At 67.9% G+C, this 56,488-nt stretch carries 52 protein-coding genes (1 of these 52 only partly in view); 21 read left to right on the top strand and 31 right to left on the bottom strand.

Annotated elements, in window-relative coordinates; all coding sequences use genetic code 11:
- The 5 genes from KIP89_RS07885 to KIP89_RS07865 form a co-directional block, all read right to left on the bottom strand.
- Window positions 1-595, bottom strand: partial view of a glycosyltransferase gene (locus KIP89_RS07885; RefSeq protein ID WP_213754843.1) — the start only. The gene continues 1,340 nt to the left of window position 1, outside the view; only the first 595 of its 1,935 coding nucleotides appear in the window; its start codon is at window positions 593-595; the stop codon falls past the left edge of the window.
- Between the two features lie 8 nt (window positions 596-603).
- Window positions 604-1,722 carry a glycosyltransferase family 4 protein gene (locus tag KIP89_RS07880; protein WP_213754842.1) on the bottom strand — a complete coding sequence of 373 codons (1,119 nt, stop codon included), beginning with the start codon at window positions 1,720-1,722 and terminating at the stop codon, window positions 604-606.
- A gap of 4 nt (window positions 1,723-1,726) precedes the next feature.
- Window positions 1,727-2,974: a glycosyltransferase gene (locus KIP89_RS07875; RefSeq protein WP_213755436.1), complete on the bottom strand. Its 1,248-nt coding sequence runs from the start codon at window positions 2,972-2,974 to the stop codon at window positions 1,727-1,729.
- An 88-nt stretch (window positions 2,975-3,062) separates the two neighbouring features.
- Window positions 3,063-4,337: a glycosyltransferase family protein gene (locus KIP89_RS07870; RefSeq protein WP_213754841.1), complete on the bottom strand. Its 1,275-nt coding sequence runs from the start codon at window positions 4,335-4,337 to the stop codon at window positions 3,063-3,065.
- A 173-nt stretch (window positions 4,338-4,510) separates the two neighbouring features.
- Entirely contained in the window at window positions 4,511-5,455 is a 945-nt protein-coding gene (locus KIP89_RS07865) for a LysR family transcriptional regulator (RefSeq protein WP_213754840.1), read from the bottom strand.
- 151 nt (window positions 5,456-5,606) lie between these two features.
- Here KIP89_RS07865 and KIP89_RS07860 point away from each other — a divergent pair, with 151 nt between their 5' ends.
- The 4 genes from KIP89_RS07860 (at window position 5,607) to rhmD (ending at window position 9,908) form a co-directional block, all read left to right on the top strand.
- Window positions 5,607-6,452 carry a fumarylacetoacetate hydrolase family protein gene (locus tag KIP89_RS07860; protein WP_213754839.1) on the top strand — a complete coding sequence of 282 codons (846 nt, stop codon included), beginning with the start codon at window positions 5,607-5,609 and terminating at the stop codon, window positions 6,450-6,452.
- Between the two features lie 17 nt (window positions 6,453-6,469).
- The gene (locus tag KIP89_RS07855; RefSeq protein ID WP_213754838.1) at window positions 6,470-7,222 is read left to right on the top strand and encodes an SDR family NAD(P)-dependent oxidoreductase; all 753 of its coding nucleotides are present in this window, start codon (window positions 6,470-6,472) and stop codon (window positions 7,220-7,222) included.
- A 113-nt stretch (window positions 7,223-7,335) separates the two neighbouring features.
- Window positions 7,336-8,658: an MFS transporter gene (locus KIP89_RS07850; RefSeq protein ID WP_213754837.1), complete on the top strand. Its 1,323-nt coding sequence runs from the start codon at window positions 7,336-7,338 to the stop codon at window positions 8,656-8,658.
- Window positions 8,659-8,720: 62 nt separating this feature from the next.
- Window positions 8,721-9,908, top strand: coding sequence for an L-rhamnonate dehydratase (rhmD, locus tag KIP89_RS07845; protein WP_213754836.1), 1,188 nt, complete (start codon window positions 8,721-8,723; stop codon window positions 9,906-9,908).
- A 51-nt stretch (window positions 9,909-9,959) separates the two neighbouring features.
- Here the strand turns inward: rhmD and KIP89_RS07840 are convergent, their stop codons facing one another.
- From KIP89_RS07840 to KIP89_RS07825, 4 genes are all read right to left on the bottom strand, one after another.
- Window positions 9,960-10,412, bottom strand: coding sequence for a DoxX family protein (locus KIP89_RS07840; RefSeq protein WP_213754835.1), 453 nt, complete (start codon window positions 10,410-10,412; stop codon window positions 9,960-9,962).
- Entirely contained in the window at window positions 10,405-11,190 is a 786-nt protein-coding gene (locus KIP89_RS07835) for an HvfC/BufC N-terminal domain-containing protein (RefSeq protein ID WP_369807076.1), read from the bottom strand. The genes KIP89_RS07840 and KIP89_RS07835 overlap by 8 nt, the downstream gene beginning before the upstream one ends.
- 4 nt (window positions 11,191-11,194) lie before the next feature.
- The gene (bufB, locus tag KIP89_RS07830; RefSeq protein WP_213754834.1) at window positions 11,195-12,052 is read right to left on the bottom strand and encodes an MNIO family bufferin maturase; all 858 of its coding nucleotides are present in this window, start codon (window positions 12,050-12,052) and stop codon (window positions 11,195-11,197) included.
- 64 nt (window positions 12,053-12,116) lie between these two features.
- Window positions 12,117-12,401, bottom strand: coding sequence for a BufA1 family periplasmic bufferin-type metallophore (locus tag KIP89_RS07825; protein WP_213754833.1), 285 nt, complete (start codon window positions 12,399-12,401; stop codon window positions 12,117-12,119).
- Window positions 12,402-12,620: 219 nt separating this feature from the next.
- Here KIP89_RS07825 and KIP89_RS07820 point away from each other — a divergent pair, with 219 nt between their 5' ends.
- Window positions 12,621-13,178, top strand: coding sequence for a sigma-70 family RNA polymerase sigma factor (locus KIP89_RS07820; RefSeq protein ID WP_213754832.1), 558 nt, complete (start codon window positions 12,621-12,623; stop codon window positions 13,176-13,178).
- Window positions 13,175-13,810, top strand: a complete 636-nt coding sequence (locus tag KIP89_RS07815) for an NrsF family protein (protein WP_213754831.1) — start codon at window positions 13,175-13,177, stop codon at window positions 13,808-13,810. Before KIP89_RS07820 ends, KIP89_RS07815 begins: the two co-directional genes overlap by 4 nt.
- A gap of 57 nt (window positions 13,811-13,867) precedes the next feature.
- On the opposite strand, the gene KIP89_RS07810 is transcribed toward KIP89_RS07815, so the two are convergent.
- The 5 genes from KIP89_RS07810 to KIP89_RS07790 all read right to left on the bottom strand — a co-directional run bounded on the left by KIP89_RS07810 (window position 13,868) and on the right by KIP89_RS07790 (window position 20,042).
- The gene (locus KIP89_RS07810) at window positions 13,868-14,704 is read right to left on the bottom strand and encodes an alpha/beta fold hydrolase (RefSeq protein WP_213754830.1); all 837 of its coding nucleotides are present in this window, start codon (window positions 14,702-14,704) and stop codon (window positions 13,868-13,870) included.
- Between the two features lie 309 nt (window positions 14,705-15,013).
- Window positions 15,014-15,844 (bottom strand): AraC family transcriptional regulator, encoded by an 831-nt coding sequence (locus KIP89_RS07805; RefSeq protein ID WP_213754829.1) that lies wholly within the window; start codon window positions 15,842-15,844, stop codon window positions 15,014-15,016.
- A 130-nt stretch (window positions 15,845-15,974) separates the two neighbouring features.
- Window positions 15,975-17,588, bottom strand: coding sequence for an MFS transporter (locus KIP89_RS07800; protein ID WP_213754828.1), 1,614 nt, complete (start codon window positions 17,586-17,588; stop codon window positions 15,975-15,977).
- Window positions 17,585-18,718, bottom strand: coding sequence for an HlyD family secretion protein (locus KIP89_RS07795; RefSeq protein ID WP_213754827.1), 1,134 nt, complete (start codon window positions 18,716-18,718; stop codon window positions 17,585-17,587). The genes KIP89_RS07800 and KIP89_RS07795 overlap by 4 nt, the downstream gene beginning before the upstream one ends.
- 136 nt (window positions 18,719-18,854) lie before the next feature.
- On the bottom strand, window positions 18,855-20,042 hold the full coding sequence (locus KIP89_RS07790; protein ID WP_250152273.1) for an MFS transporter: 1,188 nt from the start codon (window positions 20,040-20,042) through the stop codon (window positions 18,855-18,857).
- Between the two features lie 134 nt (window positions 20,043-20,176).
- Between KIP89_RS07790 and KIP89_RS07785 the strand changes: the two genes are divergently transcribed.
- Complete coding sequence (locus tag KIP89_RS07785) at window positions 20,177-21,061, top strand: LysR family transcriptional regulator (protein WP_213754826.1); 885 nt, start codon at window positions 20,177-20,179, stop codon at window positions 21,059-21,061.
- 3 nt (window positions 21,062-21,064) lie between these two features.
- Here KIP89_RS07785 and KIP89_RS07780 read toward each other — a convergent pair whose 3' ends face one another.
- From KIP89_RS07780 to KIP89_RS07750, 7 genes are all read right to left on the bottom strand, one after another.
- Window positions 21,065-22,972, bottom strand: coding sequence for a PAS domain-containing sensor histidine kinase (locus KIP89_RS07780; protein WP_213754825.1), 1,908 nt, complete (start codon window positions 22,970-22,972; stop codon window positions 21,065-21,067).
- A gap of 138 nt (window positions 22,973-23,110) precedes the next feature.
- Complete coding sequence (locus KIP89_RS07775; protein ID WP_213754824.1) at window positions 23,111-23,638, bottom strand: DsbA family protein; 528 nt, start codon at window positions 23,636-23,638, stop codon at window positions 23,111-23,113.
- Entirely contained in the window at window positions 23,635-24,144 is a 510-nt protein-coding gene (locus KIP89_RS07770) for a redoxin domain-containing protein (RefSeq protein WP_213754823.1), read from the bottom strand. Before KIP89_RS07770 ends, KIP89_RS07775 begins: the two co-directional genes overlap by 4 nt.
- A gap of 64 nt (window positions 24,145-24,208) precedes the next feature.
- Window positions 24,209-24,727, bottom strand: coding sequence for a Dps family protein (locus KIP89_RS07765; protein ID WP_213754822.1), 519 nt, complete (start codon window positions 24,725-24,727; stop codon window positions 24,209-24,211).
- A 228-nt stretch (window positions 24,728-24,955) separates the two neighbouring features.
- Window positions 24,956-25,327: a response regulator transcription factor gene (locus tag KIP89_RS07760; protein WP_369807075.1), complete on the bottom strand. Its 372-nt coding sequence runs from the start codon at window positions 25,325-25,327 to the stop codon at window positions 24,956-24,958.
- Window positions 25,328-25,438: 111 nt separating this feature from the next.
- Window positions 25,439-26,095, bottom strand: coding sequence for a response regulator transcription factor (locus KIP89_RS07755; RefSeq protein ID WP_369807074.1), 657 nt, complete (start codon window positions 26,093-26,095; stop codon window positions 25,439-25,441).
- On the bottom strand, window positions 26,092-27,531 hold the full coding sequence (locus KIP89_RS07750) for a two-component system sensor histidine kinase NtrB (protein WP_213754821.1): 1,440 nt from the start codon (window positions 27,529-27,531) through the stop codon (window positions 26,092-26,094). Before KIP89_RS07750 ends, KIP89_RS07755 begins: the two co-directional genes overlap by 4 nt.
- Before the next feature lie 280 nt (window positions 27,532-27,811).
- On the opposite strand from KIP89_RS07750, the gene poxB reads away from it, so the two are divergent.
- The 3 genes from poxB to KIP89_RS07735 all read left to right on the top strand — a co-directional run bounded on the left by poxB (window position 27,812) and on the right by KIP89_RS07735 (window position 30,562).
- Window positions 27,812-29,545: a ubiquinone-dependent pyruvate dehydrogenase gene (gene poxB, locus KIP89_RS07745; protein ID WP_213754820.1), complete on the top strand. Its 1,734-nt coding sequence runs from the start codon at window positions 27,812-27,814 to the stop codon at window positions 29,543-29,545.
- Window positions 29,546-29,615: 70 nt separating this feature from the next.
- The gene (locus KIP89_RS07740; protein WP_213754819.1) at window positions 29,616-29,897 is read left to right on the top strand and encodes a DUF2188 domain-containing protein; all 282 of its coding nucleotides are present in this window, start codon (window positions 29,616-29,618) and stop codon (window positions 29,895-29,897) included.
- Window positions 29,898-29,998: 101 nt separating this feature from the next.
- Window positions 29,999-30,562, top strand: a complete 564-nt coding sequence (locus KIP89_RS07735; RefSeq protein WP_213754818.1) for a type 1 glutamine amidotransferase domain-containing protein — start codon at window positions 29,999-30,001, stop codon at window positions 30,560-30,562.
- A gap of 80 nt (window positions 30,563-30,642) precedes the next feature.
- Here KIP89_RS07735 and mdoH read toward each other — a convergent pair whose 3' ends face one another.
- The 6 genes from mdoH to KIP89_RS07705 all read right to left on the bottom strand — a co-directional run bounded on the left by mdoH (window position 30,643) and on the right by KIP89_RS07705 (window position 41,622).
- On the bottom strand, window positions 30,643-32,796 hold the full coding sequence (mdoH, locus tag KIP89_RS07730; protein ID WP_213754817.1) for a glucans biosynthesis glucosyltransferase MdoH: 2,154 nt from the start codon (window positions 32,794-32,796) through the stop codon (window positions 30,643-30,645).
- A complete protein-coding gene (locus tag KIP89_RS07725; RefSeq protein ID WP_213755431.1) occupies window positions 32,784-34,304 on the bottom strand; it encodes an OpgD/OpgG family glucan biosynthesis protein in 1,521 nt (506 codons plus the stop codon). The genes mdoH and KIP89_RS07725 overlap by 13 nt, the downstream gene beginning before the upstream one ends.
- A 127-nt stretch (window positions 34,305-34,431) precedes the next feature.
- Window positions 34,432-37,011 (bottom strand): malto-oligosyltrehalose synthase, encoded by a 2,580-nt coding sequence (gene treY, locus KIP89_RS07720; RefSeq protein WP_250152272.1) that lies wholly within the window; start codon window positions 37,009-37,011, stop codon window positions 34,432-34,434.
- Window positions 37,011-38,771, bottom strand: coding sequence for a malto-oligosyltrehalose trehalohydrolase (treZ, locus tag KIP89_RS07715; protein ID WP_213754816.1), 1,761 nt, complete (start codon window positions 38,769-38,771; stop codon window positions 37,011-37,013). Before treZ ends, treY begins: the two co-directional genes overlap by 1 nt.
- Entirely contained in the window at window positions 38,768-40,831 is a 2,064-nt protein-coding gene (glgX, locus tag KIP89_RS07710) for a glycogen debranching protein GlgX (protein ID WP_213754815.1), read from the bottom strand. The genes treZ and glgX overlap by 4 nt, the downstream gene beginning before the upstream one ends.
- 98 nt (window positions 40,832-40,929) lie before the next feature.
- Window positions 40,930-41,622: a GntR family transcriptional regulator gene (locus KIP89_RS07705; protein ID WP_213754814.1), complete on the bottom strand. Its 693-nt coding sequence runs from the start codon at window positions 41,620-41,622 to the stop codon at window positions 40,930-40,932.
- A 314-nt stretch (window positions 41,623-41,936) separates the two neighbouring features.
- Between KIP89_RS07705 and KIP89_RS07700 the strand changes: the two genes are divergently transcribed.
- The 9 genes from KIP89_RS07700 (at window position 41,937) to KIP89_RS07660 (ending at window position 50,817) form a co-directional block, all read left to right on the top strand.
- Window positions 41,937-42,752, top strand: a complete 816-nt coding sequence (locus KIP89_RS07700) for an ABC transporter substrate-binding protein (RefSeq protein WP_213754813.1) — start codon at window positions 41,937-41,939, stop codon at window positions 42,750-42,752.
- Window positions 42,753-42,843: 91 nt separating this feature from the next.
- Complete coding sequence (locus KIP89_RS07695; RefSeq protein WP_213754812.1) at window positions 42,844-43,506, top strand: amino acid ABC transporter permease; 663 nt, start codon at window positions 42,844-42,846, stop codon at window positions 43,504-43,506.
- Between the two features lie 45 nt (window positions 43,507-43,551).
- A complete protein-coding gene (locus KIP89_RS07690; RefSeq protein ID WP_213755429.1) occupies window positions 43,552-44,205 on the top strand; it encodes an amino acid ABC transporter permease in 654 nt (217 codons plus the stop codon).
- Window positions 44,206-44,214: 9 nt separating this feature from the next.
- Entirely contained in the window at window positions 44,215-44,940 is a 726-nt protein-coding gene (locus KIP89_RS07685) for an amino acid ABC transporter ATP-binding protein (RefSeq protein ID WP_213754811.1), read from the top strand.
- A gap of 41 nt (window positions 44,941-44,981) precedes the next feature.
- Window positions 44,982-45,878, top strand: coding sequence for a dihydrodipicolinate synthase family protein (locus KIP89_RS07680; RefSeq protein ID WP_213754810.1), 897 nt, complete (start codon window positions 44,982-44,984; stop codon window positions 45,876-45,878).
- 158 nt (window positions 45,879-46,036) lie between these two features.
- The gene (locus tag KIP89_RS07675; protein WP_213754809.1) at window positions 46,037-47,290 is read left to right on the top strand and encodes an NAD(P)/FAD-dependent oxidoreductase; all 1,254 of its coding nucleotides are present in this window, start codon (window positions 46,037-46,039) and stop codon (window positions 47,288-47,290) included.
- Window positions 47,291-47,302: 12 nt separating this feature from the next.
- The gene (locus KIP89_RS07670; protein ID WP_213754808.1) at window positions 47,303-48,304 is read left to right on the top strand and encodes a 4-hydroxyproline epimerase; all 1,002 of its coding nucleotides are present in this window, start codon (window positions 47,303-47,305) and stop codon (window positions 48,302-48,304) included.
- A gap of 170 nt (window positions 48,305-48,474) precedes the next feature.
- A complete protein-coding gene (locus KIP89_RS07665) occupies window positions 48,475-49,578 on the top strand; it encodes a cis-3-hydroxy-L-proline dehydratase (RefSeq protein ID WP_213754807.1) in 1,104 nt (367 codons plus the stop codon).
- A gap of 201 nt (window positions 49,579-49,779) precedes the next feature.
- A complete protein-coding gene (locus tag KIP89_RS07660; protein ID WP_213754806.1) occupies window positions 49,780-50,817 on the top strand; it encodes a trans-3-hydroxy-L-proline dehydratase in 1,038 nt (345 codons plus the stop codon).
- A 165-nt stretch (window positions 50,818-50,982) separates the two neighbouring features.
- Here the strand turns inward: KIP89_RS07660 and KIP89_RS07655 are convergent, their stop codons facing one another.
- Genes KIP89_RS07655 through KIP89_RS07645 form a run of 3 tightly spaced genes read right to left on the bottom strand, consistent with a single transcriptional unit; the run spans window position 50,983 to window position 53,885 of the window.
- Window positions 50,983-51,975, bottom strand: a complete 993-nt coding sequence (locus tag KIP89_RS07655; RefSeq protein ID WP_213754805.1) for a TRAP transporter substrate-binding protein — start codon at window positions 51,973-51,975, stop codon at window positions 50,983-50,985.
- Window positions 51,976-52,002: 27 nt separating this feature from the next.
- Window positions 52,003-53,268: a TRAP transporter large permease gene (locus tag KIP89_RS07650; protein WP_213754804.1), complete on the bottom strand. Its 1,266-nt coding sequence runs from the start codon at window positions 53,266-53,268 to the stop codon at window positions 52,003-52,005.
- Entirely contained in the window at window positions 53,265-53,885 is a 621-nt protein-coding gene (locus KIP89_RS07645) for a TRAP transporter small permease (RefSeq protein WP_213754803.1), read from the bottom strand. The genes KIP89_RS07650 and KIP89_RS07645 overlap by 4 nt, the downstream gene beginning before the upstream one ends.
- Before the next feature lie 90 nt (window positions 53,886-53,975).
- Here KIP89_RS07645 and KIP89_RS07640 point away from each other — a divergent pair, with 90 nt between their 5' ends.
- Together KIP89_RS07640 and KIP89_RS07635 are read left to right on the top strand one after the other, a co-directional pair.
- Window positions 53,976-54,704 (top strand): GntR family transcriptional regulator, encoded by a 729-nt coding sequence (locus KIP89_RS07640; protein ID WP_250152271.1) that lies wholly within the window; start codon window positions 53,976-53,978, stop codon window positions 54,702-54,704.
- Complete coding sequence (locus KIP89_RS07635) at window positions 54,701-55,723, top strand: Ldh family oxidoreductase (RefSeq protein WP_213754802.1); 1,023 nt, start codon at window positions 54,701-54,703, stop codon at window positions 55,721-55,723. The genes KIP89_RS07640 and KIP89_RS07635 overlap by 4 nt, the downstream gene beginning before the upstream one ends.
- Window positions 55,724-55,727: 4 nt before the next feature.
- On the opposite strand, the gene KIP89_RS07630 is transcribed toward KIP89_RS07635, so the two are convergent.
- On the bottom strand, window positions 55,728-56,378 hold the full coding sequence (locus tag KIP89_RS07630; protein ID WP_213754801.1) for a TetR/AcrR family transcriptional regulator: 651 nt from the start codon (window positions 56,376-56,378) through the stop codon (window positions 55,728-55,730).
- Between the last annotated feature and the right edge of the window lie 110 nt (window positions 56,379-56,488).

Raw genomic sequence — 56,488 nt, 5'->3', positions numbered from 1 at the left:
CATGCACATAGCCGGTCTCGATCAGCCGCCGCTCCAGCGCCGGGCTGCTCGGCCATGACGCTCCCAGCGGCACCACCTCGGCGGCGCCGTGGAACAGCACACCGTCATAAAAGATCCCAAGCTTGGCGAGCGCCTGTTCCGCCCGCTCCGGCCGCGAGGGTGGATTCAGCACGTCCCGGACCGAGCCGAGCACCACCGGCCGGGGCTGACGGCTCCGGGCATGGGCGAGCAGCGCGTCGAATTCCGGCGCCAGAGAGCGGCGGCCGAGCGGATAGAGCTCGGTGATCAGCACATCCGGCGCGGCGTGGTCGAAGGCGGCCAGAAGGGCGTCCGTGCGGGTGGCGAAAGTGGCGGCATCGGCCAGCACGCCGGGTGCGGCATAGAGGGTGGAGAAATCCGTCCCGACGCAATGCACCGGGGGAAGCTGAACGAGGGTGCAGCCCTGCGTGTTCACCGTGGCGGCGGGCCGGCCGCCGGAGGCGATCGTCACCCGCCAACCGGCGCGGGCGAGTGCCCGCCCGACCGCCGCCATGCGGGCGAGATGGCCGACGCCGAGCAGATGGGTGACGGCGATCATCACGTGGGGTGTCGTCATGGGCACAGTCATGCACGGTCCTGCGGCAGGGGTATGTCGCAGGCGCGGAAGGCGGCGGCCAGCGTGGTGGCGGCGGCGGGAAGATCGCGCTCGGCGGCGATGAAGCGGGCGGCGGCCGCACCCATGGCATGGCGTCGGGCCGGATCGGCGATCAGCCCTGCCAAGGCGGCGCGCAGGGCAGGGATGTCGCCGGCGGGGGTGAGAAGGCCGGTCTCGCCGGGGATCATCGCGTCGGCAATGCCGCCATAGGAAGCGGCGAGGCAGGGCAGGCCATGCGCCTGCGCTTCCAGATAGGCGGCTCCGAACGCCTCGTTGACGCCCGGCCAGACGAAGAGATCGGACGCATGGAACAGGGCGCCGAGTGCGGCACGGTCACTGATCGCGCCATGGAAGCGGACGCGGTCGCCGAGGGGCGCAAAGGCGGCCTCGACCTCCGGGCGCGCGGGCCCGTCACCGATGATGTCGAGTGCCCAATCGGCTTCGAGATTGGTGAGGGCCTGCGCAAGCTGGCCATAGGAGGCGAGCTTGTCGCCCGGCCGCATCATGGCCAGCGTGACGAGGCGGGCGGGGCCGTCGCCGCGCGGCTTGGGAGAGGCACCGGCCTGCGGCCAGTCGGCCAGATCGAGAAAGGGCTTGAGATCGGCGACACGCTGATGCGGCGGGCGCAGCCGGTCCAGCACCTCGCGGTCGGCGCCGGTGAGGGCGAGAATGAGCGCCGCCGCATTGATCGCGGCCTCGGCCCGCGCATGGCCCGGCGCGAACGGGCCGCTGGCGCGTTTCGGGGCGCGGGAGGCTTCCGCGATCACATAGGGCACGCCGAGCCGTGCTGCGAGGGCGGGGCCGATCAGGTCCGGGGCCTTGTAATAGACGTGGTAGGTGAAGACGCAGGCGACCGCGGCGGGATCGGTAGCGGCAAGGATGCGCTCGACCTCTTGCGCCGCCTCCTGCTCCAGCGCCGCCCAGTCGACCGCCGCCGGATCGGTGTGGAAGCTGCGCAGGTGCGAGGCCAGCGCCGTCTCATAGCCGAGCCGGCGCAGCAGTTTGAGGAACAGCCGCGCCATGGTGCGGTCGCCGGAGGGGACAGGGTGGTCGGGGGATTTCAGCGGCGCGAGGAACAGGCAGCGCATCGGGTCAGCGCCCGGCCGGCAGGCTCATGGCCTCCGCCGACTGGCGCAGCCGGTTCTCCAGACGGTCGATGCCGGCCTCGAAGGTGAAATCGGCCTTGAGCCGCGCCAGCGCCGCTGCGCCCAGCACGCGGCGGCGGGCGGGATCGGCGATCAGCGCCGCCAGCGCCTGCGCCAGAGCGGGGGCGTCGGCCGGCGGCACCAGCAGGCCATTCTCGCCATCGGTGACGAATTCCGGCACGCCGGCAAAGCGCGTAGAGACGATGGGTAGCGCCTGCGTCGCCGCTTCCATGATGACATTGGGCAGGCCGTCGCGGTCGCCATCCTCGCCCGGCTGGCTCGGCAGCACGAACAGATCGGCCGCGCGCAGCGCGGCGATCACCGCCGTCTGTGCCTGACTACCGCGCCACTCGATCCGCCCGGCAATGCCGAGCTTTTCCGCCTGCGCCTTCAGCGGGGCGATGAGCGGGCCGGTGCCGATATGAACGAGGCGCCAGTGGAGTGTCGGCGGCAGGCGGCCCAGCGCGTCGAGCAGCGTGTCGAACCCCTTCTTGGCCACGGCGCGGCCGACCGCGACCAGCCGCACCGGGTCCGCCGGGTCGCTGCCATCCGCCGTGCGCACGCGCTGGGGCGGGGGCGGGAAGCGGTCGAGATCGAGGCCGTGATAGACCAGCTCGACCTTGTCCCCTGCATTGCCGGCTACGCGGGTGAGTTCGCGCCAGCCATCGGCGGTGCAGGTCACGCCCCAGGCGGCGTCCGCGATCTTCTCGCGGCGCTCCCATTCCGGGGTGGTCCAGATGTCCTTGGCATGGGCGGAGAAGGAGAAGCTGCGCCCGGTCAGCCGCGCGGCATAGCGCGTCACCGAGCCCGGCGTGTGCAGGAAATGCACATGGAGATGGCCGATCGCGGGATCGACTTCGCGCGCGAGCACGCAGGCCTGGCCGAGCCGGCGCATCCGGTTGGGCGTCGGGTCGCGGATGAGGTCGCGCAGAAAGACCCCCATCAGCTCGCGAAAGCGCAGATGGCGTATGGCGTGGACAAGGCCCTTCCAGACGCGGGCGGGATCGTCCTTCAGATATTCCGGTAGATAGAGCAGACGGGCGGCGATCGCCTCATGCATCGGGTGATGATAGCGGTCGGTCGGGCGGCGCAGCGACCAGATGTCGAAGGTGAGGCCGCGCCGCTCCAGCTCCAGGATTTCCTGGGCGATGAAGGTCTCGGACAGGCGTGGATAGCCCTTGAGCACGATGGCGATGCGAACGGGACGGGGCGCGGCCGCGGCATCGCCAGGGCGCGCCGCATCGCTAAGGCGCGCCGCGCGCGACGGATCAGGATCGAGCAATTCAGCCCCCGACGCCCGATGCCGTGGCGCGTTCGGCCTGCGTGCCCAGATGCGGTTCGAGGTGGCTGGCGATGCGGTTCAGCCCGTCCAGCACGCCGGGCATGTTGGCCTGCGAGGGGCGGGGCTGGTCGCGCAGGGCGGTGAGGGCCTGCGCCATCACCAGCGGGTCGCGCTCGGCCTCGCCGGCTTCCACCGGGTCGATCAGCATTTGCAGGAGCCCGAGCTTCTGCGCCCGTGTGGCGCGGATCAACTGCTCCTGACGCGGCCGCGAGCGCGGCACCAGCAGCGCCGGCTTGTCGAAGGACAATATCTCGCAGAACGTGTTGTAGCCGCCCATGGCGACGACGGCGGTGGCCCGGCTCATCAGCCGCTCGATCTTCGGGTCGAAGGTGATGGCGTCGACCTTGGGCAGGCGTTCGATGCGCTCCAGGAACTGGCCGCGCTGCTTGTTTGACAGGAAGGGCCCGAAGGTGATGACCGCCGGCAGCGGAATGTCGGGGGCGGCCTCATAGGCCGAGATCACCCAGTCGATCAGCCCCGCGCCATCGGCGCCGCCGCCGGTGGTGACAAGGATGAACGGCCCCTTGGTGGCGCGCGGATAGCGCATCGCGGCAGCACCCCCCGGCACGGAGCGCCGCAGATAGCCGGTATAGACGATGCGCGAATGCAGGTCCGCCGGCATCGGGATGCCGTCGAGCGGGCGGTAGAAGTCCTCCGTGCCATAGACCAGCACGTCGTCGTAATAGTCGGTCATGGCGCGGATGGCGCCCTTGTCGTGCCATTCGGCGCGAATGACTTCGGGGCTGTCGAGCACATCGCGCACGCCGATGATGCGGCGCGTGCCCATGCTGCCCATGAGTTTGAGGCTGGGCAGCAATTCACCCCGGAAGCCGGCGGGCTCCTTGTCGGCGATGAAGATGTCCGGCCGGAACGATTCCGCCGTCTGGCGGATCAGCGCCTCGCGGATGGCGGTGACTTCCGACACGTCGAGGCGCAGATTCGCGCTGGCGTAGCTGCCATTCTCGCTCTTGGCGACGCCGGGCACATGGACGAAGTCGATACCGGGAGCGAAGTTGAAGCTGCCGGCGAGCGAGGAGCCGGAAATGATCAGCACCGACAGGTCGCCATGGGCGGCGACCAGCGCATTGGCGATGGCGCGCGAGCGGCGGATATGGCCGAGCCCGTAGGTGTCGTGGCTGTACATCAGGATGCGCGGATTGCCGCGGCCCGGCCGGGACGACACTGGCTGGGGAGCGGGGATGGGTGCGCGTTCCATCAAAATATCCAATAGGGGATCGTCGCAGCTGCTTGGCCTGCACCCAGCGAGACGTTGAAGACCCATTGCGAAATAGGAATTATCGTAAAACGAGGGGCCATGCCGTGTCGAGGCGGTTGGGGTGCATCGCCCGGCATTCACGATAAACAATTAGCAACAGTGGCGCCGGCACCTCAGCCCAACTCTTCGCCGGGCGCCGTCATCGAGCGCAATACATCAATGAAATCAGCGGCGTTGGCCGAGGGCGTCTCGCCTTTGCGGGTGATGATGCCGAGCGGCCCGAGCTGGTTCGGCAGGGCGACCGGCAGGCGGGCGAAGGTGCCGCGGGCGACGCCCTCGACCAGAATGGACTTCGGCAGGCAGGCGATCATGCCGGCTTCGCGCACCAGATGCAGGGTGGCGAAGATGGAGGTGGTCTCCACCCGGTTGTCGAGCGAGCCGAGGCCTTGCCGGGCCAGCGTCAGTTCGATGAGGCGGCGCATCGGGCTGGTGTGGGGCTGAAGCACCCAGGGCAGCCGCGCCAGCTCGGCCATGCTCACGCTCTCGCGGCTGGCCAGCGGATGGTCGGCGGCGGTAAAGATCCACAGTTCCTCGGTGGCGAGCGGCTCGATGTCGAAGGCCAGCGCGTCCTTCGGTTCGGTGAGGCGACCGAGCGCCAGGGCGATCTCGTTACGGCTGAGCGCCTCCAGCAGGATGTCGCTGGTGGCGGCGATGAGGCGGATGGTCATCAGCGGGCGGCGCTGCTTGAGTTCGGCGATGGCGCGCGGCAGCAGGCCCGGTGTGGTCGCCATGATGGCGCCGATGGCGAGCGCGCCGAAGCCGCCGGCCTTGAGATTGTCGAGCCCCTCCGCGAAGCTGTCGGTCTCGCGCAGCAGGCGGGCGGCATAATCGGCGACGAAGGTGCCGATCTCGGTCAGCACCATGGCGCGGGGGCGACGCTCGAACAGTTGCGCGCCGAGAAGCTGCTCTGCGTCTTGCAGCATCTTGGTGGCGGCGGGCTGCGTCATGTGCATCTCGACCGCCACGCGGTGCAGATTGCCGCTGCGGGCTAGCGAATCCACCAGCCGCAAATGCTTGAGGCGCAGCCGGCTGACGAGATGGGTGGCGAGCAGGGTCATGGCTTTATCCGGCCGGGAGTACCGCTAGCGATTACCAGATGGAATTAGCTAAGTCCGAATTTTCATTATTCAGTTATCGCTGCCGGGGCTAGGGCTAGTGACCAACAGGTGCTGCCCGCAGAAGGTGGCGATGAGACAGGGAGATGTGCCGATGAAGCTCGTTCGCTACGGTGAGTATGGGGCCGAGAAGCCCGGTCTGGTGGATGGCACGGGCGTGCTGCGCGACCTGTCGGCCCATGTGACCGACATTGCCGGCGACGCGCTGCTGCCCGAGAGCCTTGCCAATCTTCGCGCGCTCGACCCGTCGAGCCTGCCGGCCGTCGAGGGCGCGCCGCGCATCGGCGCCTGCGTCGGCCGCGTCGGCAAGTTCATCTGCGTCGGCCTGAACTATACCGACCATGCCGAGGAAGCGGGCATGGCGATTCCCGACGAGCCGGTGCTGTTCATGAAGCCGCCGAACTGCATCGTCGGGCCCTATGACAATGTCGAGATCCCCCGCGGCTCGCAGAAGACCGACTGGGAGGTCGAGCTCGGCATCGTCATCGGCAAGACCGCGAAATATGTGTCGGTCGAGGACGCCTATGACCACGTCGCCGGCTATTGCGTCATCAACGACGTGTCCGAGCGCCATTTCCAGCTTGAGCGTGGCGGCCAGTGGGACAAGGGCAAGGGCTGCGACACGTTCGGTCCCCTCGGCCCCTGGCTGGTGACCACCGACGAGATCACCGATCCGCATGTGCTCGACATGTGGCTGGAGGTCGACGGCAAGCGTTACCAGAACGGCTCGACCCGCACGATGATCTTCAACGTGCCGTTCATCGTCTCCTATATCAGCCAGTTCATGAGCCTTCAGCCGGGCGACGTCATCTCCACCGGCACCCCGCCGGGCGTCGGTCTCGGCCAGAAGCCGCCGGTCTATCTCAAGGCCGGCCAGACCATGCGCCTCGCCATCGCCGGCCTCGGCGAGCAGCAGCAGACCACCGTCGCTTCGGCGTAAGCAGGATTACCGCGATCATGAACACTCTCGATCTGGCCGGTCGCGTGGCCATCATCACCGGCGGCGCGCGCGGCATCGGCTACGCCACCGCCGAGCGGATGCTCGCCTCCGGTGCCTCCGTCGCCCTGTGGGACATCGACGCCGCCCGTCTCGACGAGGCGGCCGCCGCCCTCGCCGCGCAGGGCAAGGTCACGACCCATGTGGTGGAACTGACCGACGAGGCCTCGGTGAGCGCGGCGACCGCCGCCGTCGTCGCGGCGCATGGCAAGATCGACATTCTCGTCAACAATGCCGGCATCACCGGCGGCAATGGCAAGCTCTGGGAACTCGACACCGAGACCTGGCGGCGTGTGGTCGACGTCAATCTCGTCGGCCCGTTCCTCACCTGCAAGGCGGTGGTGCCGGAACTGCTGAAGAATGGCTGGGGGCGCATCGTCAATGTCGCCTCCATCGCCGGCAAGGAAGGCAATCCGAACGCCTCGCACTACTCGGCCTCGAAGGCGGGGCTGATCGGCCTGACCAAGTCGCTCGGCAAGGAACTGGCGACCAGCAACATCCTCGTCAACGCCATCACGCCGGCGGCGGCGAAGACCGAGATCTTCAACCAGATGAAGCAGGAACATATCGACTTCATGCTCTCGAAGATCCCGATGAACCGTTTCCTCGCCGTGGACGAGGCCGCCGCGCTGATCGGCTGGCTGTCCTCCGAGGACTGCGCCTTCACCACCGGCGCCGTGTTCGATATTTCCGGCGGCCGCGCCGTCTACTGACGGGCGCCGCCGGTAACCAGCGGCTCCTCAACAATCAAACAAGACCCCGGCGACCGGATGCACTCCGGCGCAACGGCGGCCTATGTCCATCAACCCCCTGGGAGGGCGCCCGCATGGTCGCGCAGACACCAACTCTACTCGCCACGATCGACAAGGTTACCAAGCGGCTGCTGCCGTTCCTGCTGCTGATGTATGTGCTGGCCTTCCTCGACCGCGCCAATGTCGGCTTCGCCAAGAAGGCGTTCCAGGCCGATACCGGCATTTCGGACGCCGCCTTCGCCTTCGGCGCCTCGATCTTCTTCCTCGGCTATGCGCTGTTCGAGGTGCCCTCCAACCTCATCATGCACCGCGTCGGCGCCAAGGTCTGGATGGCCCGCATCATGGTGACGTGGGGCCTGATCTCGGCGGCGATGATGTTCGCCCATGACGAGATGACCTTCTACGCGCTGCGCGTCGCGCTTGGCGTTGCCGAGGCCGGCTTTTTCCCCGGCGTGATCCTGTACCTGACCTACTGGTTCCCCTCCTTCGCCCGCGGCCGCGCCATGGGGCTGTTCTATTTCGGCGCCCCGCTGGCCTTCATCTTCGGCTCGCCGCTGTCCGGCCTGCTGCTGGAGTTCCAGGGTTCTGGCGGGCTGCATGGCTGGCAGTGGATGTTCATGATCGAGGGGCTGCTGGCCTCGGTGGTCGGCGTCTGGGCCTATTTCTACCTCGACAACAAGCCCGCCGACGCCAAATGGCTGAGCGCGCAGGAAAAGGCGGCGCTCGACGCGGCGCTGAAGTCCGAGGAGATGGAGAAGCAGGCGCATGGCCCGCGCGGCACGCTGGCGGCCTTGGCGAGCGGCCGGGTGCTCTATTTCGCGCTGATCTATTTCATCATCCAGATGAGCGTCTATGGCGTGGTGTTCTACCTGCCGACGCAGGTGGCCGGGCTGCTCGGCACCAATGTCGGCCTGACCGTCGGCATCGTCACGGCGATCCCGTGGGTCTGCGCGCTCGCCGCGACCTATTACCTGCCGCGCTTGTCCGACCGCACCGGTGAGCGCCGTCTGTTCGCCGGCGGCATCCTCGTGGTCTGCGCCGCCGGCATCGCCGCCTCGGTCGCCTCCGGCTCGCCGCTGCTGTCGATGATCGCGCTGTGTTTCGCGGCCGCCGGCTTCATCTCGGTGCAGCCGATCTTCTGGACCCTGCCGACCGGCTATCTCGGCGGCGTGGCGGCAGCGGGCGGCATCGCCCTGATCAACTCGCTCGGCTCGCTCGGCGGCTTTGTGGCGCCGAACGTGAAGAACTGGGCCGAGAAGTTCTTCGAATCGGGTGCCGCCGGTCTCTATCTGCTGGCCGGCACGACGCTGATCGGCGCGCTGCTGGTCTTCGCCCTCGCCGCGATCGGCGTCGGCCGCGAGACGCGCCCGGCTGCCGCCCCGGCCTCCAGCCGCTGACCCCTCTTCCCCGCGGCCGCCCCGTGCGGCCGCGGGTTCCGACCTTTCCGGGAGCTTCCACCATGACCATGCCGACCATCACAGCCGTGCGTGCCTTCACCGTCCGGGGCGGTGGTGCGGACTATCACGACCAGGGCAAGGGCCACTGGATCGACGACCACATCGGCACGCCGATGGGCAAATACCCGGAATACCGCCAGAGCCGGCAGAGCTTCGGCATCAATGTGCTGGGCACGCTGGTGGTGGAGATCGAGGCCGATGACGGCACGGTCGGCTTCGCGGTGACGACGGCCGGCGAGATCGGCGCCTTCATCGTCGAGAAGCATCTCTCCCGCTTCCTGATCGGCCGCAAGGTCACCGAGATCGAGAAGATCTGGGACCAGATGTATTTCGCCACCCAGTATTACGGCCGCAAGGGTGTGGTGCTGAACACCATTTCCGGCGTCGACCTGGCGCTGTGGGACCTGCTCGCCAAGGTGCGCCAGGAGCCGGTGCATGCCCTGCTCGGCGGCCCGGTGCGCGACGAACTCCAGTTCTACGCCACCGGCGCGCGGCCGGACCTCGCCAAGGAAATGGGCTTCATCGGCGGCAAGCTGCCGCTGCACCATGTGCCGGCCGAGGGCGAGGAGGGACTCAAGAAGAACATCGAGCTGCTCGCCGACATGCGTTCGCGCTGCGGTGACGATTTCTGGCTGATGTACGATTGCTGGATGAGCCTCGACGTGAACTACGCGACGCGGCTCGCCCACAAGGCGCAGGAATACGGGCTGAAATGGATCGAGGAATGCCTCTCCCCGGACGACTATTGGGGCTATGCGGAACTCAAGAAGAACGTGCCGAAGGGTATGCTGGTGACCACCGGCGAGCATGAGGCGACCCGCTGGGGCTTCCGCATGCTGCTGGAGATGGAGTGCTGCGACATCATCCAGCCGGATGTCGGCTGGTGCGGCGGCGTCACCGAGCTGATCAAGATCTCCGCGCTGGCGGATGCCCATTCCAAGCTGGTCGTGCCGCACGGCTCCTCGGTCTACAGCTACCATTTCGTCATCACCCGGCAGAACTCGCCCTTCGCCGAGTTCCTGATGATGCATCCGGTGCCCGACCAGGTGGTGCCGATGTTCACGCCGCTGCTGCTCGACGAGCCGGTGCCGGTGAACGGGCGGATGAAGGCGAGCGCGCTCGACAAGCCGGGCTTCGGCGTGCGGCTGAACCCCGAGGTGACGCTGCACCGGCCCTATCCGGTCGGCTGAGCGCCTTTGGGCAGATAGGCAAAGGCGGGAGCGATCCCGCCTTTTGTCGTTTCAGGCGGGACGCAGCCCGAGCCGCGGGGCGAGCAGATGGTCGAGCGAGAACCGGCCCGGCCCCTGCGCGAGGATGATGAGCAGGCAGGCCGCCCAGGTGCCATGGGTCGGCCAGGCGCCGGGATAGACCAGAAGCTGGATCACCAGCGTCATGACCAGCAGTGCCAGGGCGGAGAGCCGGCTGGCGAGGCCGATGACCAGCAGCAGCGGGAACAGGTGCTCGGCCAGCGCGGCGAGATGGGCGCCGATCACCGGATCGACCAGCGGTAGCCGGTACTCGTTCTCGAACAGGAACACCGCGCTGTCGGTGACCATGAAGCCGTCGACCTTGGTCTGGCCGGACTGCCAGAACACGCCGGCGATGGAGAGCCGGGCGATCAGCGCGATGACATCATGCGGGATGCGCCCGGCGAGGTCGCGCCCGGCGGCGAGGAGGCGGGCAAGATCAGTCATCAATCGCTCCCGTGAAGGCGCCGCTGGCCAGCACGAGGGCGAGCGCGGCGGACAGGTCGAATTCCGGCGCGGCGGCAAGGCCGTGCCCGGCGGCGTCGCGGAGCGGCGCACCCTCCGCCAGCGCGGCGATGAAGGCGCCGGCGCCCGGTGGCAGGCGATGCACGGCGACATCCAGATGCGGGCGGGTGACGAGGGCGTCCTCGCCCTCCCATGGCTCGATCGGGCCGGGCTCGCGCTCGCCTTCATTCATCGCCCAGATCGTCACCACGGGATGGACCGAGCGGATGAGCGCGAAAGCGGGGTGCGGGGCAAGGCGCAGGGCGGCGATCGCCTCCGGGGACAGGCCGGCGAGGCCGGCCGGGTCGAGCGGGGCGGCGTCGGCAGCGTGATAGGCGCGGCTGCGGGCCGCTTCCAGCCGGGCGATATCGGGCAGATAAGGCAGGCTCTCGGCGGGCTCAAACCCGGCGAGGAAATCGGCGAAATCCTCGCCATAGACCATCATCAGCGGCGAACGCGGCGGATGGGCGGCGACGTAGAGCCGGGCCATGGCGGCGAAGAAATCCGCGCCGACAATGGCCCTGACCGCCGGATAGCGCGCCCCGAGCGCCTCCATCAGGCTCACCGTGACGTTGTTGCGGTAGACCGCGAAGCGCCGTTCGGGCACCCCGCCATTCCAGGCGGCAAGGCCGGCCGGGACGGCGCGGTCCGGGTCGGTCACCGCCGCGGCGAAGGCGACCTGCGTGACGAGCGGGGCGGACGGCGGGGAATTGCGCATCATGCCCTCACGCCGCCTGTTCATGCCGCGCGGCGTGGGCGAGCAGGGCGCCCGCCGCTTCCGCCTCGGCCCGCAGGACCGGCCATTCCGGGACGTCATTGTCCCATTCGATGAGGGTGGCGATGGGCCCGGTGCGGGCGATCACCTCCTCATAGAGCGCCCAGACCGGATCCTTGACCGGCGTGTCGTGGCTGTCGATCAGCAGCGGCGCGCCCTGGTCGTCCACCGTCTCCGAATGGCCGCTGAGATGAATTTCGCGCACCGCCGTGAGCGGGAAGCGGGCGAGATAGGCGCGGGCATCGAGATGATGGTTGGTGGCGGCGACGAAGACATTATTGATGTCGAGCAGCAGGCCGCAGCCGGTGCGGCGCACGAGTTCGGCGAGGAAATCGGTCTCCTCCAGCGTGCTCTGCGCGAAAGTGAGATAGGTCGCCGGGTTCTCCAGCAGCATCTGCCGGCCCAGCGTCTCCTGCACGAGGTCGATATGCCCGGCGACGTGATGCAGCGTTGCCGGCGTGTAGGGCAGTGGCAGCAGGTCGTTGAGGAACACGCTGTCATGGCTCGACCAGGCGAGGTGCTCGGAGAAGCTCTCCGGCTGATAGCGTTCGCACAGGGCACGAAGCCGGCTAAGATGTTCCCGATCCAGCGGCTGCATGGAGCCGATGGACAGGCCGACGCCATGGATGGACAGGGCGTAATCGGCGCGTAGCCGGCCGAGCTGGGCATGGGGCGGCCCGCCCGCGCCCATATAATTTTCGGCATGGACCTCGAAGAAGCCGACGGGCTGCGGCGCGGCGGCGATGGCGGCGAAATGCTCCGGCTTGAAGCCGACGCCCGGACCGCGCGGAAGGCTTGAGGAAATCACGCGCCAGCTCCCTGGCTTGAGGAAAGGGGCGGCGCGGGCTCTGCCGCGCCGCCGGTGGCCGTTCTCAGGTCGGCGCCGGGCCGGCTTTCAGCGAGCCCATGCCGCTGGGCGTCTTCATCTTCTCGCAGGTGCCGGTCGGCACGAGCTTCCAGGCGTTCTGCTGGTAATCCACCTTGGAAGTGCCGGCGCAGGTGGTGCCGGGGCCGGCGGCGCAGTCATTCTGCCCCTTCAGGGCGACGCCGAAGCACTTTTCCTTGTCGGCGGCGGCGAAGGCGGAGGGCGCGGCAAGGGTGGCGATGGCCGTGGCGAGCGAACCCGCCAGCGCCAGCGTGGCGACGCTGTTCTTCATGACAATGATCTCCATTGGGCCGGCTGACAGGGCCGACATCACCGTTACGCCGGCACCCCCGGCCGCGTTACAGCCGTCGCGCCGATTTCCCGATCACGGGACCGTGTTCGGCAGGTCGGGGGCAGAAAAGGGTTGCGCGCGCGCCCGTCCCATCCGATCCAGATAAAAACGACACGGGGCCGGTAACAAAAACGGTGCCGGCGGCGTATCGGGGATGACGTGACGCAGGCGGACCGGGAAGCGCAGTGGGCGGAGTGGATGCGCCGGGCCATGGCGGGCGACAGCCTTGCCTACCGGCGCTTCCTCGCGGCCGTGACCCCGCATCTGCGCGCCGTCGCGCTGCGGCGCTGCCGGTCCTTCGGCGCGTCGGAGAGCGATGTCGAGGATGTGGTGCAGGAGGTGCTCATCGCGGTGCATCTCAAGCGCGGCACCTGGGACCCCGCCCGGCCGATCGGGCCGTGGCTGTCGACCATCGTGCGCAACAAGCTGATCGACAGCCTGCGGCGGCGCGGACGCGAGATGACCACGCCGATCGACGATGTGATGGAGACATTGGAGGCGGAAGAGGCCACCGATCCCGGCGATCGGCTGGATATCGAGGCGTTGCTGGAGCGGTTGAAGGAGCCGCAGCGCGACATCGTGCGTTCCATATCGCTCGGAGGGGCCGGGGTGCGCGAGACCGCCGAGCGGCTCCACATGAGCGAGGGCGCCGTGCGTGTGGCGCTGCATCGGGCGCTGAAGACGCTGGCGCGGCTTTACCGGAGTGAGACATTGTGAAGACGGACGAGCTGATAAGCCTGCTGACCGAGGACGCCCCCGTCCGGGTTCGGCTCGACCGTGCGCTCGGTCTGGCCCTCGGCGCGGGCGTGATCGCCGCTCTTGGCGTGCTGCTGGCGACGGTGGGTCTGCGACCGGACCTCGCTCAGGCCGCCGAGACGATCCGGGTCATGTTCAAGATCGGCTTCACGCTGGCCCTTGCGCTGTGCGCGGGCCTGCTGCTGTTCCGCGTGGGGCGGCCAGGCGTGGCGCCGGGCGGGCGGGTGCGGCTGCTGGCCATACCCTTGGCACTGCTGGTGGCGGCGGTGCTTCTCGAACTCGCCGTGCTGCCGCCGGCCCGTTGGGTGGAGTGTCTGGAAGGGCTGCACGCCAGCTTCTGTCTTTTCTTCATTCCGACCGTCTCGCTCGCCCCGCTGGCGGCGATCCTCTGGGCGCTGCGCGCCTCCGCGCCGGCCGATCCGGGCCTTGCCGGCGCCGCGGCGGGCCTCGCCGCCGGTGCCATCGGCGCGACGGTGTATGCGCTGCATTGCCCCGATGACAGCCCGCTTTTCCTCGCCACCTGGTACGCGCTGGCGATCCTCATCGTCACCGCTGCCGGCTATGTGCTGGGCCGGCGCCTGCTGCGCTGGTGAAAAGCAGAAGGCCGACCGCTGGGTGCGGCCGGCCCTCCATGGCGCGGATGAACGGGATCAGCCCTTGATGAAGGCGAGGATGTCCGGGTTGATCACGTCGGCATGGGTGGTCAGCATGCCGTGCGGGAAGCCCGGATAGACCTTCAGCGTGGGGTTCGGCAGCAGTTCCGCCTGGAGCGCGCTGGCGTTCTTGTGCGGCACGATCTGGTCGTCGTCGCCCTGCAGGACGAGGGTGGGGACGGTCATCGCCTTGAGGTCGCCGGTCTGGTCGGTCTCGGAGAAGGCCTTGATGCCCTCATAATGCGCCTTCGCGCTGCCCGTCATGCCCTGGCGCCACCAATTGTCGATCACGCCCTGCGAAACCTTCGCGCCATCGCGGTTGAAGCCGTAGAACGGGCCGGCGGCGACGTCGAGGAAGAACTGCGCGCGGTTGGCGGCCAGAGCGGCGCGGAAGCCGTCGAACACCTCGATCGGCAGGCCGCCGGGATAGGCCTCGGTCTTCAGCATGATCGGCGGCACGGCGGCGACCAGCACGGCCTTGGCGACGCGGCCCTGCGGAATGCCGAACTTAGCGACGTAGCGGGCGACCTGACCGCCGCCAGTCGAGTGGCCGATATGGACGGCGTTCTTGAGGTCGAGATGCTCGACCACAGCCGAGACGTCGGCGGCGTAGTGATCCATGTCGTGCCCGTCGCTGACCTGCTCGGAGCGGCCATGGCCACGACGGTCGCTGGCCACGACCCGGAAGCCCTGGCTGAGGAAATACAGCATCTGGGCGTCCCAGTCGTCGGAGCTCAGCGGCCAGCCGTGATGGAAGACGATCGGCTGGGCGTCCTTCGGACCCCAATCCTTGTAGAAGATTTCGACGCCGTCCTTGGTGGTGACGTAACCCATGGTCTCGGTCCTTTCAGGGGAAGCAGGCAGGCTGGTGGATGGCTGTGCCGGGCGCGCCGCAATCGCGGATGTCCGGCAGGGCTGCGAAGGTTGCGGCGCCGGGCCTGAGGGCGAGAATTTCGCGGCAGGAGGCGACGGACGGGAAAGGCTGAATGGTCAGGTTCGGCTCCCGGTAGGCGGTCGGCGAGGGCGATCAGGCGCCCCGGGATGGTGCCAAACCTACCGCGATTGGCGGCGCCGGCAATCCGGCGAACGTGTCTCGGTACCACTCCTGAGGATGAGGCAATCATCCTCAGGTATGAGGCCGGCTCAGTTGCGCGTGCGGTTGGCGCAGCGCCACTGATAGGGGGTGTCGCCGGCAAAGCGGCGGAACACGGTGGTGAAGTGCGCCTGGGTCTGGAAGCCGACGGCCAGGGCAATCTCGACCAGCGGGTCACGGGTTTCGACCAGCATCTTCTGGGCGCGCTCGATGCGCTGGCGCAGCAGATATTCATGCGGGCGCAGGCCGGTCAGCACGCGGAACTGGGCCGCGAAATGCATGCGGCTGAGGCCGGCGGCATTGGCCATGTCGGCGAGGGTGATGGTCTCGCCGAGATGGTCCTCGACATAGGCGGCGACCCGCTTGAAGCGCCATTTCGGCAGGCCGGACTTCGGCCGACGCGGTTCGCGGGCGGGAGCGTCGAGTGCGGCGCGGGAATCGCAGGCGAGGGCATCCTCGGCATCCTCGCTGTCGTCATGGGCCGGCACAGGGCGGGCGCCGGCGAGCCGGGCGACGATGGCAAGGCGCAGCGCGTCGGCATAAAGGCCGCCAAATTCGCGCGCCGTCCGGGTCTGCCCGCGTTCCGCGGCGTCCAGGGCGCGCGACAGGCGGCGCACCACCGGGTCGGCGGCACTGGAGAGCCCCGCCGCATCCTCGCCGGCGAACAGGTCGAGATAGCGGTCGAAGGCGGCCGGCGGCACGTCGAGCCGCAGCGTCGCCGCGGTATCCGGTTCGGCGGCAGGAGCGGCGATCGCCACCACCACGCCCATATGGCCGAGTTCGACGGAAAGGCGCTCGTGACCATCCCGCTCCTCGGGGCGGGTGCCGAGAGCAGCGATCGGAAGCGCAGAGTTCGGGAGCGGCGCGATATGGAGCGACATGGCGGAAATCCCTTGATCCTCGAGCGGTGTGATCAGAGAATATTTCCTGGGGCGAGAAGCTCCATTCTACGCTGGGTTTCCGCTCCTATATGATGAGTGTGACGAGCAGATACCTTGGTATGGGTGCCGTTCAACGCGGCGTGAGCGGTCCCTTGGGGGGCGCTCCCATGAAGGCGATCACCACGAGGCCGGCCAGCGCCGCCCAGTAGCTGACCTGAAAGCCGTCAATATAGGCGAGCACATTCGCCTCGCGCGCCACCAGCGCGGCAAGGCTCGACAGCCCGCGCTCGGCGGCAAGCTGGGCCGATCCGCCCGCGCCGGCAAAAGGCGCGGCGAATCCCTGCAACGCCGCGCTCACGTCGGTCGAGGAGACATGCAACCCGAGCAGATAGGAATGCAGCTGCTCGCGCTGGCGCAGCAGCGTCACCATCAGGCTGAGCGCGGTCTCCGCGCCGCCGAGGCGCAGCACCTGCACATAGGCGGCGACCGAGGTTGAGTTCTTGGGATCGGAATTGGCGAGGATGTAGACGACGGCGGCGAGGAAGGTGAAGGCCTGTCCGACGGACTGGATGAGCAGCAGCGGCAGGAAGGTCCAGGGCGACCATTCATGGTTGATGCCGGTTCCCATCCGCGCCGCCAGGGCGAAGGCGGCAAAGCCGATGATGAGGCTCACCCGCGCGTCGAGCCGCCAGATCGCGAGGACCGCCAGCGGCATCAGCAGCATCAGGGGCACCGCCGTGCCGAGCATGATCGGCACGCCCACCTGTTCCGGCCGAAACCCTCCGACGACGGTCAGGAAGCTCGGCACCAGATAGCTGTTGGAAATGCCGGCGAGATCGAAGCAGAGGATGGCCAGGAAGGCGAGCAGGATGTTGCGCCCGGCAATCACCGTGTGGCTCGCCCAGGGGTGGGCGACCAGCAGTTCATTCAGGAAGAAGCCGGCGAATAGCACGATCCCGGCAAGAAGCAGGGTGAGGATCAGCCCCGATTGCAGCCAGTCCAGCCGGTTGCCCTGGTCGAGCGCGACATAGATCAGCGCCCAGCTTGTGCCGAGCAGCGCCATGCCGCCCCAGTCCGCTCGTTCCAGCAGGCCGATGTCGATCCGGGGGCGCGGCGTGCCCAGTCGGATCAGCAGCCCGATCAGCGGGGCGAGGAACACGTCCTGCCAATAGACCCATTGCCAGCCGAGATACTGGTCATAGAAGCCGAGCAGGGCGACGCCGACGCTCTGTGAGAAGGCGAGGCGGAAGCAGTAGATGGCGATCGCCGGCACCCACCAGCCGATGGGCAGCCGGCGGAAGATGATCATGATGGTGGCGGGGATGAACACGCCGAGCAGCAGGCCGCGCAGCGCGTGCAGCGCCAGCAGCATCTCGAAGCCTTGCGCCTGCGGAATGATGAGTGATAGCCCGGCATAGGCGAGGCTCGGCCAGAACAGCACGCGGCTCACGCCGAAGGTGGCGGCGAGCCACGGCACGGCGGGGGCGATGAAGATTTGCGGCGCGGTGGCTACCGTGCTCAGCCAGGCCCCCTGATCGAAGCTGAGGCCGAAGGCGCCGCGCAGGTCCGGCAGGCCGATGGAGAAAAGCCGCGTGTCGAAGCCGACCAGAAAGGAGCCGAGCAGCACCGCCGCCGCCGCCAATACCGGCTGCACGTCCGGCGCGGCGCCGGCCGCCAGCAGCGGCGCGCCAAGCGGGGGGCGAGATTGCCCGGAGGGGGCGGCAGTCTCGCCCGGCCCGCTCATGAGCCCGGCTCGACATGGATGCGCGCCTCGACCGACATGCCGGCGCGCAGCCGCGCGATCAGCGGCTGGCCGGGATCGAGGGTGATGCGGACCGGGATGCGCTGCACCACCTTGGTGAAATTGCCGGTGGCATTGTCCGGCGGCAGCAGGGCGAACACGGCGCCGCTGGCCGGCGAGATGCGCTCGACATGGCCCATCAGCGTCTGGCCGGGGAAGGTGTCGACGGTGACCTCGACCTTCTGGCCGGGCACCACATGGGTGAGCTGCGTCTCCTTGAAATCGGCCCGGACATAGACGTCGGGGATCGGAACGGCGGCGATGAGGTTGGTGCCGACGTTCACATAATCGCCGACCTGCACCTGCCGGGCACCGACCGTGCCGTCGAACGGGGCGACGACTTTGGTGTAACCGAGCTTCAGCCGGGCGGTCTCCAGCGTCGCGCGGGCGGCGTCGAGCGCGGCGCGCAGCGTACCTTCCTGGCCCAGCAGCACGTCGAGCTGGCGCTTCTGCGCCTCGATCGCGGCTTCCGCCTCGCGCACATCGGCTTCGGCCTTGGCGAGATTGGCGGTGGCCTGCTGGAGCCGCTGCTGGGTGCCGGCGATGCCGCCATCGACCAACGTCTGCTGGCGGTTGAACTCCTCCTCCATCTCGGTCGCCACGGCGCGGGCGGAGACAAGCTGCGCCTGCGCCTGACGGATGAGCGCGCGCTGCAATTCTTCCTGATTGGCGAGGTTGGCCAGCGCGGCCGCCGCCCCATCCACCGAGGCCTGCGCTCCGGCAAGGCTCGCCTGATAATCGGCCGGGTCGATCTCGACCAGCGGCTGCCCGGCCTTCACGGTCTGGTAGTCGTCGACCAGAACCCTCAGCACATTGCCGGCGATGCGAGCGCTGAGGATGGAGACGTCGGCGGCCACATAGGCGTCATCGGTGAACTGGGTGGATCGCTCGCTGGCCCAGCGCGCCCAGTTGACGTTCGCGAAGACCAGCAGGCCCGCCACTACGGCGAGGGCGATGAGCGGAATGACGACGCGCCGCAGGCTCGCCAGTGCCGCCGATGCGGGGGCGCTCGGGGCGGGCGCGGGGGGCGTCGCCGACGCGGGCGTCCCGGGCGGGGTCGAGTCGGCGGGCATGGCGTGACATCCATTGCAACATGACGAGGGGCCGAACCCTTTCAGGTTCGACCCCCTGCATTATGCCTGTCATCGCGACCGGCCTTTCCGGGATGCCACTTCGCTGCACGGCCGTGCGCGCCGGGAAGGCCTGCGATCAGCGCGCGTGACGGATCACAAGCTGCCAGAGCTGGATCGCGGTGCCGACGCTGGCGAAGCCGAGGCCAAGCAGGCACACCAACCCCCAGCCGCCGTTCTGCCAGGCGAGGGTCGCGAGAGCCGAGCCGATCGCGCCGCCGAGGAACATCGCGCCCATCAGCACGGTGTTGAGCCGGGCGCGCGCCGCCGGGCGCAGGGCGAAGACGATATGCTGGTTGGAGACCAGTGCGCCCTGGATGCCGAAATCGAGCAGCACGACACCCACCACGAGGCCGAGGAGCGAGCCCCACAGGCCGAAGACGATCCACGAGACGAGCGTCACGACGGCACCCAGCACCACGGCATGGGCAGGGCCGTGCCGATCCGCGAAGCGCCCGGCGAGCGGGGCCGCCAGCACGCCGACGGCGCCGACCAGACCGAACAGGCCGGCGACATCCGCGCCGAGCCCGAATTCCGGCTGCTCCAGACGGAAGGCGAGAATGGTCCAGAAGGCGGTGAAGGTGGCGAACAGGGCTGCCTGGGTCAGGGCGGCGATCCGCAGGGCCGGAAACTCCACCCACAAATGGCCGATCGAGCGCAGGAGCCGGCCATAGCTCAGGGTCGAATCCGGTGCGCTGTGCGGCAGGGTCGCGGCCATCAGGCCGGCGGCGGCCAGCGCCAGAGGCACTGCGAGCCAGTACATCTCGCGCCAGCCGCCATAGGTGGCGACGAGGCCGGCAAGCGTCCGGCTGAGCAGGATGCCGGTGAGCAGCCCCGCCATCACCGTGCCGACCGTCGCGCCCCGCTTTTCCGGCGCTGCCATATGGGCCGCCAGCGGGACGATCTGCTGCGCCACGGTGGAGCCGAGGCCGACGACGAAAGACGCGGCAAGGATCATTCCGGCGCTCGGCGCCATCGCCACCAGGGCAAGGGCGGCGGCGAGCAGAATGAACTGGCCGACGATCAGCCGGCGCCGCTCGATCAGATCGCCGAGCGGCACCAGCAGGAACAGGCCAGCGGCGTAGCCGAGCTGCGTTGCCGTGGGAATGGCGGCGGTGAGGTCGCCCGGCAGGTCTTGCTCGATAATCGCGAGCATGGGCTGGTTGTAATAGATGTTGGCGACGGCAAGGCCCGCGGCGGCGGCCATCGCGAAAGTGGTGCCGATGCCGAGGGTCGTCGGCGCCTGCACGCGGTCCTGGGTGGTCATGGTCATCTCCTGCATCCGGCGCGGCGGACCTTCAGGTTCGTCGCGGCAACCGGGCTTTTCGGCATCGGAGATATAGCTGCCATGGTATTTGTTATAGTGTCTTCTCAAGATACACGACTATAACGAATTCCGTTATGCTTGATCTGGCCGCCGTCACGCTGCTTGTCGAACTCGCCTCCGCCGGCAGCCTTGCGGGGGCGGCGCGGCGATTGCATCTCTCGCCCATGGCGGCGAGCCGGCTGCTGGCCAAGCTCGAACAGGAACTCGGCGTGCGGCTGGTGCAGCGCACGACGCGCTCGCTCTCCTTTACCGATGACGGCTTGGCCTTCCTGCCCCATGCGCAGGCGCTGGTGGAAGACCATGCCGCCGCGCTGGCCAGCCTGCATGGGCGCAGCGGCGAGCCGAGCGGGCTCTTGCGCATGAGCGCCTCGCTTGCCTTCGGGCGCAAGGTCATGGCGCCGCTCATCGTCGACTTCATGCAGGCGCATCCGCGCATCGAGGTCGAGCTGCAGCTGACCGACGCGGTGGTCGACATCGTCGCGGAGGGGCTCGATCTCGGCATCCGCATCGCCGATCTCGCCGACACCAGCCTGATCGCCCGCAAGCTCGCCGACAGCCCCCGCCGTCTGGTGGCGGCGCCCGCCTATGCCGGGCGCTTCGGCGTGCCGGAGAGGCTGGACGCTCTGGCCGATCATGTGTGCCTGACCTCCAGCCTCGCGCCGCACTGGCTGTTCCGAACGGCGAGCGGCCGGCGGCGGGTGAGCGTGCGCGGGCGCTTTTCCGCCAATTCGCTCGACGCGGTGCAGGAAGCCTGTGTCGGCGGGCTGGGCATCGCCAATCTGTCGGACTGGCATATTCGCGAGGAACTTGCCGCCGGGCGGCTGCGGGAAATCGTGCTGGCCGATGCCACGCCCGAACCGCTCACCATCTGGGCGGTCTATCCGACGCGGCGGATGGTGCCGTCGAAAGTGCGGCTGTTCATCGACGCGCTTGCCGCGCGGCTGGCCGGTCCGTCCTGAGGGTCACGGGGCTGGCGCCGCCAGCGCCGGCAGCCAGATCGATACCCGCCCCCCGCCGCCCGCGCCGGCCGTGGGGGCGATGCTGATCTCCCCCTCATGCACGCCGATGATGGTGCGGCACATGGCGAGGCCGAGCCCCATGCCGTTGGCCTTGGTGGTGAAGAACGGCTCGAACGCCTTCTGCGCCGTCTCCGGGGTAAAGCCGGGCCCGGTGTCGCAGACGTCGATGGCGACGCCGCCGCGCACGCGGCGCGTGAGAAGGCGGATGGTGCGCTCCGTGCTCGCGCTCACCGCCATGGCCTGCGCGGCATTGGTCATCAGGTTGATGAGCACCTGCTGGAGCAGGATGCGGTCGCCCTGCACCAGCATGCCGCAGGCGTCCAGCGCCGGGATCAGCGTCGCGCCGTGGCTCGCCAGTTCGTGCCGGGTCAGATGCACCGCCTCTTCCACCACCGGGTCGATGGCCAGCGGTGCCCGCTCGGGTTCGACCTTGGTCATGAAGGAGCGGACCCGCCGCACCACGTCCGACGCCCGCCGCGCCGCCACAGCGGCTTCGCGCACCGAGGCGCGAACCTCGTCGAGGTCGGGTGGATCGCGGTCCATCCAGCGCCCAGCCGCGTCCGCATGGATGGCGATGGCAGCAAGCGGCTGGTTGATCTCATGAGCGATGGACGCCGACACCTCGCCGATCGTGGCGGCCCGCAGCGCGTGGTCGAGCTGGTCGCGGGTGCGCTGCAGCGTCTCCTGCACCCGCACCCGTTCGGTGATGTTGAGCACGCTGGCCTGCACGCAATCGAGCGCGCCATCGCCGGGAAAGTTGAAGGCGACGATGACGCGCAGCAACTCGCCGGAGCGCGTCCGCAGCGTGGATTCGGTCTCCCAATGGGGCGCATCGCGGTCGAGGGCCAGCAGGAAGCCGCCGAACTGGGCGTCCTCGTCGGCCAGGAACTGGTCGAGCGAGGTGAAGAACTCGTCCTTCGAGGCGACGCCCATCATGCGCAGCGCCGTCGTGTTCACGTCGATGATGCGCACCGAGGCCCGCATGCGCCGCACGAAATCGGGATAGCGGACCAGATAGGCGGCGAGATCGTCGACGCCCTGTGCCCGCAAGGCGTCAAGTTCAGCCTTCATCGGGCGCAGATCGTGCTCCCAGATGGCAACGGCGAGATTCTCGAAGATCGTGCGGTAGCGACGCTCGCTCCGGCGCAGGGCTTCCTCGGCGGCCTTGCGCGTGGTGATGTCGGTATTGCTCTCCAGCGTGCGCCCACCGCGCTGGCCGATATCGTCGCGCCGCAGCCAGCGGCTGAGCGCCGTTACCTCGCGCCCGTCGCGCGTCGACTGGATGACCTCGCCCTCCCATGCGCCCGTGGCGGCGAGACTGCGCTCGACCGCGCCGCGCGATTGGGGAAACCGCGTCTTCAGCAATTGGTGCGCGTCACGCCCCTGCGCCTCGTCGAACGACCAGCCGTAGAGAACTTCCGCGCCGCGGTTCCAGTAGATCACCTGGTCGGTCGAATCGCTGAGATAGATGGCGTCGTTGGTGATGTTGAGCAGTTCGGCCTGCGCTTCCAGCGCCTGCCGGTCAGCATGGCGGCGCATCATCAGGAAGGTGGTGGCGAGCAGGGCGGCGAGGCTGAACAACAGGCGCAGCGTCGCTTCGATATGCCCCTGCAGCCCGTGCATATAGCCGAAGCTGGTCAGGGTCAGCGCGATGCAGAGCAGCGACCAGCCAAGGATCGATCGGCGCGAGCCGATATCGGCGACAATGATCAGAACCAGCGCATAGAGCACCGCCACCGCACTGCCGAGCGCGGTGAGCGTGTCGATGGTGAAGATCGAAGCCGCCAGCAGCGCCGCTCCCGCGTAGCGGCAGCGCGATGCGAAGGGTCCCGGCGTCGTCGTTCGTCGCATGCGCGTGGATCAACCCCGTTTTATCTCGCGCGCGATATTAATCATTCCATTCTGCCTGTCATGGGCTTTGCGAGGGTATCGCGCCCGCCCCACGTATAGGGCGGGCATCCTTTGGTATGGGTTCCGTCGAGGGGACCTTCAAGCGACGTCGCGGGCTACGGCGCGCAGCACCTCAACGAGGCTATCCGCATCGCGCGAGCCGTCATAACGCTGGCCGTTGATGAAGAGGGCGGGGGTGCCGTTCACGCCGCTGCGCAGTCCGCTCATGAAATCGCGGCGCAGCACCTCGTCATGGGCGCCGGACAGCGCCTGCTCGATCTGCCCCATCGTCAGGCCCACGATGGTGCCATAGCGGGTAAGGCTTCTATCGTCGAGTGCACCCTGGTGCTCATAGAGCATGTCGTGCATCTCCCAGAACTTGCCGATGCCGGCCGCGGCCTCGGCCATCGCTGCCGCATGGGCGGCGTGCGGGTGGGCCTCGGTGAGCGGAAAGTTGCGGAACACGAAGCGCAGCCGGTCACCCATCAGGCGCTGCACGGCCTTCAGCTCCGGGTAGGCCTCGCCGCAATAGGGGCATTCATAGTCGCCATACTCGACCAGCGTGACCGGCGCGTCCGGCAGGCCTTCGCTGTGGTCGTGGGGGCCGACGGCGGGGGTGAGGCTCATGACACGGCTTCCTTGGTGACGTCTCTCTTGCCGGCGAGGCTTTCGAGCGCGTCGAGAATCCCGTCCGCGCCGGGGTTGAGGCCGACCGGGGAGACATAGCTCCAGCGGATCACGCCTTCCGCGTCGATCACGAAGAGTGCCCGCTCGCTGGTGCCTTCATGCGGCCGGTAGACGCCGTAGCGGCGGGCGATCTCGCCCTTGGGCTCGAAATCGGCCAGCAGCGGGAAGTGCAGGCCGCGGTCATGGGCGAAGGCGGCGTGACACCACACCCCGTCGGTGGAGATACCGACGAGATGCGCGCCCAGATGCCGGAACTCGGGCAGAACCTGATTGTAGAGCACCATCTGGTCGCCGCAGACCGGGCTCCAGTCGGCGGGGTAGAAGGCGAGGATGACCGGCTGGCCGCGCAGGTCGGAGAGCGCGAGCATCTGGTCCGGCGTCGCCGGCAGGGTGAAATCGGGGGCGACCTCTCCGGCGGGGAGGGCCGTGGTCTGGAACGCGGACATGAAAGCCTCCGTGGAGTTGCCGCCATCGATGAGGGCGGTGGCCGGGTCCGGCCGCCGACCGGCGTCAATGATTGGAGCGGGTGGCCTCGTACAGGAACCAGCTGCGGCGCTCGGTCTCGTCGATCCAGACCTCGATCAGGCTGGTGGAGGCGACGTCGTTATACTGCTCGCACACCGCGTGGGCGGCACGCAGGAAGCCGGTCATCTGGCGGTTGTCCTCGGCCAGCTCGGCGAGCATGTCGGACGCGGTGACGTAATCGGCATCGTTGTCGGCGAGGCGCTGGAGCCGCGCGGCATGGCCGATCGAGCGCAGCGTGGTGCCGCCGACCTTGCGGGCCCGCTCGGCCAGCGCGTCGGTGGTGGCGAAGATCTGCTCGCCCTGCTCGTCCAGCATCAGGTGGTAGTCGCGAAAATGCGGGCCGGACATGTGCCAGTGGAAGTTCTTGGTCTTGAGATAGAGCGCGAACATGTCGGCCAGCACGCCGGTGAGCGCGGCGGCGATGTCCCGCGTCGCGTCGGCGCCAAGGTCGGTCGGGGTGCGCAGCGGCGCCATCTGGCGCTCCTTGGCGGGGGAAGTGGTCATCGGGGTCACTCCTGGGAAGAAAGGGCGGGGCTGGCGGCGGAGAGGGCCGCTCGCTCACCTGACCCTGAGGAGGCTAGGCCCATGGCCCGCGCCGTGAAATCGGCCCTTGGGGTGGCGGCCTCATACTTGCGTGTGTCGCGCCCCATCCCTGCGCAACGCAAAACGCCGGCACGGGGTGCCGGCGTTCTTCGAAAGGGGAGCGTGAGAAGAGATGGTGGCGTCCGGGTGTCAGGCGCCGGCCAGCGCCGCGTCGAGGCAGGCGATCATCTCCTGGCCGTCGAACGGCTTGGCGAGGAAGCCGACCGCGCCGGCCAGCGTCACCTGCCGCCGGATACGGTCCTCGGGAAAGGCGGTGATGAAGATGAGCGGCGTGCGGCTTCCCTTGGCCCGCAACGCCGCCTGCAACTCCACGCCGCTCATGCCGGGCATCTGCACATCGGTGATGACACAGTCAGCCACGCCTTGCTCGGGCGAGAGTAGGAAATCCTCGGCCGAGGCGAAGGTGCGTGTGGCGAGACCAAGCGATCGGACGAGGCTGGCCGTCGCGGTGCGGACCTGCTCGTCATCGTCGATGATCGCGACCATCTGGGCGTGGCGCACGATTGAGTATCCTTCCCGGTCGGCGGCGGGCGCGCGGTGGCTGCGTTCCCTGACCTTGAGCTATATTGCGCTCTACGGCCCTGACGTGAATCATATCAAGGTTTGCCGGGTCTATCTTTTCGGTGTCGAAAGCCCCAGCGTCTCCGCCATGCGCACGAGATCGGCCAGTGAGCGGGCGCCCATCTTGCGCATCACGTGGCCGCGATGGATCTTTACGGTGATTTCGCTCAGCCCGATTTCGCCGGCCACCTGCTTGTTCATGAGCCCGGAGGTGACGAGCGCCATCACCTCCTTCTCGCGTGCGGTCAGCGTCTCATAGAGAAGTTGCACGCTGGCCACCGCCTGATCCGCCTGCCGGCGGGTCTTGTCCTGTTCGATGGCCTGCACCACGGCATCAAGCATGTCCTGATCCCGAAAGGGCTTGGTGAGAAAATCGACGGCACCGGCCTTCATCGCCCGCACCGTCATCGGGATATCCCCATAGCCGGTCATGAAAATGGTGGGCATGTTCATGCCCGAGCGCGCGAGTTGCGACTGGAAGTCGAGCCCGCTGACGCCCGGCAGGCGGATGTCGAGGACCAGACAGCGTGGCACATCCGGGATACGGGCGGCGAGGAACTCGGCCGCCGAGCCGAACAGCTCCACCTTCAGCCCGATCGAGCGGAACAGGCTGGACAGCGCCTCGCGCAGGCCGGCATCGTCATCGACCACGATCACCAGCGGGTCGGGCGCAGCGGCCTTGCCGCCTTGGGCGGAGATGGCGCTCACAGGCTTTGCTCCTTCGCTGCCGGCAGGATCACGGCGAATGTCATGCCGCGATCGGAATTGAGAGTTGCCTCGATGACGCCGCCATGGGCCTCGACGAGATATCGGCTGATCGACAGGCCGAGGCCCATGGCGTCCGGCTTCGAGGTATAGAACGGCTCGAACAGCCGTGACATGGCCTCGGTGTCGGCGCCCACACCGCTGTCGGTGATGTCAAGGCGCGCCGCCTCGCCCTCCGCCCACTCCAGCGCGCGGGTGCGCAGCTTCAACCGGCGGGGGCGGGGAGCGCCCTCCATGGCTTGCACCGCGTTGACGGCAAGGTTGATGACGATCTGCTGCAATTGCACGCGGTCTCCGGTTACCACCGGCAGTGCATCGGCGAGATCGAGTTCGACCGCGATATGATGACGGGTAAGCTCGCGCTCGACGAGGGCGAGGCTCTCGCGGACCAGTTGCGAGAGATCGACCGTTTCCTGCCGGTCGGCCTGCCGGCGGGAGAGCGCGCGCATCCGCGCCACCACCTCGCCGGCGCGCCGGCCATTGGCAATCATCCGCTCGACCGATGCGAGCGCTTCGCCGACATCGGGAGATGGGCGGCGCAGCCAGCGCAGGCACGCCTCGCCATTGGTGACGACGGCGGCAAGCGGCTGGTTCACCTCATGGGCGATCGAGGCGGTGAGCTGGCCGAGCGTGGCCATATGCGTGACATGGACCAGTTCGGCCTGTGCCTTGTCCAGCCGGTCCTGCGAAGCCTTGCGCTCGGTGATGTCGTTGTTGGTTTCCATGACGGCGAGCGGCCGGCCCTGAGCATCGCGGCGCAGCGACCAGCGACTGGCGACAGTGACTCGCGCGCCATCCTTGCGGGTGTGGCGCAGCTCGCCCTCCCAGCGCCCGTGCCGCTCCAGTTCGACAGCGGCGGCCTCGCGCGAGATCGGGAAACCGGTGCGCAGCAATTCGGCAGTGTTGCGGCCCACCGCCTCGTCGGCGGTCCAGCCATACAGCTCCTCGGCGCCGCGATTCCAGTACAGGAGGGTATCGCTCGCATCGCGCACGAGGATGGCGTCATGGGTGAGGTCGAGCAGTGCCGCCTGGTCGCGCAGAGATTCGCTGGAGTGGCGATTGCGCAGCGAGAGCAGCGTGACGATGCCGATCGCCGAGAGGGCGACAATGGCGCGGGCCACCGCTTCCAGCTCGAAACGGACATTATGGACGGCGAAGAAGCTGATCGTCGTCAGGCCGATGCACAGGGCCCCGACGGCGAGAATGCCGCGCCGGGTGAGGACATCCGCCAGCAGCATGACGACGGCGACATAGAGCACCGCCACCGCCATATCGAGCGGGGTCAGCGTGTCGACCAGGAAGATGATGATACCGAGCAGGGCCGCGAGCATCGGGATCAGGGCCGAGCGCGCGCCATGCGCCACAGCAAGCGGCATCATCGGCCCGCCTCCGGCGTGTGGCCTGGATGAGGAAACCGGCAGTAGCAAGTCAGGTACACGCGAGGAGAGTCAGAGACGCGCAAGCACATGTCCGCTAGCTTACCAGCTTCGTGTCAGGCGCTCCGTATACATAGGTATGCCGCGCTGGGATGAACGTATCGTTCTGACTACGCGGGTTGAATTGATCCCGGCGAGGAAGCCGGCACACTAGGCGCGAACGTTGAGGCACGTGCGGCGCGGTACCATTGTGGTGGGCGCCCCCAGTCACGAGGTGTACATTATGTCCGGCAATGTGGCCGATCTCATCGTCTCCACGCTGCACCAGGTCGGCGTCCGACGCATCTATGGCGTCGTCGGCGACAGTCTCAACGGCCTCACCGAGGCGATCCGGGAAACCGGCAGCCTCGACTGGGTGCATGTGCGCCATGAGGAAACGGCCGCGTTTGCCGCTTCCGCCGAGGCCCAGCTTACCGGCCAGCTCGCGGTGTGCGCCGGCTCCTGCGGCCCGGGCAATCTTCACCTCATCAACGGGTTGTTCGACGCCCAGCGAACCCGCACGCCGGTGCTCGCCATCGCCGCGCAGATCCCCTCGCAGGAGATTGGCGGCGGCTATTTCCAGGAGACCCACCCGCAGAACCTGTTCCAGGAGTGCAGCGTCTATTGCGAGCTGGTCTCCAGCCCCGAGCAGATGCCCTATGTGCTGGAGAACGCCATCCGCGCCGCCGTCGGCAAGCGGGGCGTCGCGGTGGTGGTCATTCCTGGCGACGTGGCGCTGAAGCCGGCGCCGGCCCGCAAGAGCGCCCCCAATGCCGGCCTGCTGCCTCCCGTGCCACGCGTCGTGCCGGCCGAGGGGGAGGTCGACGCGCTCGCCCATCTGCTCAACACTGCGGCCAGCGTCACCCTGTTCTGCGGGCGCGGCTGCGCCGGGGCGCATGAGCCGCTGATGGCACTGGCCGAGAAGCTCAAGAGCCCCGTCGTTCATGCGCTCGGCGGCAAGGAGTTCGTCGAATACGACAATCCCTATGATGTCGGCATGACCGGCTTCATCGGCTTCTCCTCCGGCTATGAGGCGATGCACGATTGCGACGTGCTGCTGCTGCTGGGGACGGACTTCCCCTACAAGCAGTTCTTCCCCTCCGATATTACCATCGCGCAGGTGGATGTGCGCCCGGAGCAGCTCGGCCGGCGCTGCAAGCTCGATCTCGGCCTGGTCGGCGATGTCGGGCTCACCATCGATGCGCTGCTGCCGAAGCTGAAAGCCAAGACCGACCGCACCCATCTCGACACGATGGTGCAAAAATACCGCAAGGTGCGCGCCGGGCTTGACGACCTTGCCACCGGCACCGCCGGGCGCCCGCCGATCCATCCGCAATATCTCGCCCGCCTCGTCAGCGAGGCCGCGAGCGAGGACGCGGTGTTCACCTTCGATGTCGGCACGCCGACCATCTGGGCAGCCCGCTACCTCAAGATGAACGGCAAGCGCCGCCTTCTCGGCTCGCTGGCTCACGGCTCCATGGCCAATGCGATGCCGCATGCCATCGGCGCGCAGGCGGCCTATCCCGGCCGACAGGTGATTTCGCTCTCCGGCGATGGTGGCTTCACCATGCTGATGGGCGACCTCATCACGCTGACCCAGCAGAAGCTGCCGGCGAAGGTGGTGATCTTCAACAACGGCACGCTTGGCTTCGTGGCGCTGGAGATGAAGGCCAACGGCTTCGTCGAGATTGGCACCAATCTCGACAATCCCGACTTCGCCGCCATGGCGCGGGCCATGGGTATCCATGGCGTGCGGGTGGAGGATCCCGGCGACCTGCCCGCCGCCGTCGCTAACGTGCTCGCCCATGACGGGCCGGCGGTGCTCGATGTCGTCACCGCCACGCAGGAACTCTCCATGCCGCCGACCATCGGGCTGGAGCAGGCCAAGGGCTTCGGCCTGTGGATGATCCGCGCCGTGATGAGCGGGCGCGGCGACGAGGTGCTGGATCTCGCCCGCACCAATCTGCTGCCGCGCTGAAGCACGGCGCCATCCCGGCGCGGAACCGCGCCGGGCATCCCTGGATTGTTGCCGGCAGGAGGACTTTGCGATGAGCCATATTCGCTATGAGATCGTCGAGCATGATGGCGGCTGGGCCTACAAGCTCGGCGACGTCTTCTCGGAGACGCATCCCACCCATGAGGGCGCCCTGAACGCCGCCCGCGACGCGGCGGCGCGCCAGTCCATGCCCGGCGAGACGCGCCCGATTCTTTATCAGGACAGCGCCGGCCAATGGCATGAGGAGACCGCGCAGGGCATGGATCGGCCCGAGACCGAGGTGTCGGACACCGCGCCCGGCTGGGCGGAACGGGAGCTTTCCGGCAAGAGCTGATGCGTCACGGGCGGGGCGAGAAAAGGCTGGAACTTCGCTCCGCCATTAGCGTTCGCCTTGTGGGAAACCTGAAGCGGGGATGCACTTTCAAGGAGCATTCCATGCCGACTATTCGCGACGCCCGTATTCTCATCATCGCCACCGACGGCTTCGAGCAGTCGGAGCTGATGGTGCCGCGCGACGATCTGCGCGCCGCCGGGGCGACGGTTGACATTGCCAGCCCGGACGGCCAGCCGATCCGCGGCTGGAAGGGCAAGGACTGGGGTGAGACGGTAAGATCAGACCTATCCCTCGCCGCGGCCGAGCCCGAGAATTACCAGGCGCTAGTGATCCCCGGCGGGCAGATCAACCCGGATGTTCTGCGCGTCGATGCGGACGCGATGCGCATCGTTCGGGCCTTCCTCGATGCCGGCAAGGTGGTCGCCGCCATCTGCCATGGGCCGTGGCTGCTGGTGGAGGCCGACGCGGTGCGCGGGCGCACGGTAACATCGTACAAGTCGATCCGCACCGATGTGGTGAATGCCGGCGGCAACTGGGTGGACCGCGAGGTCGCCACCGATCAGGGCATCATCACCAGCCGTTCGCCGGAGGATCTCAAGGCGTTCTGCGCCAAGATCGTCGAGGAAGTCGGCGAAGGCCGCCACGAGCGCCGCAAGGTGGCGTGAGCAGAAACGGTGGCGTGAGCAGAATCCAAGCGACAGAAGAACGGAAACGGGGGCTGCGGCCCCCGTTTCCATGTCTGCTATCAGGCGGCGAGGTGCAGCAGCCGGTCCAGCGCCTCGCGGTCGGCGAGGGCGGCGGCTTTCTCGCGCGGGGTCAGGAGGGCCAGCGCGGTCTCCAGATCGGGCGCGTCCTGCGCCTTCATCCGGGCGATCAGGCGCTCGGGCGCGTAATCGCCCGGCTGGCGCGCGCCGCCCGCGGGCAGCATGGCGCGATGGGCGGCCAGTAGTTCCATATTACCGGCGAGTGCCATCACCGCCTCTTCCTCGCTCGCCTGCGCGCTCAACTGGCGGGACAGCGCGAAGGCGCGGGTGAGCACCGCCGGCGGGTCGCGCTCCTCCGGGGTCGCCAGAACCGGCCGGGCGAGCAGCGCCACCTTGGCGCTGGTTCCCACCACCAGCGGCACGGCGAGCACCAGCCCGAGGATCACCGGCAGCATCCACAGGAACAGGGGCAGCGAGATCGCCAGCGCCGCCCCGCCAAGCGCCATGCCGAACAGGGTATGGGGCAGGAAATGGCGCAGCGTCGGGCCGAGCGCCACCGTGCCATCATCGCGCCGCTGCGGATTCCAGCCGCCATCACGCCCGGCGAGAATGCTGCCGACGGCCGAGGATTGCGCCACCATCATCACCGGGGCGGCGAGGCCGGCGAGCAGGGTTTCGCCGATCAGGCCGATGAGAGCGAGGATGCCGCCGCCAAAGCCGCGCCGCGTCGGGCCGTCGGCGAGCATCACGGCATAGGCGATCAGCTTGGGCAGTAGGAGGATACCCATCGTGCCGACGAACACCCAGGCGGCGCGGATCGGGTCCTGCGCCGGCCATGTCGGGAACAGCGAGAATTCGGCAGTGAAATAGGCGGGCGGCATGAAGCGCGCCTGTAGCGCGGTCATCAGGCCGGCGATCAGCATGATCAGCCAGAGCGGTGCGGTAATATAAGACCCGATGCCGGTCAGCAGATGCAGCCGGCTGATCGGGTGCAGGCCGCGCGCCGGCAGCACCGCCGCGTGCTGAAGATTGCCCTGGCACCAGCGCCGGTCGCGCACCGCGAGATCGGTCAGTGAGGGCGGGCCCTCCTCATAGGAGCCCTTCAGCCACGGCACCATGTGCACCGCCCAGCCGCCGCGCCGGATCAGTGCGGCCTCGATGAAATCATGGCTGAGAATGTGGCCGCCAAAGGGTTTGCGGCCCGTCAGATGCGGCAGGCCGGCGCATTGGGCGAAGGCGCGGGTGCGGATGATGGCGTTGTGGCCCCAGTAATTGCTGTCCGGCCCATGCCACCAGGCCAGCCCCTCGGCCAGCATCGGCCCATAGAGCCGGCCGGCGAATTGTTGCATCCGCGCGAACAGGGTCCGCCCGCCGACAATCACTGGGAGGGTCTGGATCACGCCGACATGGGGGTGCCGCTCCATCGCGCGGGCGATGGCGAGCACGCAATCGCCAGTCATCACGCTGTCGGCGTCGAGCACCAGCATGTTCTCATAGGCGCCGCCGAAGCGTGTCACCCACTCCCCGATATTGCCGGCCTTGCGGTCGATGTTCTTCGGCCGACGGCGGTAAAATAATCGGGCATGCCCGCCGGTACGCGCGCGCAAGGCGAGGAAAGCCGCCTCCTCGGCGATCCAGACATCCGCGTCGGTGGTGTCGCTGAGGATGAAGAAGTCGAAAGCGTCGATGGCACCGGTCGCCTCGACCGATTCATAGGTCGCCTGAAGCCCGGCGAAGATGCGCGCCGGGGCCTCGTTATAGGTGGGCATCAGGATGGCGGTGCGGGCCGCGAGCGGGGCCGGTTGCGCGCCGGCGATGCCGAGCGGGTCGGTGCGCGGGCCAATCATCGCCAGCGCCCCGCCCAGCGCATTGGTGAAGGCAAAGCCGATCCAGGCGAACAGGATGACGAAAAGGCCGAGCACCAGCCCTTCCAGCAGCGTCAGCCCGCCAACCTCAAGCACCAGATACATTTCATGGGCGGCGAACAGGGTGAGCGCCGCCGCGCCGAAGAAGATGAAGGCGCGCCGCAGCCACAGCGTCAGCGTGCGTCCGGGCGGCTGGGCCACGCGCGGGGCCACACGCAGCGACTGCACGGGCATGGGGAGCGGCGCCTCGGGGGGCAAAGCGGGCGTCCAGGCGGGCGCATCGGCCTCAATGGGCATTGGCGCCGCGCGCTCCAGGGTCACGCTGTCCATCGATAGACCCAGCTCTCGGACAGCCGCTCCTCGCCGCGCAGCATTTCGGCCCGCAGTTCGGCGACATCGGCGCCCTTGGGCTCGAAGGCGAAGGCGAGGCGCCAGCCTTCGATCTCGGGATTGCGTTGCAGCACGATGTTCGACACCTGCCCGGTATTGGCGGTGACGCGGGCGGTAATATTTTCTGGCGGCAGGTTCTTGATGGTGTCGCCGACAAGATCGAGCACGAATTGGCGGCGCTCGCCGGTGCCCCCGATCCGGGTCTGGCCGAAGCGTCCGAGATCGGAGCTGTCCGGCGAGTCCCAGCCCCAGTGCAGGCGGTAGGTGAAGGCGTATTCGCGCCCCTTGCGGAACGGCTCCTTCGGCCGCCAATAGGCGACGATGTTGTCGTGCACCTCCTCCGGCGTCGGGATTTCCACCAGATGGACCGCGCCGTCGCCCCAATCGCCGATCGGCTCGACCCAGACGCTGGGGCGGCGCTCATAGCGTGCTTCCAGATCCTGGTAATCGAAGAAGGAACGCTGCCGCTGCATCAGGCCGAAGCCGCGTATGTTGGTGGATTCAAAGGAGGAAATCTGTAGCCGCTGCGGGTTGGCAAGCGGGCGCCACAGCCGCTCGCCGGTGCCGGTGACAATGGCGAGGCCATTGGCGTCGCACACCATCGGGCGGAAATCGTCGATGCCGTCGCGGTCATTGGGGCCGAACATGAACATGCTGGTCAGCGCGGCAAGGCCGGCCTTGTCGACATCGACGCGCGGATAGAGCGTCATCTCCACCGCCATCACCGTCGAGGCGCCGGGCCGGATGGTGAAGCGGTGCGCGGCGGCCGCGCTCGGGCTGTCGAGCAGGGCGTGAACCACCACGGAATCGACGCCGGGGCGGGGATCCTCGATCCAGAACGCCTTGAAAACAGGGAATTCCTCGCCCGCCGCGTCGGCCGTCTTGATGGCGAGGCCGCGCGCGGAGGTGCCATAGACCTGGTCCTTGCCGAGGGCGCGGAAATAGCTCGCGCCCTGAAACACGGCGACCTCGTCGAAATAGTCGGGGCGGTTGATCGGGCTGTGCAGCCGGAAGCCGGAGAAGGCGAGATCGAGCTTGGGGTCCGGTGCGGTGATACCGTGTTCGAAGCGGAACAGGCCCGGCGTATACTCGATCCGGCGGGCCTCGCCCTGCGCGACGGTGTAGATATCCACCCGGTCGCGGAACAGGAAGCCGCGATGCAGCAGCTGCGCTTCGAACGGCGTGCCCTGTCCGCGCCAGAGCGAACGATCCTGATTGAAGCGGATATTGCGGTACTGGTCGTAGCTCAGCTCATTGAGATCGCTCGGTAATTGCTGATCGGGCGCGGCGAAGGGCTTCATCGCCAGCTCGCGCGCCAGTTGCCGCACGGTCTGGGCGTCGAAGCGCGTCGGCTTGTCGGTCTGGGCCATGGCCGGATTGCGCGGCCAGGTTCCCGTTCCGCTCAAGGCCAGAACTGCCGCTCCCAAAAGGACGTCGCGCCGCCGCATCATCTTCCTCGTCTTGCTGGTCCGCACCGGTGGTGCAGTGCAACCTCGACAAGCCGCCAGAGCACCGGCGGTTCCATCCGAGCCGGGCTTTCTGCGCGGACAGGAGCGTTTGGCGCGCCGGGTCGCCTCAGCTTTTGTGAAGAATGGCAAATGGATAGGCGGCGGGCAGCGTCATTTCGCCGGATCCGGCGGCGAGCGAGGCGCCGTCCAGCGTCCGCCAGCCGGCCTCCATGGGAGCGGGGAGGGTGATGTGCTCGCTCGCCGTTTCCAGCACACGCGTGGGTATGATGATACGGACGGCGCGGTCGCCATCGTGGCGCTCGAAGCCAAGCCAGCCCCACTCTCCGGCAGGCAGATCGAGCGGGCGATAATCGCCCCGCGTGAGCGCGGCATTGCTCCGGCGGAGCTGGAGAAGCTGTTGCGTCAGCAGGAGTTTTTCCGCGTCCGGGTCGGCGGCGGTGCCGGCGTCCAGCACCGCTTTCCGGCGCCCCCAGTCGACCGGACGGCGGTTGTCGGGGTCGACCAGCGAGAAGTCGCGGAACTCCGTGCCCTGATAGATATCGGGCGTGCCCGGCAGGGCGTGCTGGAGTACCACCTGAGCGAGACCGATGATCCGCGTCGCTGGCGTAAGCTGCTCGACGAGGGTCTCCAGCCCGTCACGGATCGGGGCGCCCGCCGGCTCGCTCAATATAGCGGCGCTGAACGCCTTGCAGGCCGCCTCATAGGCCTCGTCGGGCGTTTCCCAGTTGGAGTGCCGCTTGGCCTCGCGCAGCGCCTTGGTGAGGTAGCCGTCCATGCGCTCCGGCGAGATCGGCCACGCCGACAAAAGCGTTTGCAGAACAAGGATTTGGTCGATGGCGTCGGGCATCAGCCGGCCATCCGCGGCCTGCGCCAAAGCGGCGAGGTCGGCCTCGTTTTCGCTCAGGAACTCCAGCCACAAGGCCGGGCGCTGGCTCAGCGCGTCGAGCCGGGCGCGGGTGTCGGGGCCGCGCTTGGTGTCGTGGGTCGCCAAGGGGTTGAGGTCGCAGCGTTTTTCCGTGGCGCGGGCAGCGAAGACGGCATGCAGCTCGGCGGGCGTGCGGGTGGGGTGGTCGAGGCTGGAGCCGACCTCGTTGACGGAGAGCAGGATCGGCGTGCGGTACAGTTCGGTATCTTCATACCCCTTGGCCATGGCCGGACCGCCCAGCTGCTGGAAGCGGACGCGAAATTCGCGGTCGCTGTCGTTCTGCGGTGCGGCCATGCGGGCCAGAAGAAGCTGCGCGGCGGCGGCGGTCAGCGGGTCTTCAGCCGCCGCGACGGCCTCGCTGATTTTCTGCCAAATAGCTGAATCGTCAGGCGAATAATCGTCCGTGGCGTAGGAGCGGTAGACCGGGCAATGCACCAGCAGGGCGACCACGCCCTGCCTGATCGCCGTCTCCGTGAGGTCGCCGGCCTTCATCGCGTCGTCGAGCCCGTCGCGGGCGAGCGCCGTCAGCGTGTCCACCTCGGTGGCAAGGCTCGCCTCCAGTACCTGCTTCTTGGCGCTGGCGAGGCGGGACGTGGCGGTGCCGGTAATTAGATGCCGCTCGCGCAGCGCCTCCTCGAAGGCGGCATAGCCTTTGGAGGCGACGAACAGGCCATTAATGTCGTTCAACCGCTCATAGCCGGTGGTGCCGTCGATCGGCCAGTCGCGCAGGCTCTCGCCCGGCTCCAGGATCTTCTCGATGAAGATCGGCACATCAGCGCCAACGGCGCTTCGTAAGCGTTCGCAATAGGTTGCGGGGTCGACGAGGCCGTCAATATGGTCGATGCGCAGGCCATGGACGAGGCCGCGGCGGATGAGATCGAGCGGCAGGCGATGCACCAGCTCGAACACATCGGGGTCTTCCACCCGCACCCCGGCGAGATCGGTGATGTTGAAGAAGCGGCGATAATTGAGGTCATGCGCCGCCGTGCGCCACCAGGCGAGGCGCCAGTGCTGGGCCTCGAGCAGGGAGGTAATATCTGCCTCCGCCAGCACCGTTTCCAGCGCCACGCGGCTCACCGGATCGAGGTCGGAAAGGCCGGTGCGCGGACCGGACGATGCGTGCAGTGAGGTGGACGATGAGGCCGATGAGTCCGATCTGTCGCGCGCCGCCGCCGCGGCCGCGATGTGGACGGCGGCGGGGAGACGGCCGACCAGTTCGGCGACGCTCTCGCGCCGGAGCGGGAAACGCTGCTCGCCATAGACCACCGCGTCGATGCCGCCGCGGGCCTCGTTGATGGCGAGGGTGATCTGCCCGGCCTCGATGGTCGCCTGCAAGGGATCGCCGAGCACCGGCAGCACCAGCCGGCCCTTGTCCCACGCGACATCGAAGATGCGGGCGGCGGGGCTGTCGGGGCCGCCTTCCAGCATGTCGAGCCAGAACGGGTTATGGCTGGAGGCCGCCATGTGGTTCGGCACGATGTCGAGGATCAGCCCCATGCCGTGCCGCTCCAGCGCCGCGCAGAGGGCGAGCAGCCCCTCCTCGCCGCCGAGTTCCGGGTTTACCTTGGTTGGGCCGGCAACGTCATAGCCATGGGTCGAGCCCGGCACCGCCATCGTAATGGGCGAGGCATAGAGATGGCTCACGCCCAGCCGGGCGAGATAGGGCACCAGCGCCTCGGCCTTGCTGAACGGAAAGTCGCGGTGGAACTGAAGCCGGTAGGTGGCGGTGAGGGCGGGCCAAGGGGCGCGTATCATCGTCATCAGGCGGGCAAGCTCCAGAAGGCGGCGGCGACGGGGCCGAGCGCGAGCCGGCCGGGGGCGGGCTGGGCCATGGAGCCGACGCGGGCATCCGGCGTCTCTGAGGGGGCGTGGATGGTGCTGCGGCTGTCCTGAAGGTTGAGCGCCAGCACCAGTTCGCCCGCCTCATAGCGCCAGTGGGCGAGCAGGGCGTCGCCGCTGCGCTTCACCTGGGAACCCTCGTAGCGGGTGCCGGCAATCGGCCAGACGAGACGGCGGCGGGTCTCCGCCAACTCAGCAAAGGCGGCGAGGGCCTCCTGCGCGTCCTCGCTCGCCAGCGCCGCGTCGGTGATGATCGCGGAACGGAAGGTGCTCTCCGCCAGCGGATCGGGGAATTCCGCTTCCCCGTGGGCGCTGAAGAAATCACCGAACTCGGCTTTGCGGCCATTGCGCACCGCATCCGCCAGCTCGCCCTCGAAATCGCAGAAGAAGGGGAAGGGCGTCGGCAGAAGGGCTTCCTCGCCCTGGAACAGCAGGGGGATTTCCGGCGACAGCATCAGCACGAAACGCAGCACGGCGAGGCGTTCGGCCGCCAGCGTGCCGGCGAGCCGGTCGCCCAGCGGGCGGTTGCCGATATGGTCGTGGTTCTGCACGAAGCTGACGAAAGCGTCGGGCGGCAGGTGATCGGAGGGCGTGCCGCGCGGAGGACCGTCCGCGTACGGGTACGGGTCGCCCTGATAGACGAAGCCCTGCCCGAGCGCGCGGGCGGCGGCCTCGGTCGCGTCCGTCGCATAGGGCGCGTAATAGCCGGTGGTCTCGCCCGAGCCGAGCACATGCAGCGCGTGGTGCCAGTCATCGTTCCACTGCGCGGTGTAGAGCCTATCGTCCCGCGTCAGCCATTCGGCAATGTTGTCGTGGTTCTCCAGCACGAGGAAGGCATCGGGGCGCACCGCGCGGCAGGCGCCGGCGAGTTCGCGCAGGAAGGTCTCCGCGCCGTCGGTGGCGAGCGCATGGACCGCGTCGAAGCGCAGCCCGTCAAAACCGAAATCGCTGAGCCAATAGGCGGCATTCTCCGTGAAGAAGGCCCGCACCAGCGGGTTTTCCAGATCGATCGCCGGGCCCCAGGGGGTGGAGATGTCCTGCCGGAAGAAGCTTTTGGCGTAGAGCGGCAGGTAATTCCCGCTCGGCCCGAAATGGTTGTAGACGACGTCCAGCATCACCCCGAGGCCGCGCGCATGGGCGGCGTCGATCAGCGCGCGCAGCTCCTCCGGCGTGCCATAGGCGCGGTCGGGCGCGTAGAGCAGCACGCCGTCATAGCCCCAGTTGCGCCGGCCGGGAAACTCGTTGACCGGCATCAGCTCGATCACGGTGAAGCCGGCGTCGCGGTAATGATCGAGCCGCTCGATCAGGCCGAGAAAGGTTCCGTCGGGCGTCGCTGTGCCGACATGCACCTCGGCGATTACCGCCTCATGCCACGGCCGCGACCAGGCGCGGGGCAGCGCGTCGGGCGGGGCGACCAGCACGCTCCAGCCATCGGCGTCCTCCGCCTGCATGCGCGACGCCGGGTCTGGGACGGGCTGGTCCCCGACCTTGAAGCGATAGCGCGCGCCGGGGGCGAGGCCGTCTACTTCGCCGGCAAAGAACCCGTCCTCGGTGCGGGTCAGGGGAACCGGCACGCGTCCCTCGATCTCCAGCTCGACGGCCGGCACATCCGGCGCGAACAGGCGGAAGCGGGCACCGGAAGCGGTGAGTTCCGGTCCGAAGCGGCGGGGGTTATCGCTCATTCGCGCCATTCCCAGACCAGGAGGGTGCGCGCCGGCAGGGTGAAGCTCTGCCCGCCGCCGAGCCGGGCGCCTTCGAGGTCGTCCCCGGTGGCGAGGATCGCCTCCCAGCCGCCGGACTGCACCGGCGGGGCGACGATATCTACATCGACATGCGAGGAATTGAGCATGATGGCGAGCGAGGGCTCGTTCGGCGTCACCGGAGCGAGGCGCACGGTGATGCATTTGGAGTGCGGGTTGGCCCAGTCCTCCTCGCGCATCCGCTCGCCAGCGGTGTTGAACCAGGCGACATCGGGCTGGCCCATCTCGTTGCGGGCGCCGGTGAGGAATTCCGGGCGCGACAGCGAGGAGTGACGCTTGCGCAGATCGGCGAGGCGGGCGACGAAGGCCGGCAGTTCCGGGTCGTCATTCGACCAGTCGACCCAGCCGATCTCGTTGTCCTGGCAATAGGCGTTGTTGTTGCCGCCCTGCGAATTCGACCGCTCGTCGCCCGCCAGCAGCATCGGCACGCCCTGGGAGAGGAACAGCGTCGCCATCAGGTTGCGCTTCTGGCGGCGGCGCAGCGCGTTGATCGCGGGATCGTCGGTCTCGCCCTCGACGCCGCAATTCCAGCTCTTATTGTCGTCGTGGCCGTCGCGATTGCCCTCGCCATTGGCCTCATTGTGCTTGTCGTTATAGGTGACGAGGTCGTGCAGGGTGAAACCGTCATGGGCGGTGATGAAGTTCACGCTCGACCAGGGCCGGCGGCGGCCTTCCGAGAAAATGTCCTGCGAGGCGGCGAAGCGCGTGGCGAAGGCGCCGATCAGCCCTTCCGAGCCGCCCCAGAACTCGCGCACCTTGTCGCGGTAATCGCCGTTCCACTCGGAGAAGCCGGGCGGGAAGGCGCCAAGCTGGTAGCCGCCGGGGCCGATGTCCCACGGCTCGGCGATCAGCTTGAGCCCGCCCAGCGTCGGGTCCTGAAGAATGGCGTTGAAGAAGGCATGGCCGGGGTCGAAGCCGTCGGGGCGCCGGCCCAGCGTGGTGGCGAGATCGAAGCGGAAGCCGTCAATGCCGTAGGTGCCGGCCCACATGCGCAGTGAGTCCATCACCATTTGCAGCACGCGCGGATGATCGGTGTTCAGCGAATTGCCGCAGCCGGTCATGTCGTCATAGTAGCGGGGATTGCCGGGCAGGGTCCGGTAGTAGGAGGCGTTGTCGATGCCCTTGAAGGAGAGCATCGGCCCGAGATGATTGCCCTCGCAGCTATGGTTGTAGACCACGTCGAGGATGATCTCGATGCCGGCCTGGTGCAGCCGGTCGACCGCCTCGCCAATGGCTTCCAGCCCGTCCTCGCCGAGATAGCGCGGCTCGGGGGCGAAGAAGTTCATCGTGTTGTAGCCCCAGTAATTGGAGAGGCCGGCATCGACGAGGTGGCGGTCCTGCGCGAAGGCGTGGACCGGCAGCAGTTCCAGTGCGGTGACGCCGAGTTTTGCGATGTAGTCGACGAATTCCGGCTGGCCGAGCGCGGTGAAGCTGCCGCGGATCGTCTCCGGGATCAGCGGGTGGCGCATGGTGAGGCCGCGCACATGGCCCTCATAGATGACGGTCTTGGCCCAGTTGACGCGGGGATGACCGGTGGAGGCCATCGGCGTGCCGGCGACCACGCGGGCCTTCGGCATGAAGGGGGCGCTGTCGCGCGCGTCCATCACGAGATCGGCGTCATCGCCCGCGCCGATCGTGTAGCCATAGAGCGCGTCGTCCCATGTGATGTTGCCAACCAGCATCCGGGCATAGGGGTCGAGCAGCAGCTTGTTGGCATTGAAGCGGTGGCCGGCTTCCGGCGCCCAGGGGCCGTGCACGCGCCAGCCATAGACCTGGCCGCGCCCGACCCCCGGCAGATGGCAGTGCCAGACGCCGTTGGTGCATTCGTGCAGATCGATGCGCTCCACCTCGGTCTCGCCATAGCGATCGAACAGGCAGAGCGTGACGCCGGTCGCGTTGTCGGAGAACAGGGCGAAATTGGTGCCCGTGCTGTCAACCGTGACGCCAAGCGGGAAGGCGGAGCCGGGGAGGACCGTGCGCATGCGGGGGCGGTACTCTTCTGAAGTGAAAGGTAACCGTCAACGGCGCCCCCCTGCCTCGCGTTCCTCCGCCCGCGGTGATTTTTCCGCTGTTCAGCCGCTCATGTGTCGCCGCCGCCGCGCGTCTCCTCCGCGCGGGTGCGCTCCAGGAAGCTGACCAGCGAGGCGCAGGCACCCAGAATATGCTCGCGGGTGAGCCGCGCGGCGGTGTCGGCGTCGCGGGCGATGCAGGCGTCGAGAATGCCCTCATGCTCGCGCCGGGCGCGGGCCATGCCGTCGGTCAGCACGAGCTGGGCGCGCAGATAGCGGTCCACCCGGTCGAGCGCGGTGCGGATGGTCTGGAGGTAATAGGGCCGGCCGGCGGCCTCGTAGAGCGTGTAGTGGAACTGCCGGTTGAGCTCGCCCCAATGCGAGGAATCCGGCTCGGTGGAGAAGGCCTGGGCGTAACGCTTGGCGGTCTCCAGCCCCTCGGCAGAGATGCGCTCGACCGAATAGCGCAGGATTTCCGGCTCCAGCAGGGCGCGGAACTCGAAGATCTCGCGCACCTCGTCGATCGAGAGGGTGGCGACCACGGCGCCGCGATAACGCTGGGTGGAGACCAGGCCCTGTTCCTCCAGCCGGGTCAGCGCCTCGCGCACCGGGATGCGGCTCACATTGAACATGCGCGCGATGTGGTCCTGGCGCAGCGTCTGGCCCTCGGTGATGTCGCCCTTGGCGATGGCCTCGCGCAGCGCCTCGAAGATCACGTCCGAGGCCGATGCCATCTGGGCGATATCGGTAGCCTTGACCTTCACCTGCTCTCCTCCGGCGCGCGCCGCGTCCGTGCTGCGGTTCGACCGCGCGATTCGGCGGTCGGTATTTTTCCCGACACTGCAATTTCAGGGCCCCGGAAGCCAGAGCGGCACCGCTGCGCAGGCTTGAGCCGTGCCCAATAAAATCGCAGCGTATGCTGTAAAAAGGATATTGCAACTTGGATCCAAAAATTGGAAGCTCCCTTCGCCGCCGGATGGTGCGTACCGAAGCCCGCCCGATCCCCGCGATCGAGCCCGCTCCGGCCCGCCAGGCGACGGCCCAGAATCAGGAACAACGTCCTCAGAGGAGAGCCGTCATGGCCAAGGCATTCGGCGCACTCGCCGCCGCGGTACTCACGCTCGCTTGCGCGCTGCCCGCTCAGGCGGACAAGCTCGACGACATCATCGCTTCCGGCACGCTGCGCTGCGCCGTCGTGCTCGACTTCCCGCCCATGGGATCGCGCGATGCCAGCAACAACCCGATCGGCTTCGACGTCGACTACTGCAACGACCTCGCCAAGGCGCTGGGCGTGAAGGCGGAGATCGTCGAGACCCCGTTCCCCGACCGCATTCCCGCGCTGGTCTCCGGCCGCGTCGATGTCGGCGTAGCCTCGACCTCCGACACGCTGGAGCGGGCCAAGACCGCCGGCTTCACCATCCCCTATTTCGCCTTCAAGATGGTGGTGCTGACCAAGGACGGGATCGGCATCAAGGATTACGCCGACCTCAAGGGCAAGAAGACCGGCTCGGTCTCCGGCACCTTCGAGGCCATCGCGCTGGAGAAGGACGTGAAGGCGTGGGGCGCCGGCACCACCTTCCGCGGCTACCAGACCCAGGCCGACGTGTTCCTGGCGCTGGCGCAGGGCCAGATCGAGGCGACCGTCGTCACCTCGACCGTGGCCGCCGCCATCGTCAAGGAAGGCAAGTATAAGGGCCTGATGATGGGCGGCGACGCGCCCTATGACATCGACTATGTGGCGCTGATCGCGCTGCGCCAGGAGCAGGGCCTGATCAACTACCTCAACCTGTTCATCAACCAGCAGGTCCGCACCGGCCGCTACAAGGCGCTCTACGACAAGTGGATCGGCCTCGGCTCGGCCCCCGACCTGACCGTGCCCGGCGTCTATCGCTGAGCCTGATGTAACGTCATCCCGGATGGCCCCGCGCCATCCGGGATGACGGCCCTGCTCCCGCCCATCGCCTGCCGAGCACGAGCAACCCGCGATGAACTACACCTTTCACTGGCTGCCGGCGTTCCGTGCGCTGCCCGACATGCTGTGGGGCGCGCTGGTGACGCTTGAGGTCGCCGTCCTGTCCATGCTGCTCGGCGTGTTCTTCGCCGTGCTGCTGGCGGTGGCGTCGGGCTCGAACTACCGCGTGCTGCGCGGCGCCGCGGCGAGCTGGATCGAGCTGGCCCGCAACACGCCGGCGCTGTTCCAGATCTACATGGCCTATTTCGGCCTCGGCTCGCTCGGCATCCATCTCGACAGTTTCCCGGCGCTGCTGGCCGGCATCACCTTCAACAATGCCGGCTATCTCGCCGAGACCTTCCGCGGCGGGCTGCGCGCCGTGCCGCCGACCCAGTTGCGCGCCGCGCGCTCGCTCGGCATGGGGCAGATCCAGGCGTTCCGGCTGATCGTGCTGCCGCAGATGTTCCGCGTGGTGTTCTACCCGCTCACCAACCAGATGGTCTGGGCGATCCTGATGACCTCGCTCGGCGTCATCGTCGGCCTCAACAATGACCTTACCGGCGTGACGCAGGAGCTGAATGTCCGCTCCTTCCGCACCTTCGAATATTTCGCGCTGGCGGCGGTGATCTATTATCTGCTCGCCAAGCTCGTCACCCTCTCCGCCCGCCTTCTGGCGTGGCGCCTGTTCCGCTACTGAGGAGATCAGCGCATGTTCTCCTCCGTCTCCGCTTTCTTCGCCCCGCTGTTCGAGACCTCCTTCTCGCTGAACGATCTGATGTTCATGCTGAAGGGCGCCGGGATCACGCTGGCGCTCACCTTCTGGGCGGTGCTGGGCGGCACGCTCCTGGGCGTCGTGTTCGGCGTCATCCGCGCCATCTCGCCCTGGTGGGTGAACCTGCCGATCGGCATCGTGCTCGACATCTTCCGCTCGATCCCGCTGCTGATCCAGCTCGTGCTGGCCAATTCCTTCAAGACCATCATCGGCGTGCGCTGGGATTCCTTCACCATCGGCTGCATCGTGCTGGCGCTCTATTGCTGCTCCTACTGCACGGAGATCGTGCGCTCGGGATTTCTGGCGGTGCCGGCGACCACCCGGCGCGCCGCCCGCTCGCTCGGCATGAGCTGGACGCAGGATCTTACCGCCATCGTCTTCCCCATCGCCCTGCGCGTCGGCCTGCCGAGCTGGATCGGCCTGACGCTCGGCGTGATGAAGGACACCGCCATGGTGTGGTGGATCGGCGTCGTCGAATTGCTGCGCTCCTCGCAGGTGATCGTCACCCGCATCCAGGAGCCGCTGTTCGTGCTGTCCATCGCCGGGCTGATCTATTTCCTGATGAGCTTCCCCATTGCCCGCCTCGGCGCGCGGCTGGAGAAGCGCTGGCGCGAAAACGACTGAGAACAGGCCATGTCGATCGAGATCAAGGACGTTCACAAATCCTTCGGCGCGCTGGAAGTGGTGAAGGGCGTCACCATGACCGTGGAGAAGGGCGAGGTCGTCTCCGTCATCGGCGGCTCCGGCTCCGGCAAATCCACGCTGCTGATGTGCATCAACGGGCTGGAGCCGATCAATTCGGGGCACATCCTCGTCGACGGCACCGATGTCCATGCCCGCGGCACGGATCTGAACAAGCTGCGCCGCAAGATCGGCATTGTCTTCCAGCAGTGGAATGCCTTCCCTCACCTGACCGTGCTGGAAAACGTGATGCTCGCCCCGCGAAAAGTGCTCGGCAAGTCGCGGGCCGAGGCCGAGGCCATCGCGGTGGAAAAGCTCTCCCATGTCGGCCTGGCCGAGAAGCTGAAGGTCTATCCCTCCCGGCTTTCCGGCGGCCAGCAGCAGCGCATGGCGATTGCCCGCGCGCTCGCCATGTCGCCCGACTACATGCTGTTCGACGAGGTGACCTCGGCTCTCGACCCGCAGCTGGTCGGCGAGGTATTGGACACGATGAGGCTCCTGTCTTCCGAGGGCATGACGATGATCGTGGTCACCCATGAAATCGCCTTCGCCCGCGAGGTCTCGAACCGCGTGGCCTTCTTCCACAAGGGCCGGATCCACGAGATCGGCCCGCCGGCGCAGGTGATCGGCGCTCCCCGCGAGCCCGAGACCGTCGCCTTCCTCAAATCCGTCCTCTGAGATCCCGGACGATCCCTTTCAACGATTCAGGAGTGCTTCCCATGTGGCAGGGCGTCTTTCCCGCCGTAACCGCCAAGTTCAACGCCGACGACACGCTCGACCATGCCGAGATGGAGCGCTGCTTCGCGTTCCAGATCGCTTCCGGCGTCGATGGCATCATCGTCAATGGTTCGCTCGGCGAGGGCCCGATGCTCTCCCATGACGAGCGTCTGGCCGTGCTGAAGACCGCCAAGTCGGTGGCCGGCGGCAAGCCGGTGCTGATGACCATTGCGGATGCGGCGACCCGCGACTGCGCCAGCCTTGCCAAGCGCGCGGCGAGTGCCGGGGCGGACGGGCTGATGATCGTGCCGAGCCTCGTCTACCACACCAACCCGAAGGAGACGGTGGGCACGCTCTCGGCCATCGCGCAGGCCGCGGACCTGCCGGTGATGATCTATTCCAACCGCGTCGCCTACCGGGTCGACGTGACCGTCGAGATCATGGCCGAGCTCGCCAAGGACAAGCGCTTCGTCGCGGTGAAGGAATCCTCCGACGACATCCGCCGCACCATCGACCTGCAGAACGCCTTTGGCGACCGCTTCGACATCTTCACCGGCGTCGACAACCTCGCTTATGAGGCGCTCGCCGTTGGCGCGGTCGGCTGGGTCGCCGGCCTCGTGGTGGCGTTCCCGGAGGAGACCGTCGCGCTCTACCGGCTGATGAAGCAGAAGCGCTATGACGAGGCGCTGGTGCTCTACCGCTGGTTCCGCCCGCTGCTCGACCTCGATGTGTCCAGCTACCTCGTGCAGAACCTCAAGCTCGTCGAGGCGATCGTGACCGGCACGACCGAGCGCGTGCGCGCCCCGCGCCTGCCGCTCGAAGGCGCCCAGCGCGCGCTGGTCGAGAAGATCGTCGCGGACGCGCTGGCAAACCGCCCGGCGCTCGCCAAGGCGGCGTGAACGGCAGGGTGTGAGATGCCTTCGCCTTCGCCGGGTCGTCATCCCGGCCAAGGCGAAGCCGAAGAGCCGGGATCGCCACCCGGATTATGACGCGATCCCGGATACGGCCTGTGGCCGTTCCGGGATGACGCTTCACTGGAACAAGCGCGGTAAAGAGCGTGGCAGCAGCCTCCCCTCCGAACGACATCGCCGTCATCGGCGCCGGCATTGTCGGCCTCGCCTGCGCCTTTCATCTGCAGGCGGCCGGCCGCAGCGTCGTGCTGGTGGAGCGCGGCGGCATTGCCGAGGGGGCGAGCTTCGGCAATGCCGGCGCCTTCGCCTTCACCGACATCCTGCCGCTGGCCTCGCCGGGCATCCTGCGCAAGGCGCCGCGATGGCTGCTCGACCCGCTCGGGCCGCTCGCCATTCCGCCCGCCTATGCGCTGAACATCGCGCCGTGGCTGCTGCGTTTCTGGCGCGCCAGCCTGCCGGACCGCTACGCCCATTCGCTCAAAGTGCAGAGCGCCATGATGCGGCTTGCCGCCCGCGCCATGAGCGAGATGGTGGCGGGTGCCGGGCTTACGGAGCATGTGCGCGCCGACGGCAATCTCCAGCTCTATGAGAGCGAAGCGGAACTTGACGCCGCCCGGCCGGGTTGGGACGCCCGCGAGAAAGAAGGCATCGCCTTCGAGCATGTGCGCGGCTATCGCCTCGCCGAACTGCAACCGGGCCTTGCCCCGCGCTTTGTCGCCGGCACCTTCACGCCGAACTGGAAGACGGTGGCCGACCCCTATCATTTCGCCCTCGCTCTGTTCGAGCAGGTGATGGCGCGCGGCGCCCGCATCGTCAGCGGTGAGGTGGTGGCCATCGAGCCGCAGACGGCCGGCGTGAGCCTGCGCCTCACTGATGGCACGACGATCAACTCCGCGCAGGCGGTGATTGCCGGCGGCGCCTGGTCGCGCCCGCTCGCTGCGACGCTGGGGGACAAGGTGCCGCTGGAGACCGAGCGCGGCTACAACACCACGCTGCCGCCCGGCGCCTTCGATGTGCGGCGCCAGCTCACCTTTGGCGGGCACGGCTTCGTCGTCACCCCGCTCTCGACCGGCATCCGCGTCGGCGGGGCGGTGGAGCTGGGCGGGCTGAAGGCGCCCCCCAATTACAAGCGCTCGCAGGCCATGCTGACCAAGGCCGCCGCCTTCCTGCCGGGCCTGAAGACCACTGGCGGCACGCAATGGATGGGCTTTCGCCCCTCGCTGCCGGATTCGCTCCCCGTCATCGGCCGGGCGAGCGCCGATCCGCGCATCATCCACGCATTCGGCCATGGCCATCTCGGCCTGACCCAGAGCGCGGCGACCGGCCGGCTGGTGGCCGAGCTTGCCACCGGGCGGCCGCTGTCGCTTGATCTCTCGCCCTTCCGTCCCGACCGTTTTTGACGAGACCCCACCATGGCGCGACACAGCTTCTTCTGCATAGACGGCCACACCTGCGGCAATCCCGTGCGTCTGGTGGCGGGCGGCGGGCCGAACCTCATCGGTTCGACCATGATCGAGAAGCGCGCGCATTTCCTCAAGGAGTTCGACTGGATCCGTACCGGCCTGATGTTCGAGCCGCGCGGCCACGACATGATGTCGGGCTCGATCCTCTACCCGCCGCCGCGACCGGACTGCGACGTCGCCATCCTGTTCATCGAGACCTCCGGCTGCCTGCCCATGTGCGGCCACGGCACCATCGGCACGGTGACCATGGCCATCGAGCACGGCCTCGTCACGCCGAAGACGCCGGGCGTCCTGATGCTCGACACCCCCGCCGGCGTGGTGAAGGCCGAGTACACGCAGGTCGGCCAATATGTGGAGGAGGTGCGCATCACCAATGTGCCCGGCTTCCTCTACGCGCAGGGCCTGACCGCCGAATGCCCGGAGATCGGCGAGGTGACGGTGGATGTCGCCTATGGCGGGAATTTCTACGCCATCGTCGAGCCGCAGCCCGCCTTCCGCGACATGGCCGATTTCACTGCCGGCCAGCTCGTCGGCATGAGCCCCGGCCTGCGCAAGGCGCTGAACGCGAAATACGAATTCGTCCATCCCGAGAAGCCGGAGATCCGCGGCCTCTCGCACATCCTCTGGACCGGCGCGGCCCGCCACCCGGAAGCGCAGGCGCGCAACGCGGTGTTCTATGGCGACAAGGCCATCGACCGCTCGCCCTGCGGCACCGGCACCTCCGCCCGCATGGCGCAGCTCGCCGCCATTGGCCAGCTCCGCGTCGGCGATGATTTCGTGCATGAGAGCATCATCGGCTCGCTGTTCAAGGGTCGCGTCGAGGCTGCCGTGAAGGTGGGGGAGCGCGACGCGATCATCCCCTCCATCGGCGGCTGGGCGCGGATGACCGGCTACAACACCATCTTCATCGACGACCGCGACCCCTTCGCCCACGGCTTCGTGGTGGTGTGAGCAAAGGCGCACCGGGCGCACCGTCATCCTGAGGCGCTCGGGCGAAGCCCGAGCCTCGAAGGAGGTCCATGCGGAGCGCCCGCTGTTTCAACATCCTTCGAGGCTCGCTGCGCTCGCACCTCAGGATGACGGCGACCCGCGGGCGGCAACGGCAGAAACGGACACGGCACATGAAGATCACCGGCATCAAGGCCTACAAGGTCGGGCTCCCGCTCAAGGAAGGCCGCTACAACTGGTCGAACGGCAATTTCATCGAGGTGTTCGATTCCACCGTGGTGGCGGTGGAGACCGATGCCGGCATCACCGGCTATGCCGAATGCTGCCCGCTCGGCTCGGCCTATCTGCCGGCCTATGCCCATGGCGTGCGCGCCGGGCTTGAGGAACTCGGCCCCAAGGTGATCGGGCTCGACCCGACCGATCTCAACGTGCTGAACCGCCACATGGATGCGGTGCTGCGCGGCCACCCCTATGTGAAGGCGCCGATCGACATCGCCTGCTGGGACATTCTCGGCAAGGTCACGGGCCTGCCGGTCTACAAGCTGCTGGGCGGCGCGGCGCAAACGAGGGTCGCGCTCTACCGCGCCATCTCGCAGGAGGCGCCGGAGGTGATGGCCAAGAAGATCGCCGGCTACAAGGCCGAGGGCTACACCAAGTTCCAGCTGAAAGTGGGCGGCGACGCCGATCAGGACATCGACCGCATCCGCGCCACCCGCGAGATTCTGGACCCCACCGACATTCTGGTGGCCGACGCCAATACCGGCTGGACGCGGGCGGAAGCCGCGCGCATCTGCGCCGAGGTGGCCGATCTCGACGTCTATATCGAGCAGCCCTGCCCGACCTATGAGGAGTGCCTGTCGGTGCGTACCCGCACCGGGCGGCCCTTCGTGCTCGACGAGGTGATCGACGGCGTCGGCACGCTGATGAAGGCGCTGGCGGACGACGCCATGGACATCATCAACCTGAAGATCTCCAAGGTCGGCGGTCTCACCAAGGCGCGGCTGATGCGCGACATCTGCGTCGCCTCGGGCACGCCGATGACCATCGAGGACACCTGGGGCGGCGACATCGTCACCGCCACCATCGCCCATCTCGCCCGCTCGACGCCGGAGGAGTTCTGCTTCTCGGCAACCGATTTCAACAGCTACGGCACGGTGGACATCGCCACCGGCGCGCCCAAGCGGGACCACGGCTTCATGACCGCCTCCGACGCGCCGGGTCTGGGTGTGGAGCCGATCTTCGCCGCGTTGGGCGCGCCGGTGGTGGTGATCGGCTGATACCCGCAGCGCGACGTCATCCCCGGGCGTGACCCGGGGATCCATGACTTAACTTCGCGCTCGTCGCACACCGTCATCCTGAGGTGCGAGCGTAGCGAGCCTCGAAGGATGTTTCGGGCGCACTGGCCCCCATCCTTCGAGGCCCGGCCTCAGGCCGGGCACCTCAGGATGACGTTGCTTTTTCCACCCGAGAGGCCCGCCATGCGCTCATCCAAACTCATCCACATCGTCGGCTGCCATGCGGAAGGCGAGGTCGGCGATGTGATCGTCGGCGGGGTGGCGCCCCCGCCGGGCGACACGGTGTGGGCGCAGTCGCGCTTCATCGCCAGCGACAACACGCTGCGCAATTTCGTGCTGCAGGAGCCGCGCGGCGGGGTGTTCCGCCATGTGAACCTGCTGGTACCGCCGAAGAACCCGAAGGCGGTGGCGGCGTGGATCATCATGGAGCCGGAAGACACCCCGCCCATGTCCGGCTCCAACTCGATCTGCGTCGCCACCGTGCTGCTCGACACCGGCATCGTGCCCATGGTCGAGCCGGAAACCCATATGGTGCTGGAGGCGCCGGGCGGGCTGATCGAGGCGACCGCCTATTGCCGGGACGGCAAGGCCGAGCGTATCCGGGTGACCAACCACCCCTCCTTTGCCGACAAGCTGGACGCGCAGCTGGAGGTCGAGGGGCTGGGCACGCTCACCGTCGACACCGCCTATGGCGGCGACAGCTTCGTCATCGTCGACGCCCACGCGCTCGGCTTCTCGATCCGCCCGGACGAAGCGAAGGATCTGGCCGAGACCGGCATGCGCATCGTCAAGGCCGCGAACCGGCAGCTCGGGTTCCAGCACCCGGAGAACGCCGACTGGAACCACATCTCGTTCTGCCAGTTTGCCGCGCCGGTCGAGGCGATCGACGGGGTGAAGCAGGGCGCCAATGCGGTGACGATCCGGCCCGGCAAGATCGACCGCTCGCCCACCGGCACCGGCTGCTCGGCCCGCATGGCGGTGCTGCACGCCAAGGGACAGCTGAGCGTCGGCGAGACCTTCATCGGCCGCTCGATCATCGATTCCCGCTTCGAGTGCCGGATCGAGGCGACGACCACGCTGGGCGGCCGGCCGGCGATCATTCCCTCGATCATGGGCCGGGCCTTCGTGACCCATACGGCGCAGCTCATGCTCGACCCGCAAGACCCGTGGCCGACCGGCTATCGGTTGTCCGACACCTGGCCGGTCTGGGTGCAGGACTGACGGGCGGCAGCCGTCGATTGCCGCCCCTGCGGGCGCCGCTCTCGCGTCATGGCCAGGCCTGTCCCGGCCATCCACGTCTTTGGCCGGGTCCCCGGCGTCGAGGAAGACGTGGATCCCCGGGCCAAGCCCGGGGATGACGGCGGTTATCGTACGGCCGGGAAGGGCTCAGCCCAGCGTCGCGCCGACCTTGCGCAGTTCCGGCAGGATCGGCGCCTTGGGGGTCCAGATCTTGTCGTATTCGGCGATGATCGGCGCGGAATCGGCGGCCGGCGGCACCACCATCTTGATGCCCGTGCCCTCGAACTGCTTGATCAGCTTGGGCGCGTTGGTCACGGTCTCGTCGACCTGCGCGTCGAGCGCGGCCTTGGTCGCCTCCGCGATCAGCGCGCGGTCCTCGGCCGAGAGCGACTGCCAGGCCTTGCCGGAGGCGAGCGCGATCATCGGCATGAACACCGCGTCCATGCGCATCAGCACCTTCGAGACCTTGTCGAAACGCTGGTTCCAGGAGAAGTCGAGATCGGCTTCCAGCCCGTCGACCTGGCCATTGGCCATGGCGTCGAACACTTGCGGGGTCGGGATCGGGGTCGGCGCGGCGCCGAGCAGCGAGTAGAAATCGCGGAAGGCGGGCGTCGTGTTGATGCGCAGCTTCATGCCGTTGAGGCCGGCGATACCGTCGATCTCCTTGGCCGAGAACACCACGCGGATCGAGGTGATGCCCCAGCCGAGGCCGAGCGTGCCGGTTTCCTTCGGCAGCGGCTCCAGCATCTGCATGGCGATGGGCTGGCGCACCAGCTTGGCGGCGGCTTCCGTCGAGCGCACCACATAGGGGGCGAGGATGGCGGCGACGTTGGGCACGCGGTTGCCCACTTCGGCCGCCTGCAGGAAGGCCATGTCGAGCGCGCCGGTCTGCAATTGCTGCATCATCGCGCCTTCATTGCCGAGCTGGCCGGCATGAAACACGGTCATGGTCAGCTTGCCGCCGGTCTTTTCCTTCAGCACCTCGCCGATCTTCAGCGCGGCGTTGTTCCAGGGATGGTTCGGCGGGGTGATGACGCCGAGGCGCAGATCGCGCGTCTGGGCGCGCAGCACGCCGGGCATGGCGAGCGGCAGGGCGGTACCGGCCGCTGCGGCCGCGAGCAGGGAACGACGGGAGATCATCGGCTGGTCCTTTTTTGATCTGGAAGGTTATCGGACAAGGGCGGTGGACAGGGCAGGAAACAGCGAGAGCAGCACCAGCAGCGCGCAGGCCGCGAAGAAGAAGGGCAGGGTGACGATGAACATCCGGCCCGGTTTCGCCCCGGTGACGGCGGCGGCGACGAAGAAGCACAGCCCCACCGGCGGCGAGAGGAAGCCGAGCACCAGGTTGACCACCGCGACGACGCCGAACTGCACGGGGTCGATGTGATAGACCTCGGTGGCGATCGGCAGCAGGATCGGCACCGTCATGATCAGGCCGGGCGCGCCGTCGATCACCGTGCCGATGACCAGCAGGATCACATTGACCAGCAGCATGAAGCTGATCGGGCCGGTGGCGACCGACTGGATCCACAGCGCCACCGCCTGCGGCACCTTGGCGAACACCAGTACCCAGGACAGCACGCCCGCCGCCGCCACCAGGAACAGCACGATGCCGGAATAGACCCCGGCGCGCAGGAACATGGCCGGCAGCTGGCCGAGCTTCAGCTCCCGCGTCCAGAAGCGCCCGACCAGGATCGCCGCCAGCGCGCCGATGGCGGCGGATTCGGTGGGATTGGCGAGGCCGGTGAGGATCGAGCCGACGATGACGATGGGGATGAGCATGGTCGGCGCGGCGGCGAGCACGGTGGCGACGCGCTGGCGCAGCGGGGCGGCCTCGCCGCGCGGGTAGTTGTAGGCCATGCCCATGCCGGCGATGACGAGGCAGAACAATACGGTCAGCAGCACGCCCGGTATCAGCCCGGCGACCAGCATGTCGCTCACCGGCACCTGCGCCAGCACCGAATACATGACGAACATGATCGAGGGCGGGATGATCGGCCCGAGCATGCCGGCATAGGCGGTGAGGCCGGCGGCGAAGGTCTTGTCATAGCCCTTCGCCTCCATCTCCGGCACCATGATCTGCGCCATGATCGCCACCTGCGCCGTCGCCGAGCCGAGGATGGAGGAGACGAACATGTTGGCGAGCAGGTTCACATAGGCCAGCCCGCCGCGCAGCGCGCCGACAAAGGCCATGGTCATGGCGATGATCTGCCGGGTGATGCCGCCGCCATTCATGATCTCGCCGATCAGGATGAACAGCGGGATGGCGATCAGCCCGTAATTGTCGACGCTGCCGAACATCTGCAGCGGAAAGCTCTGATAGAGCACGGGATTGCCGGAGGCGGCGATGAACACCACGCCGGCGAGGCAGATGGCGATGCCGATCGGCACGCCGATCAGCAGGGTGACGAGGAAGGCGGCGGAGGTGATCATGCCACTTCCTCCGCGCTGCCCAGCCCGAAGGAGGAACGGTCCGGCCGGCGGGCGAGGCCGAGATCCTCCAGCAGGTTGGCGAGGCTGTGCACGGTGAGCGTCAGCGCGAAGATCGGCATGATCAGATAGACCACCCAGCTCGGCCAGTTCAGCGTCTGGGTGCGGTCGGCATAAAGGAAGTTGAAGGTCGCCCCGCCATATTCCCTGGCGTCGAAGCCCATGGCGGCGATGCCGACCGGGTCCATCCAGACCCAGCACATGGCGGCGAGGGCGAGGCCGAAGGCGAGGATGCTGAGCGTCGCCAGCACCCGCATCACCGCCGCGCCGCGCGCCGAGAGGTGCTCGGTCAGCAGCGTCATGGAGAAATCGAGCCGCAGCCGCGACATGGCGGAGGCGCCGATGAAGGTGAGCCAGACCGTGGTGAAGATCGCCGACTCGTCCACCCAATAGAGCGGCATGCCGGTGTAGCGGGTGGCGACATTGAGCAGGATCAGCGCGGTGAGCAGCGCCATCAGCGCGCCGATGGCGACGCGCTCGGCCGAAAGCAGGGCCTCGGACAGCGCCGTGAGCGCCCGCGGCATCGCCCCGCCCACGTGAAGGTCATCGGCCTGCGACATGGCGGTAGCCCCTCTCTGCTGCGTGATCGTAGATTTTATAAATTATCCGCGTCAATATCCGCGGCAGATTATTTGGACCGTTCCGCCATCATGCTTCTCATCAAGCACCGCACCCTGTCGGCCGCGATCCTCGACCAGCTGCGTCGGGCGATCCTCGACGGCACCTATCCGGCCGGGGCGCAGCTGCGCCAGGACGCGCTGGCGGCGACCTTCAAGGTCAGCCGCATCCCGATCCGCGAGGCGCTGTTCCAGCTCGACGCGGAAGGGCTGGTGCGCATCGTCCCGCAGAAGGGGGCGATCGTCGCCGAACTGTCGGCCGACGAGATCAATGATGTGTTCGGGCTGCGCTGCCTGCTGGAACCGCGCCTGCTGGCCCGCTCCATCCCGGCGCTGTCGGATGAGGACATGGCCGCGCTCGACGGGTTGCAGGTCCAGATGGTCGCGGCCACCGAGGCGTGCGATCTCAGCCGCTGGGGCCAGCTCAACGCCGAGTTCCACATGGCGCTCTATGGGCGGGCGGGCCAGCCGCGCTCGCTCTCCGTGGTGCAGTCGCTGCTGCAGACCAGCGACCGCTATACCCGCGTGCAGCTCAGCGGCACCGCCGGCATGCAGCGCGCGGTGGAGGAGCACGCCGAGCTGATGGCGCTCAGCCGGCGCGGCGCGGTGGAACCGGCCTGTATTTTCCTCGAAGCGCATATACGCTCCGTCCATGAGGATCTGCTGCGCGTGCTGGAGCGTGGCGCCCGCGATGAGACCCCCGCCCTCCCATCTTCCGATCCATCTTCCGACGACGACGTGCTTTCCAGGGATCTGCCATGACCGGAACCGCGACCGTGCGCCTCTCGCTGGAGGAGGTGCATGCGCTCTGCCTCGACACGCTGCGGGCGGCAGGGCTCGGAGAGGCCCATGCGCAGGCCATCGCCCGTTCCATCACCCGCGCCGAGGCGGATGAGTGCCGCTCGCACGGGCTCTACCGGCTGATCGGCTATGTGGATTCGGTGCGCAGCGGCAAGGCCGAGCGGCACGCGCTGCCGGAGTTCACCCCGGCGGCGCCGGCGGTGCTGCGGGTCGAGGCGAAGCGCGGCTTCGCGCCGCTGGCGGTGGAGACCGGCGTTCCCGCGCTGATCGCCGCCGCGCGGCGCTCCGGCATCGCCGCGCTGGCGATCCACGACTGCTACCATTTCTCCGCGCTGTGGGCCGATATCGAGCCGGTGGTCGAGGCCGGGCTGGTGGCCTGGTGCTTCACCATCGGCCAGTGCTGCGTCGCCCCCTCGGGCGGCACCACGGCGCTGCTCGGCACCAACCCGATCGCGTTCGGCTGGCCGGGCCCGCAGCGGCGTCCCTTCATCTTCGATTTCGCCACCAGCGCGAGCGCGCGCGGCGAGGTGGAGCTGAAGCGCCGGGCCGGCGAGCCGATTCCCGAGGGCTGGGCGGTCGGGCCGGACGGGGCGCCGACCACCGATCCGGCGGCCGCGCTCGCCGGCGCGCTGCTGCCCTTTGGCGGGCACAAGGGCTTTGCCCTGTCGCTGATGGTGGAACTGATCGCCGGCCCGCTGATCGGCGATCTCACCAGCCGGCAGGCCAAGGCGGTGGAGAATGGCGACAGCGGCCCCCCGCTCGGTGGCGAATTGTTCATCGCCATCGATCCGGCGGTGTTCGGCATCGACGACCTGCCCGCCCGCCTCGGCGCGGCGCGCGAACTGTTCACCCTGGCCAAGGCGCAGCCGGGCGTGCGCCTGCCGGCCGAGCGGCGCTATGCCGCCCGCGCCCGCAGCCGTGTCGAGGGGGTGGAGGTGCCGGCCGTGCTGCACGCGGAGCTGCTGGCGCTGCGCGGCTGAGAGCTCAGGGGCGCGGCTCCAGCCCCTTGGCGATGAGGGTGAAGGCGCGGCGCAGATAGATCCGCCAGTCGGGAAAGGCCGGCCATTCCCACTTATGGCCGGCCGCTGCCGCCAGCGTGCTGAAGGCGACATCAAGCAGCACGCGCGCCGACACCGCCGCATCCTCGACATCGACCCGCCCGAGCGCCTGCTGGCGTTTCAGCCAACTCGCGATCATCGCATGAGTGGAATCGCGGCCGCGCGTCTCCACCAGCGAACGCAGCTCCGGGAACGCTACGCTGTCCACCATGACCACACGCACGAAGGCGATGCGGGCGCGATCCGCTTCCTCGTCAATGTCGACGCGGAACATGCGCTGCAGCGCCTCGACCAGCGGCAGGTGATCCCATTCGGGGCGAATGTCGATCATCGACTGGCGGTGCACGTCGACAATGGCGCCGGTCAGCTCCAGCTTGCTGGGAAACAGGCGATATAGTGTCTTCTTGGATATGCGGCATCGTGCGGCCACCTCGTCCATGTTCATGCCGCTGTAGCCGCGGTCACAGAACAGGTCGAACGCCTGCGCAACGATCCTATCCCTTTGTTGATCGTCGGAAATTACTTTCGGTCGACCACGATGTTTGGCCGAAGATGGGGGAGTGGTGCCGAGCGTCATTGTTCTTCTCGTTAAGGCGCTTTGGAAACCTATAGCAACGATGGGAAATGGAAACGCGGGTTTGACAGTTCCATCGCTGTTAAATATAGATACTCTTAAGTTTCTTAAAT

Source organism: Ancylobacter radicis, from assembly GCF_018449475.1.
GTDB classification, from domain to species: domain Bacteria; phylum Pseudomonadota; class Alphaproteobacteria; order Rhizobiales; family Xanthobacteraceae; genus Ancylobacter; species Ancylobacter radicis.
This window is presented reverse-complemented; position numbering and strand designations above follow the sequence as displayed.

Excerpts from the sequence above, each read along its gene's own strand:
- KIP89_RS07880 (WP_213754842.1), bottom strand. The coding sequence starts at position 1,722 with ATGCGCTGCCTGTTCCTCGCGCCGCTGAAATCCCCCGACCACCCTGTC.
- KIP89_RS07870 (WP_213754841.1), bottom strand. The coding sequence starts at position 4,337 with ATGGAACGCGCACCCATCCCCGCTCCCCAGCCAGTGTCGTCCCGGCCG.
- KIP89_RS07865 (WP_213754840.1), bottom strand. The coding sequence starts at position 5,455 with ATGACCCTGCTCGCCACCCATCTCGTCAGCCGGCTGCGCCTCAAGCAT.
- KIP89_RS07860 (WP_213754839.1), top strand. The coding sequence starts at position 5,607 with ATGAAGCTCGTTCGCTACGGTGAGTATGGGGCCGAGAAGCCCGGTCTG.
- KIP89_RS07855 (WP_213754838.1), top strand. The coding sequence starts at position 6,470 with ATGAACACTCTCGATCTGGCCGGTCGCGTGGCCATCATCACCGGCGGC.
- KIP89_RS07850 (WP_213754837.1), top strand. The coding sequence starts at position 7,336 with ATGGTCGCGCAGACACCAACTCTACTCGCCACGATCGACAAGGTTACC.
- rhmD (WP_213754836.1), top strand. The coding sequence starts at position 8,721 with ATGACCATGCCGACCATCACAGCCGTGCGTGCCTTCACCGTCCGGGGC.
- KIP89_RS07840 (WP_213754835.1), bottom strand. The coding sequence starts at position 10,412 with ATGACTGATCTTGCCCGCCTCCTCGCCGCCGGGCGCGACCTCGCCGGG.
- KIP89_RS07835 (WP_369807076.1), bottom strand. The coding sequence starts at position 11,190 with ATGATGCGCAATTCCCCGCCGTCCGCCCCGCTCGTCACGCAGGTCGCC.
- KIP89_RS07825 (WP_213754833.1), bottom strand. The coding sequence starts at position 12,401 with ATGAAGAACAGCGTCGCCACGCTGGCGCTGGCGGGTTCGCTCGCCACG.
- KIP89_RS07810 (WP_213754830.1), bottom strand. The coding sequence starts at position 14,704 with ATGGGTTACGTCACCACCAAGGACGGCGTCGAAATCTTCTACAAGGAT.
- KIP89_RS07805 (WP_213754829.1), bottom strand. The coding sequence starts at position 15,844 with ATGTCGCTCCATATCGCGCCGCTCCCGAACTCTGCGCTTCCGATCGCT.
- KIP89_RS07800 (WP_213754828.1), bottom strand. The coding sequence starts at position 17,588 with ATGAGCGGGCCGGGCGAGACTGCCGCCCCCTCCGGGCAATCTCGCCCC.
- KIP89_RS07795 (WP_213754827.1), bottom strand. The coding sequence starts at position 18,718 with ATGCCCGCCGACTCGACCCCGCCCGGGACGCCCGCGTCGGCGACGCCC.
- KIP89_RS07790 (WP_250152273.1), bottom strand. The coding sequence starts at position 20,042 with ATGACCACCCAGGACCGCGTGCAGGCGCCGACGACCCTCGGCATCGGC.
- KIP89_RS07785 (WP_213754826.1), top strand. The coding sequence starts at position 20,177 with ATGCTTGATCTGGCCGCCGTCACGCTGCTTGTCGAACTCGCCTCCGCC.
- KIP89_RS07780 (WP_213754825.1), bottom strand. The coding sequence starts at position 22,972 with ATGCGACGAACGACGACGCCGGGACCCTTCGCATCGCGCTGCCGCTAC.
- KIP89_RS07775 (WP_213754824.1), bottom strand. The coding sequence starts at position 23,638 with ATGAGCCTCACCCCCGCCGTCGGCCCCCACGACCACAGCGAAGGCCTG.
- KIP89_RS07770 (WP_213754823.1), bottom strand. The coding sequence starts at position 24,144 with ATGTCCGCGTTCCAGACCACGGCCCTCCCCGCCGGAGAGGTCGCCCCC.
- KIP89_RS07765 (WP_213754822.1), bottom strand. The coding sequence starts at position 24,727 with ATGACCACTTCCCCCGCCAAGGAGCGCCAGATGGCGCCGCTGCGCACC.
- KIP89_RS07750 (WP_213754821.1), bottom strand. The coding sequence starts at position 27,531 with ATGATGCCGCTTGCTGTGGCGCATGGCGCGCGCTCGGCCCTGATCCCG.
- poxB (WP_213754820.1), top strand. The coding sequence starts at position 27,812 with ATGTCCGGCAATGTGGCCGATCTCATCGTCTCCACGCTGCACCAGGTC.
- KIP89_RS07740 (WP_213754819.1), top strand. The coding sequence starts at position 29,616 with ATGAGCCATATTCGCTATGAGATCGTCGAGCATGATGGCGGCTGGGCC.
- KIP89_RS07735 (WP_213754818.1), top strand. The coding sequence starts at position 29,999 with ATGCCGACTATTCGCGACGCCCGTATTCTCATCATCGCCACCGACGGC.
- mdoH (WP_213754817.1), bottom strand. The coding sequence starts at position 32,796 with ATGGACAGCGTGACCCTGGAGCGCGCGGCGCCAATGCCCATTGAGGCC.
- KIP89_RS07725 (WP_213755431.1), bottom strand. The coding sequence starts at position 34,304 with ATGCGGCGGCGCGACGTCCTTTTGGGAGCGGCAGTTCTGGCCTTGAGC.
- treY (WP_250152272.1), bottom strand. The coding sequence starts at position 37,011 with ATGACGATGATACGCGCCCCTTGGCCCGCCCTCACCGCCACCTACCGG.
- treZ (WP_213754816.1), bottom strand. The coding sequence starts at position 38,771 with ATGAGCGATAACCCCCGCCGCTTCGGACCGGAACTCACCGCTTCCGGT.
- glgX (WP_213754815.1), bottom strand. The coding sequence starts at position 40,831 with ATGCGCACGGTCCTCCCCGGCTCCGCCTTCCCGCTTGGCGTCACGGTT.
- KIP89_RS07700 (WP_213754813.1), top strand. The coding sequence starts at position 41,937 with ATGGCCAAGGCATTCGGCGCACTCGCCGCCGCGGTACTCACGCTCGCT.
- KIP89_RS07695 (WP_213754812.1), top strand. The coding sequence starts at position 42,844 with ATGAACTACACCTTTCACTGGCTGCCGGCGTTCCGTGCGCTGCCCGAC.
- KIP89_RS07685 (WP_213754811.1), top strand. The coding sequence starts at position 44,215 with ATGTCGATCGAGATCAAGGACGTTCACAAATCCTTCGGCGCGCTGGAA.
- KIP89_RS07680 (WP_213754810.1), top strand. The coding sequence starts at position 44,982 with ATGTGGCAGGGCGTCTTTCCCGCCGTAACCGCCAAGTTCAACGCCGAC.
- KIP89_RS07670 (WP_213754808.1), top strand. The coding sequence starts at position 47,303 with ATGGCGCGACACAGCTTCTTCTGCATAGACGGCCACACCTGCGGCAAT.
- KIP89_RS07665 (WP_213754807.1), top strand. The coding sequence starts at position 48,475 with ATGAAGATCACCGGCATCAAGGCCTACAAGGTCGGGCTCCCGCTCAAG.
- KIP89_RS07660 (WP_213754806.1), top strand. The coding sequence starts at position 49,780 with ATGCGCTCATCCAAACTCATCCACATCGTCGGCTGCCATGCGGAAGGC.
- KIP89_RS07655 (WP_213754805.1), bottom strand. The coding sequence starts at position 51,975 with ATGATCTCCCGTCGTTCCCTGCTCGCGGCCGCAGCGGCCGGTACCGCC.
- KIP89_RS07650 (WP_213754804.1), bottom strand. The coding sequence starts at position 53,268 with ATGATCACCTCCGCCGCCTTCCTCGTCACCCTGCTGATCGGCGTGCCG.
- KIP89_RS07645 (WP_213754803.1), bottom strand. The coding sequence starts at position 53,885 with ATGTCGCAGGCCGATGACCTTCACGTGGGCGGGGCGATGCCGCGGGCG.
- KIP89_RS07640 (WP_250152271.1), top strand. The coding sequence starts at position 53,976 with ATGCTTCTCATCAAGCACCGCACCCTGTCGGCCGCGATCCTCGACCAG.
- KIP89_RS07635 (WP_213754802.1), top strand. The coding sequence starts at position 54,701 with ATGACCGGAACCGCGACCGTGCGCCTCTCGCTGGAGGAGGTGCATGCG.
- KIP89_RS07630 (WP_213754801.1), bottom strand. The coding sequence starts at position 56,378 with ATGACGCTCGGCACCACTCCCCCATCTTCGGCCAAACATCGTGGTCGA.